At 45.0% G+C, this 57671-nt stretch carries 54 protein-coding genes, 1 pseudogene and 2 other annotated features (1 of these 57 only partly in view); of the genes and pseudogenes, 31 read left to right on the forward strand and 24 right to left on the reverse strand.

Going from position 1 to position 57671, the window contains the following annotated elements; all coding sequences use genetic code 11:
* Positions 1–603, forward strand: the 3' portion of a protein-coding gene (locus NYE72_RS04920; protein ID WP_076141785.1) for a hypothetical protein. Its footprint begins 204 nt before the window's first position; 603 of the gene's 807 nt are visible here — the last part of the coding sequence; its start codon lies beyond the left edge, outside the window; the stop codon is at positions 601–603.
* A 45-nt stretch (positions 604–648) separates the two neighbouring features.
* On the opposite strand, the gene NYE72_RS04925 is transcribed toward NYE72_RS04920, so the two are convergent.
* Together NYE72_RS04925 and NYE72_RS04930 are read right to left on the reverse strand one after the other, a co-directional pair.
* Positions 649–1596 (reverse strand): RNA ligase family protein, encoded by a 948-nt coding sequence (locus NYE72_RS04925; protein WP_038568937.1) that lies wholly within the window; start codon positions 1594–1596, stop codon positions 649–651.
* 12 nt (positions 1597–1608) lie between these two features.
* A complete protein-coding gene (locus tag NYE72_RS04930; protein WP_038568938.1) occupies positions 1609–2580 on the reverse strand; it encodes a Ku protein in 972 nt (323 codons plus the stop codon).
* Positions 2581–2719: 139 nt separating this feature from the next.
* Here NYE72_RS04930 and NYE72_RS04935 point away from each other — a divergent pair, with 139 nt between their 5' ends.
* The 8 genes and pseudogenes from NYE72_RS04935 to NYE72_RS04970 all read left to right on the forward strand — a co-directional run bounded on the left by NYE72_RS04935 (position 2720) and on the right by NYE72_RS04970 (position 9002).
* Positions 2720–2890 (forward strand): hypothetical protein, encoded by a 171-nt coding sequence (locus NYE72_RS04935; protein WP_155288087.1) that lies wholly within the window; start codon positions 2720–2722, stop codon positions 2888–2890.
* A gap of 31 nt (positions 2891–2921) precedes the next feature.
* Entirely contained in the window at positions 2922–3107 is a 186-nt protein-coding gene (locus tag NYE72_RS04940) for an H-type small acid-soluble spore protein (protein WP_036676525.1), read from the forward strand.
* Between the two features lie 159 nt (positions 3108–3266).
* A pseudogene (locus NYE72_RS04945) lies at positions 3267–3577 on the forward strand (multidrug resistance efflux transporter family protein); the annotation flags it as partial.
* Positions 3578–3696: 119 nt separating this feature from the next.
* A complete protein-coding gene (tsaE, locus tag NYE72_RS04950; protein WP_235219385.1) occupies positions 3697–4158 on the forward strand; it encodes a tRNA (adenosine(37)-N6)-threonylcarbamoyltransferase complex ATPase subunit type 1 TsaE in 462 nt (153 codons plus the stop codon).
* Positions 4159–4163: 5 nt separating this feature from the next.
* Positions 4164–4994: a tRNA (adenosine(37)-N6)-threonylcarbamoyltransferase complex dimerization subunit type 1 TsaB gene (gene tsaB, locus NYE72_RS04955; RefSeq protein ID WP_076104241.1), complete on the forward strand. Its 831-nt coding sequence runs from the start codon at positions 4164–4166 to the stop codon at positions 4992–4994.
* Complete coding sequence (gene rimI, locus NYE72_RS04960; RefSeq protein ID WP_036676521.1) at positions 4991–5515, forward strand: ribosomal protein S18-alanine N-acetyltransferase; 525 nt, start codon at positions 4991–4993, stop codon at positions 5513–5515. The genes tsaB and rimI overlap by 4 nt, the downstream gene beginning before the upstream one ends.
* A complete protein-coding gene (gene tsaD / locus NYE72_RS04965; protein WP_076296163.1) occupies positions 5512–6561 on the forward strand; it encodes a tRNA (adenosine(37)-N6)-threonylcarbamoyltransferase complex transferase subunit TsaD in 1050 nt (349 codons plus the stop codon). Before rimI ends, tsaD begins: the two co-directional genes overlap by 4 nt.
* Positions 6562–6603: 42 nt before the next feature.
* Positions 6604–6898 (forward strand) — a binding site (T-box leader).
* Between the two features lie 52 nt (positions 6899–6950).
* Positions 6951–7231, forward strand: a binding site (T-box leader).
* Between the two features lie 235 nt (positions 7232–7466).
* Positions 7467–9002: a 2-isopropylmalate synthase gene (locus NYE72_RS04970; protein ID WP_036676518.1), complete on the forward strand. Its 1536-nt coding sequence runs from the start codon at positions 7467–7469 to the stop codon at positions 9000–9002.
* 406 nt (positions 9003–9408) lie between these two features.
* Here NYE72_RS04970 and abc-f read toward each other — a convergent pair whose 3' ends face one another.
* Positions 9409–11349, reverse strand: coding sequence for an ABC-F type ribosomal protection protein (gene abc-f, locus NYE72_RS04975; protein ID WP_076147091.1), 1941 nt, complete (start codon positions 11347–11349; stop codon positions 9409–9411).
* 244 nt (positions 11350–11593) lie between these two features.
* On the opposite strand from abc-f, the gene NYE72_RS04980 reads away from it, so the two are divergent.
* From NYE72_RS04980 to groL, 7 genes are all read left to right on the forward strand, one after another.
* Complete coding sequence (locus NYE72_RS04980; RefSeq protein WP_076274398.1) at positions 11594–12229, forward strand: 5-formyltetrahydrofolate cyclo-ligase; 636 nt, start codon at positions 11594–11596, stop codon at positions 12227–12229.
* Between the two features lie 3 nt (positions 12230–12232).
* Positions 12233–12703, forward strand: a complete 471-nt coding sequence (gene moaC, locus NYE72_RS04985) for a cyclic pyranopterin monophosphate synthase MoaC (RefSeq protein WP_036676513.1) — start codon at positions 12233–12235, stop codon at positions 12701–12703.
* Positions 12704–12788: 85 nt separating this feature from the next.
* Positions 12789–13274 (forward strand): MogA/MoaB family molybdenum cofactor biosynthesis protein, encoded by a 486-nt coding sequence (locus NYE72_RS04990; protein ID WP_036676512.1) that lies wholly within the window; start codon positions 12789–12791, stop codon positions 13272–13274.
* A 139-nt stretch (positions 13275–13413) separates the two neighbouring features.
* A complete protein-coding gene (locus NYE72_RS04995) occupies positions 13414–13656 on the forward strand; it encodes a twin-arginine translocase TatA/TatE family subunit (RefSeq protein ID WP_036676510.1) in 243 nt (80 codons plus the stop codon).
* Positions 13657–13799: 143 nt separating this feature from the next.
* Positions 13800–14567, forward strand: coding sequence for a twin-arginine translocase subunit TatC (gene tatC, locus NYE72_RS05000; RefSeq protein WP_076104244.1), 768 nt, complete (start codon positions 13800–13802; stop codon positions 14565–14567).
* A gap of 513 nt (positions 14568–15080) precedes the next feature.
* Positions 15081–15362 carry a co-chaperone GroES gene (groES, locus tag NYE72_RS05005; RefSeq protein ID WP_036676506.1) on the forward strand — a complete coding sequence of 94 codons (282 nt, stop codon included), beginning with the start codon at positions 15081–15083 and terminating at the stop codon, positions 15360–15362.
* Between the two features lie 78 nt (positions 15363–15440).
* On the forward strand, positions 15441–17072 hold the full coding sequence (gene groL, locus NYE72_RS05010) for a chaperonin GroEL (RefSeq protein WP_036676504.1): 1632 nt from the start codon (positions 15441–15443) through the stop codon (positions 17070–17072).
* A gap of 136 nt (positions 17073–17208) precedes the next feature.
* Here the strand turns inward: groL and NYE72_RS05015 are convergent, their stop codons facing one another.
* A complete protein-coding gene (locus tag NYE72_RS05015) occupies positions 17209–18186 on the reverse strand; it encodes a tRNA-dihydrouridine synthase (RefSeq protein WP_038568944.1) in 978 nt (325 codons plus the stop codon).
* 264 nt (positions 18187–18450) lie between these two features.
* Between NYE72_RS05015 and NYE72_RS05020 the strand changes: the two genes are divergently transcribed.
* The 4 genes from NYE72_RS05020 (at position 18451) to NYE72_RS05035 (ending at position 24284) form a co-directional block, all read left to right on the forward strand.
* Positions 18451–21033 carry an S-layer homology domain-containing protein gene (locus NYE72_RS05020; protein ID WP_339211425.1) on the forward strand — a complete coding sequence of 861 codons (2583 nt, stop codon included), beginning with the start codon at positions 18451–18453 and terminating at the stop codon, positions 21031–21033.
* A gap of 142 nt (positions 21034–21175) precedes the next feature.
* On the forward strand, positions 21176–22384 hold the full coding sequence (locus NYE72_RS05025) for an MFS transporter (protein WP_076100457.1): 1209 nt from the start codon (positions 21176–21178) through the stop codon (positions 22382–22384).
* A 299-nt stretch (positions 22385–22683) separates the two neighbouring features.
* The gene (locus NYE72_RS05030) at positions 22684–23661 is read left to right on the forward strand and encodes a ring-cleaving dioxygenase (RefSeq protein WP_076100459.1); all 978 of its coding nucleotides are present in this window, start codon (positions 22684–22686) and stop codon (positions 23659–23661) included.
* Between the two features lie 17 nt (positions 23662–23678).
* Entirely contained in the window at positions 23679–24284 is a 606-nt protein-coding gene (locus NYE72_RS05035) for a flavin reductase family protein (protein WP_076100460.1), read from the forward strand.
* 67 nt (positions 24285–24351) lie between these two features.
* Here the strand turns inward: NYE72_RS05035 and NYE72_RS05040 are convergent, their stop codons facing one another.
* Positions 24352–25260, reverse strand: coding sequence for an EamA family transporter (locus NYE72_RS05040; RefSeq protein ID WP_076100462.1), 909 nt, complete (start codon positions 25258–25260; stop codon positions 24352–24354).
* Positions 25261–25448: 188 nt separating this feature from the next.
* Positions 25449–25988, reverse strand: coding sequence for an NADPH-dependent FMN reductase (locus NYE72_RS05045; protein WP_036676495.1), 540 nt, complete (start codon positions 25986–25988; stop codon positions 25449–25451).
* 280 nt (positions 25989–26268) lie between these two features.
* Between NYE72_RS05045 and NYE72_RS05050 the strand changes: the two genes are divergently transcribed.
* The 3 genes from NYE72_RS05050 (at position 26269) to NYE72_RS05060 (ending at position 29939) form a co-directional block, all read left to right on the forward strand.
* Entirely contained in the window at positions 26269–26721 is a 453-nt protein-coding gene (locus tag NYE72_RS05050) for a MarR family transcriptional regulator (protein WP_036676493.1), read from the forward strand.
* Between the two features lie 11 nt (positions 26722–26732).
* Positions 26733–27944: an MFS transporter gene (locus NYE72_RS05055; protein ID WP_076100464.1), complete on the forward strand. Its 1212-nt coding sequence runs from the start codon at positions 26733–26735 to the stop codon at positions 27942–27944.
* Between the two features lie 225 nt (positions 27945–28169).
* Positions 28170–29939: a M3 family oligoendopeptidase gene (locus NYE72_RS05060; protein WP_339211428.1), complete on the forward strand. Its 1770-nt coding sequence runs from the start codon at positions 28170–28172 to the stop codon at positions 29937–29939.
* Here NYE72_RS05060 and NYE72_RS05065 read toward each other — a convergent pair.
* The gene (locus NYE72_RS05065) at positions 29936–31513 is read right to left on the reverse strand and encodes a bifunctional metallophosphatase/5'-nucleotidase (protein ID WP_076141939.1); all 1578 of its coding nucleotides are present in this window, start codon (positions 31511–31513) and stop codon (positions 29936–29938) included. The two genes, NYE72_RS05060 and NYE72_RS05065, sit on opposite strands and share 4 nt — an antisense overlap.
* Before the next feature lie 177 nt (positions 31514–31690).
* Here NYE72_RS05065 and NYE72_RS05070 point away from each other — a divergent pair, with 177 nt between their 5' ends.
* The 4 genes from NYE72_RS05070 to phnE (NYE72_RS05085) all read left to right on the forward strand — a co-directional run bounded on the left by NYE72_RS05070 (position 31691) and on the right by phnE (NYE72_RS05085) (position 35173).
* The gene (locus tag NYE72_RS05070; protein WP_038568963.1) at positions 31691–32668 is read left to right on the forward strand and encodes a phosphate/phosphite/phosphonate ABC transporter substrate-binding protein; all 978 of its coding nucleotides are present in this window, start codon (positions 31691–31693) and stop codon (positions 32666–32668) included.
* Between the two features lie 129 nt (positions 32669–32797).
* Entirely contained in the window at positions 32798–33580 is a 783-nt protein-coding gene (phnC, locus tag NYE72_RS05075; protein WP_038568965.1) for a phosphonate ABC transporter ATP-binding protein, read from the forward strand.
* Position 33581: 1 nt separating this feature from the next.
* On the forward strand, positions 33582–34373 hold the full coding sequence (gene phnE / locus NYE72_RS05080; protein ID WP_036676482.1) for a phosphonate ABC transporter, permease protein PhnE: 792 nt from the start codon (positions 33582–33584) through the stop codon (positions 34371–34373).
* The gene (gene phnE, locus NYE72_RS05085) at positions 34370–35173 is read left to right on the forward strand and encodes a phosphonate ABC transporter, permease protein PhnE (protein ID WP_036676480.1); all 804 of its coding nucleotides are present in this window, start codon (positions 34370–34372) and stop codon (positions 35171–35173) included. Before phnE (NYE72_RS05080) ends, phnE (NYE72_RS05085) begins: the two co-directional genes overlap by 4 nt.
* 1021 nt (positions 35174–36194) lie before the next feature.
* Here the strand turns inward: phnE (NYE72_RS05085) and NYE72_RS05090 are convergent.
* Together NYE72_RS05090 and NYE72_RS05095 are read right to left on the reverse strand one after the other, a co-directional pair.
* The gene (locus NYE72_RS05090) at positions 36195–36572 is read right to left on the reverse strand and encodes a hypothetical protein (RefSeq protein WP_076145528.1); all 378 of its coding nucleotides are present in this window, start codon (positions 36570–36572) and stop codon (positions 36195–36197) included.
* A 95-nt stretch (positions 36573–36667) separates the two neighbouring features.
* Entirely contained in the window at positions 36668–37090 is a 423-nt protein-coding gene (locus NYE72_RS05095; protein ID WP_339211430.1) for a hypothetical protein, read from the reverse strand.
* 716 nt (positions 37091–37806) lie between these two features.
* Between NYE72_RS05095 and NYE72_RS05100 the strand changes: the two genes are divergently transcribed.
* Positions 37807–38538: a ZIP family metal transporter gene (locus tag NYE72_RS05100; RefSeq protein ID WP_036676473.1), complete on the forward strand. Its 732-nt coding sequence runs from the start codon at positions 37807–37809 to the stop codon at positions 38536–38538.
* Positions 38539–38638: 100 nt separating this feature from the next.
* Here the strand turns inward: NYE72_RS05100 and NYE72_RS05105 are convergent, their stop codons facing one another.
* Together NYE72_RS05105 and NYE72_RS05110 are read right to left on the reverse strand one after the other, a co-directional pair.
* The gene (locus tag NYE72_RS05105) at positions 38639–39631 is read right to left on the reverse strand and encodes an aldo/keto reductase (protein WP_036676471.1); all 993 of its coding nucleotides are present in this window, start codon (positions 39629–39631) and stop codon (positions 38639–38641) included.
* Positions 39632–39722: 91 nt separating this feature from the next.
* Positions 39723–40571, reverse strand: a complete 849-nt coding sequence (locus tag NYE72_RS05110) for an AraC family transcriptional regulator (RefSeq protein ID WP_038568967.1) — start codon at positions 40569–40571, stop codon at positions 39723–39725.
* A gap of 201 nt (positions 40572–40772) precedes the next feature.
* Here NYE72_RS05110 and NYE72_RS05115 point away from each other — a divergent pair, with 201 nt between their 5' ends.
* The gene (locus tag NYE72_RS05115) at positions 40773–41324 is read left to right on the forward strand and encodes a general stress protein (RefSeq protein ID WP_339211432.1); all 552 of its coding nucleotides are present in this window, start codon (positions 40773–40775) and stop codon (positions 41322–41324) included.
* An 89-nt stretch (positions 41325–41413) separates the two neighbouring features.
* On the opposite strand, the gene glpX is transcribed toward NYE72_RS05115, so the two are convergent.
* The 4 genes from glpX to NYE72_RS05135 form a co-directional block, all read right to left on the reverse strand.
* Positions 41414–42409 (reverse strand): class II fructose-bisphosphatase, encoded by a 996-nt coding sequence (gene glpX, locus NYE72_RS05120; protein WP_339211434.1) that lies wholly within the window; start codon positions 42407–42409, stop codon positions 41414–41416.
* A gap of 44 nt (positions 42410–42453) precedes the next feature.
* Complete coding sequence (locus NYE72_RS05125) at positions 42454–43254, reverse strand: pyruvate, water dikinase regulatory protein (RefSeq protein ID WP_339212052.1); 801 nt, start codon at positions 43252–43254, stop codon at positions 42454–42456.
* 18 nt (positions 43255–43272) lie between these two features.
* The gene (locus tag NYE72_RS05130; protein WP_081383827.1) at positions 43273–43917 is read right to left on the reverse strand and encodes a helix-turn-helix transcriptional regulator; all 645 of its coding nucleotides are present in this window, start codon (positions 43915–43917) and stop codon (positions 43273–43275) included.
* Between the two features lie 154 nt (positions 43918–44071).
* Positions 44072–45004 carry an EamA family transporter gene (locus NYE72_RS05135; RefSeq protein WP_076138715.1) on the reverse strand — a complete coding sequence of 311 codons (933 nt, stop codon included), beginning with the start codon at positions 45002–45004 and terminating at the stop codon, positions 44072–44074.
* Between the two features lie 168 nt (positions 45005–45172).
* Between NYE72_RS05135 and NYE72_RS05140 the strand changes: the two genes are divergently transcribed.
* Both NYE72_RS05140 and NYE72_RS05145 read left to right on the forward strand, forming a co-directional pair.
* A complete protein-coding gene (locus NYE72_RS05140) occupies positions 45173–46582 on the forward strand; it encodes a PLP-dependent aminotransferase family protein (RefSeq protein ID WP_076130628.1) in 1410 nt (469 codons plus the stop codon).
* Between the two features lie 179 nt (positions 46583–46761).
* The gene (locus NYE72_RS05145) at positions 46762–47442 is read left to right on the forward strand and encodes a hypothetical protein (RefSeq protein ID WP_339211436.1); all 681 of its coding nucleotides are present in this window, start codon (positions 46762–46764) and stop codon (positions 47440–47442) included.
* A gap of 838 nt (positions 47443–48280) precedes the next feature.
* Here NYE72_RS05145 and NYE72_RS05150 read toward each other — a convergent pair.
* From NYE72_RS05150 to NYE72_RS05190, 9 genes are all read right to left on the reverse strand, one after another.
* Positions 48281–49690, reverse strand: a complete 1410-nt coding sequence (locus NYE72_RS05150) for a nucleoside recognition domain-containing protein (protein ID WP_036679842.1) — start codon at positions 49688–49690, stop codon at positions 48281–48283.
* On the reverse strand, positions 49668–50399 hold the full coding sequence (locus NYE72_RS05155) for a FeoB small GTPase domain-containing protein (protein ID WP_038568974.1): 732 nt from the start codon (positions 50397–50399) through the stop codon (positions 49668–49670). The genes NYE72_RS05150 and NYE72_RS05155 overlap by 23 nt, the downstream gene beginning before the upstream one ends.
* Positions 50396–50650, reverse strand: a complete 255-nt coding sequence (locus NYE72_RS05160; RefSeq protein ID WP_036679839.1) for a FeoA family protein — start codon at positions 50648–50650, stop codon at positions 50396–50398. Before NYE72_RS05160 ends, NYE72_RS05155 begins: the two co-directional genes overlap by 4 nt.
* Positions 50651–50876: 226 nt before the next feature.
* Positions 50877–51335 (reverse strand): SRPBCC domain-containing protein, encoded by a 459-nt coding sequence (locus NYE72_RS05165; RefSeq protein ID WP_036679837.1) that lies wholly within the window; start codon positions 51333–51335, stop codon positions 50877–50879.
* A gap of 105 nt (positions 51336–51440) precedes the next feature.
* Complete coding sequence (locus NYE72_RS05170; RefSeq protein WP_038568975.1) at positions 51441–52397, reverse strand: YafY family protein; 957 nt, start codon at positions 52395–52397, stop codon at positions 51441–51443.
* Between the two features lie 144 nt (positions 52398–52541).
* Complete coding sequence (locus tag NYE72_RS05175) at positions 52542–54488, reverse strand: ABC transporter permease (RefSeq protein WP_038568977.1); 1947 nt, start codon at positions 54486–54488, stop codon at positions 52542–52544.
* Positions 54463–55233: an ABC transporter ATP-binding protein gene (locus NYE72_RS05180; RefSeq protein WP_036679832.1), complete on the reverse strand. Its 771-nt coding sequence runs from the start codon at positions 55231–55233 to the stop codon at positions 54463–54465. The genes NYE72_RS05175 and NYE72_RS05180 overlap by 26 nt, the downstream gene beginning before the upstream one ends.
* A 234-nt stretch (positions 55234–55467) precedes the next feature.
* Positions 55468–56466, reverse strand: a complete 999-nt coding sequence (locus NYE72_RS05185; RefSeq protein WP_339211438.1) for a sensor histidine kinase — start codon at positions 56464–56466, stop codon at positions 55468–55470.
* Complete coding sequence (locus NYE72_RS05190; RefSeq protein WP_036679829.1) at positions 56463–57161, reverse strand: response regulator transcription factor; 699 nt, start codon at positions 57159–57161, stop codon at positions 56463–56465. The genes NYE72_RS05185 and NYE72_RS05190 overlap by 4 nt, the downstream gene beginning before the upstream one ends.
* Positions 57162–57671 lie beyond the last annotated feature (510 nt).

Raw genomic sequence — 57671 nt, forward strand, 5'->3', positions numbered from 1 at the left:
CTTAAGGTTCTGTATGTAAATGATAAGAAATCTAATCCATATGAAACCTTGAGTATAAGCTATATGCCATATAGATTCAGTTCTGTAAACGAAGCGGCGCAGAAGTTTTTTTCCTTAAGCGGGAAGTCACTCCTGATACCCACTTCTCTACCAGAGGATTATAAGTTGCAGGATGTCGTTTTAAATCCAGTGATTCCAATGTTTTTTAGCTCAGAGTATAAGACTCTCAGGGATCAGTTAAAAGCTAAAGCCCAAGCTGCTGGCAAAAAGGTGATTTCGCAAAGCTTGAAGTGGAGCAATACAGAAACTTCTATCACCTATCTACGAAATGGAGAGAGGGTGAATTTAAGATCTGCACCTGCATACACGCTACCGGAAGGGTTGACTTTGGCCCAGCTGCCTGGCGACCAAGATGAGAATTTGAACATCAACGGAGTTGAGGCGGTTTACACAGTTTTTGGGCCTCATCACGGAGATCTTAAAGTCCAGCTGGTATGGTCCAGTGCTGATGGAAGTGTCGATTATACGTTTACGAGTACAAAAAATACTGCGCAGACAAAGGCAGAGCTGGAGGCCCTTGTAACAAGACTTACAGTGCAATAAGAAACGTCCTCCCACTTCAGATTGGGAGGACGTTTCTTTATTAATTTATCCTTTTTGCTCCATTGTGCATGACTCCGGGGGAAGATCCACTTTAGCTTGAGTAACAGGCTGACGCAGAGTGCCTGAGGTGTTCCATTCCAGAAAATGAACTTTGAAGACGAGCTCCGGCTTTATCCAAAAAGCACCCTTGCCTCGCTGTGGAACATCGGCAAAGGGCATCCGATCCAGCTTAAGGCGGTGTGCCTCCGCAGTTAAGTCGCGTTTATCCTGTACAGTCAATTTGCCCGGACCGGCATGTCCGATATAATGCAAATTTCCTTTATCATCATAAAGACCAAGAAGTAGTGCGTTGACGATACCGTCACGGAACGTCACACCCCCGGCTACAGCTGTAATATCAGAACTGATTTTGCGTTTCTGCCAACGTTTATCTTTTCCGCCCGGAGCATAAGTACTGTTGATGTCCTTGCAGACGATTCCTTCCAAACGCTGGTTCTGAGTGGCGGCGAACAGTTCTGTAGGATCGGTATAACTTGGCACAGCTTGAACATGGGGATGGGGCAGCAGAATGTCACTTAACAGCTGCTGCCGCAAGAATAATGGTTGATCCATCGTCGATTGGCCATTATAAAACAGAATATCAAAAATCATATAAATGACAGGAACCTGATGCCTAACGACGGAAATCGTGGAACCATTTTTTAAACTGTCCCTCCGCATCACCTCGTGAAATGAGGGTTTGCCGTCCTTGAGTGCGATAATCTCACCATCAAGAATAACGGAGCCAGCCTTGCAGTAAGCAGATACATCAGTAAGCTCCGGGTATTGCATGGTACGGTAATTGCCACGTCTGTTAATAAGCTGAGTAGTGCTTCCATCGTAATAGGACAACATCCGCACACCGTCCCATTTAATTTGTGCGATCCACTGGTCACCTGCTGGAAGCTGCCCAGCCAGTATAGGTTCAAAAGGAATAATGGGCTGAAGCTTCATCCGCAGAGCCTCCTAAGATACGGTTGTTTTGCTTTTTGTGCTGCGGCGTTTCGGTTTCGGCGTAATAACAGGAGTCGGCCCGGAGACCTCGTTTTGCTGCTCCGCAGGTTCCGCGGCGGTTGTTTTGGTCTTGGTTGTTTTTCTTTTGGCAGCAGGAGCCGCTTTAGTTTTGGTTTTTGTGGTGCCTGTTAATGAAGGACCAGGGTCTGAAGGAATATGCTGCACAGCTTGAATACTGGCCTGCAAGGCAGCCATTAGATCAATCACATTGCTTTCCTGTTTAGCAGGAGCGATATGAAATTCCTCGCCTGCAATTTTATGTGAAATCAGATCAAGCATACGCTGGCGATAATCATCGGTATATTTTGCCGGATCAAAAGGAGTGGATAGCTGTGAGATCAGCAGCTTAGCCATTTCCAGCTCTTTATCGTTCACTGTCCCTGCTTCGGGCAGACCGGGCACTTGTGAGATCGGCCGCACCTCATCGGGATAAAAAATGGTCTCAATCGCAAGGCAATCCTCAAGCACACGGATCGCTGCCAGACTGCTTTTTGAGCGAATTGAAATTTTGGCGATGCCAATTTTACCTGTCTGCTTCATGGCCTCCATAAGAAGTCGATAAGCATTTGATCCTGCCTGATCCGGGGATAAATAATAGGTTTTTTGAAAATAAATCGGATCGATTTCCGTCAGGTCTACAAAGTCGAGAATGGAGATGCTTTTACTGGTCTCGTCGGATAGTTGATCCAATTCCTCTTTGTCGAAGAGCACAAACTTCCCTTTTTCATACTCATATCCTTTACCGATCTCTTCCCAAGCTACTTCTTTGTCACATACCGGGCATTTGCGTACATACGACAGTGGGCTGCCACATTCCTTATGGATATAACGCAGAGAAATGTCCTTGTCTTCCGTAGCGGAGAACATTTTAACCGGAACATGCACAAGCCCGAAGCTGATGGCTCCTTTCCAAACGGTATGCATGAGAAACACCTCCTGATCTAAGTTGATTTGCTTTGGGTTAGTATGAGGCAGGAAAGGCTTTTCTAGCCGGGTGCATTTTTTGAGAAGCTTGGGAAAAAATAAACTCGGACCTGTGAAGTTGAGGAGGAGAATCTAAGGTATGGAACCAAGAGATAACGAATGGAGCGATGCGCTGAGCGAGCAGGATATTCCGGCCACAGTTGTGGATTGGGAGAGCATTATTGCGCCCACGGAGGCCAGTCAGGTATCCGATTCGGAAAAGCTGGATGCAGAACGAACCCTCGAAGATACGTCACCCTTAGAATCGTAAACTTTAGGAAAGATAAAGGAGGAGAACAGTTGTGGACGTCAAACGGGCACAGGATATTTATGCTTCTAAAGAGACTGTAAGTGTACATTTGGATGGGGAGCCTGTCTGGATTGAACATGTGGATGAAGAGAACGGTATGGCTACGGTACAAGTTGGCTCTCGACCAACCAATACGCACACTGTGGGTGTTGAGCGACTCGAAGAGCAAGAGCACTAACAAAGGTCAACTTAGAGCGTACGTTAAAGCTGAATTATAGTTTTTAAAAAAAGAGACTTTTTATGCTTAAGTTTGCGTAAAGGTCTCTTTTTTGATTTGGTGCATAACTGACATCAAGGTTGACGGTGTAAGATTTAAACCAATATATTGGGTCAGGCAGGACAGTCCATTATTGTTGCGCTGAGTTCAGGAGTTATTGCGACAGTATTATTTTTTCAAGCTACGGATATGGTAAGGAGCAGTATGAGCGGATTAGCGGTAGTCGAAGCCACTCAATCTCTGGAGGTATTATTCGCATTATTAGGTAAAATGCTGATCCTGTCTTCGCCTTCACCTTCTTTATTGTCATGGTCGGAATCTTAGTGATTATCCCTGGAATGATTCTACATAGCCTTTTCTCGCAGTGTTCATTATCGAAATCCAGCTTAACCACGCAAGCGAAGAAGAGGGCTGTACCTCCTTCGGCTTAAACAATGGGCAGGGACAGTTGTTGCGGTGGATGGACCATACCGATATAATTGAATGTAATGGTTTTCGACAGGGATATTTTAAAAGGTGGTAGTTGTAGTTGGACAAAACAGTCGAAACGGTGTTCACTTACCGTTCTTACAATCTGCAGGATACGGAGCAACTGGCAAGTGCAATAGCTGCTGCTTCAACGGCAGGCATGGTTATCGGTTTGGACGGTGATCTAGGCGCAGGAAAAACGGCCTTCTCGCAAGGTTACGCTCGCCATCTTGGAGTGAAAGGGATCGTAAACAGTCCTACTTTTACTATTATTAAAGAGTACGAAGGTCGTCTGCCGTTATATCACATGGATGTATATCGAATTTCACTTCAGGAAGCAGATGAGCTTGGATTGGATGAGTATTTCTATGGTCAGGGTGTTTGTTTGGTAGAATGGAGCAGTATTATTACGGAGTTAATGCCGCCGCGGCATATGCATATATACATGGAAACAGTTGGACCGGAGGAACGAATCATTACGGTGACCGGAATCGGGGCACCTTATGGTGAGCTTTGCCGGGAGCTGATCCAGAAGTGGGGTTAATAAAAATGACGAACGAGAATACAGAGCCGCGCAAGCGGCTTTTAGCGCTGGATACATCAACTGCTGTATTGGGGGTTGCAGTGACCGAAAATGGAGAATTATTGCATGAAATTAATGCTTCCGGTGAACGGAATCATTCGGTGCATTTGCTGCCGATTATAGAGCAGGCGCTGCAAGCTTCGGGAACAACCGTTGCTAATCTGGGCGGGATTGCAGTTGGTGTGGGTCCGGGATCTTATACGGGAACACGGATCGCGGTTACGGCTGCCAAAACGCTGGCTTGGGCATGGAATGTCCCAGTAGTTGGTGTTTCGAGCCTGCATGCTGTGGCATGGGGTGGGTATGAAACAGCCCTTAAGAATAAGACGACAGCAGAGTCAGGACAAGCCAGTGCGAACAGTGGCTACGGTCCAGACTGGATCATTCCACTGATGGATGCGCGCAGAGGACAGGTCTACACAGGGTTATTCGCAGCGGATGGGAATAGTGCTCTCAGCCGCCTTGAACCAGATGCCATCCGGTTGATGGCCGACTGGGTGGAGTACTTGGCAGAACGTTTACAACAGGCTTCAGCCGAAGGAACTAAACCAGCTATTCTATGGTTTGTTGGAGAAACCGCTGTACATGGCAGCGAAGAATCACTACATCCGCTGGCGGAACTCGGCACTTCTGTAGAAGTTCCTTATGAGCTGGAGGGGCGTTGGACAGGCTTCCTTGGTGAAGCCCGGCTGCAAGTAGAGAATGATGATATTCATAGCTTAATCCCTAACTATACTCAGATTTCGGAAGCGGAGGCCAATCTGCGGTTAAGTAGTAAAGGAGGCTTAAAACGATGACGGAAGTGGAATCATTGAGAGCACAAGAGGCTGATCTTGTTTTTCGCCTGATGAAGCTGGAGGATATTCCGGACATTCTTATTATTGAGCGCGAAGCCTTTACCATGCCGTGGACAGAGGAAGCTTTCCGGAATGAGCTGACGCATAATCATTTTGCTAAATACATGGTCATGGAGCTGGCGGGTCATATAATTGGCTATGCTGGAATGTGGGCTATCGTGGATGAGGCGCATGTGACGAATATTGCCTTACTCGAAGCTTATCGTGGACGTAAATGGGGTGAGCGCCTGTTGGAAGAGTTAATGAATACTGCCTCTTACGTAGGCATGAAGTCCATTACACTTGAGGTGCGGGTATCCAACGAGGTAGCTCAGAATTTATATCGTAAAAAAGGCTTTCGTTCTGCCGGCACGCGCAAAGGATATTATTCCGATAATCGCGAGGATGCACTCATTATGTGGGCGGATCTACCGGAGTATAAGGAGCACGGCTATTTGGAAGGAAGCGTGGACTTGAAATGAAGACAGAAACAGGCACAGCTCAACCTGTACTAATACTTGCTATAGAGACCAGTTGTGATGAAACCTCGGTGGCCGTGGTCAAAAACGGATCAGAAGTGTTATCCAACATTATCTCGAGTCAAATAGAGACACATCGCGCTTTTGGGGGCGTGGTGCCAGAAGTGGCTTCCCGTAAACATGTGGAGGTAATTACGCTCGTAATCGAGGAAGCGCTCGCCAAGGCAGGCGTTACACCCGAACAATTGACTGCGGTAGCGGTGACTCAAGGCCCGGGGTTGGTGGGCGCTTTACTGGTCGGTGTAGTAGCAGCTAAAAGCCTTGCCCTTGCATGGGGCAAGCCGTTAATTGGCACGCATCATATTGCAGGCCACATCTATGCTAACCGCCTGGTTGCAGAGTTGCAGTATCCTTGCATGACACTAGTGGTGTCAGGTGGACATACTGAACTGGTTCATATGGAGCGTGAGGGTGAGTTTCGAATTATCGGCCGCACGCGTGATGATGCTGTAGGTGAAGCATATGATAAAGTGGCTCGGGCGCTTGGGTTCCCTTATCCCGGTGGCCCCCATGTAGACCGCCTGGCACGCGAAGCGACGGAAGTTGTTGCATTGCCGCGGGTATGGCTGGAGCCGAACTCTTATGATTTCAGCTTCAGCGGTCTAAAATCGGCGGTGCTGAATGTGGTGAATCAGAGCAAAATGAAAGGTCTTGAACCCAATGTCGCAGGCATCGCCCGGGGGTTTCAAGAATCGGTAGTAGAAGTGCTGGTGGAAAAGGCGGTACGCGCCGTTAAAGCCACTAACTCCAAACAGTTATTGCTCTGTGGGGGTGTCGCTGCTAATGGTGGACTCCGCTCGGCATTAATCTCGCGCTGTGAAACGGAGGGCATTGAACTTATTATTCCGCCCCCGGTATATTGCACGGATAATGCGGCGATGATTGGAGCAGCTGCATACGTGAAGTGGCAGCATGACGGTGGAATATCGCTGGATATGGTTGCTGACCCTGGATTCTCACTGGAACAATGGTCTGTATCTGCCTATTGACATCATTTGGAGCTAACGAGTATAATCAGTTCAATTAAACAAGCAAACGCGATGAGCGGAAGTAGTAAGGATACTCTGGGATAAGAGAACTGCGGGTGGGTGCAACGCAGTCGAAGGAGTCCTGAACTCGTCTGGGAGCGGAGCGGTGGAAGCATTACTGGCAATTGTCGCCGGAACGTTTGTACACCGTTTACGGGTAACCTCCGTGATAGGGTGGTCTAGTACTTAACATACTGGACCGTAGAGTGGATGTTCAATTGGAATCGGCAGTAACTTAGCCGATACAGAGCATCAACAAGAGTGGTACCGCGAAGGTTAACAGCCTGTCGTCTCTTGAATGAGATGGCAGGCTTTTTTGTATGGATTTAGAGTGGTGAATAATTTATATTACACACGCTAAGAACGGGAGTAGTAGAGTTTGACGGTGAACAGAGAGCTGCGGGTTGGTGCGACGCAGTCACCGGATTTCTTGAAGCTCGCCCGGGAGCGGAGCGGCGGAACAAGAGTACGCTGCCTACGGCTGTCCTCGTTATCGGACCTTTCCGGATTTAAGCTGGCACGCCAGATTGAACCGGGGAGAAGAGCTGGACGCAGCTTTAAGGCTTGTTATTAAGACAGCCCATGCGTCAAAAAGAGTGGTACCGCGGAGGGGTAACCCGCCGTCTCTTTATTAGAGACGGCGGGTTTTTGCGTTCTTGTAGAAGAAGTCCGGGGAATGGACTCATCGCTACATAAGACGCCAAAATTGAACGCTCTGCACATTGTGCAGAGATTCATTTGTATCAGCTGCCGGCAGCAGTGGGTGGGAAATGAGCAGAACCGCAAGTCGACGTGTGGTTCTGCGCTGAAGCATAGGATAGAGATAAAGCATCCAATTACATGAAAACAAACTAGGAGGAATTCAGATGATTATTCCAGTTAAGAAACGTATACAAATTTTCGATACGACTCTGCGCGATGGTGAGCAAGCCCCTGGGGCGAGTCTGACTCCTGAGCAAAAAATATTGCTGGCCTATAAGCTTGCTGATCTGGGTGTTGATGTAATGGAGCCGGGGTTCCCGGTATCGAGTCCTGGAGATTTTGCAGCGGTGCAGACGATTTCGCGCAAGGTGCGCAACGTGGAGATTTGTGGTTTCGCGCGGGCCGTAAAAGGAGACATCGATGCTGCAGTCCGGGCCACTCAAGACGCTGAACGTCGGCGGATTCACTTGTTTATTTCTTCTTCTGATATTCATTTGCAGCATCAACTGCGTATGAGCAGAGCTGAAGTCGTAGCTAAAGCGCGCGAGATGACGGCTTATGCGCGACAATTCTGTGATGTAGTTGAATTCACGGCCATGGACGCTGCACGGACAGGGATTGATGATCTGATTGAAATGGTTGAGGCAGTTATAGAGGAAGGGGCCTCCATTATTAACCTGCCGGATACAGTAGGATACGCATTGCCACATGAATATGGCGAGATGTTCCGGAGAGTGCGGCAGGGAGCAAGAGGTGGCGGCAAGGTCAGCTATAGTGCCCACTGTCATAATGACTTGGGGCTGGCTGTAGCTAACAGTCTGGCAGCGATTGATGGAGGGGCGACTCAGATAGAAGTCACCGTGAATGGTGTAGGCGAGCGCACAGGGAACTGCGCGCTGGAAGAGCTTGTTATGGCGCTCGAAACCCGCGGCGATGCAATCGGTGCAGAAACAGGTATCGTGCTTGATAAACTGTATGATACTTCCCGGCTGATTAGTGGAGCGATGCATTTCCCAATCGCCTATAATAAGCCGGTCGTCGGAAGAAATGCCTTCCAGCATGAATCCGGGATTCATCAGGATGGCCTGCTCAAGGATCGTAGTACCTATGAGATTATGGATCCCGAACGGCTGGGCATCCCCCGCAGCATGATCATTCTGGGCAAACATTCTGGCAGACATGCGCTGAAGGATCGGGCTGCGAAGTATGGAATAACGCTGGAGCCTGCGGAGCTGGATGCACTTTATGAGTCCTTTAAAGAGACCGCTGACCGTCAAAAGGTCGTAAGTGATGACCAGCTGCTGCAAATGGTAAGCAGTACAACTGGACAACAAGCTCAGGTCTATGAGCTGGGTGAGGTTCAGGTATTGGCGGGCAGTGCCCAGCGCCGTGTAGCTGCAGTTACGGTACGCCATCTGCAGACTGGCCGGGAAACGTCACATACCAGCACTGGTGAAGGTCCGCTTGAAGCGATTATCGCTGCTATTGGGCAAGGGATTGCTGAGGAGATAGACTTTGCAGGACTCGAGCTTCATTCGCTTGGAAGCGGAGAGAATGCGCAAGCAGAAGCAGCGGTGATGGTGGAGTGGGAGGGCCTTAAATTCAGAGGCACAGCCACTCACCAAGATATAATTATGGCGGCAGGCATCGCTTATATCGCAGCCTGTAATGCTGCTCTGCTCTCTACACAGATTGTCTAAAATACGACGTGCCCGCTGTCAGTTTAGGAGATAGCGGGTTCTTTTTTAGCATAAATTCGGTCTTGTAAAATGGGGTTACGTCTTTTGTCAAGTTGTGGACAACGTTATCCACATATTCTGCCTGAGTTGTGTAAAAAGTGCGTAAAATCAGCAATAACGGCTTTTTTCAAAATGCGCTAATAAACAATTTTGTTGGCAATGAAACACTGTGAGAATTGTGGATAATGTGGATAAATCCGTGGATAATAATTCCTTTTCTTTGAAAATACCGATTTAACGCATAAAAAAGACCCCGAAGGGTCTTTTGAAGTAGGGAGTTATACACGAAACCTGTGTATAGAGCTGTGGATAACTATTTATGAACAAATCTAGAACGATGAAAAAATATTTATAAGGAGGATTTACATTATTCGTCAGCAAGGATTTCCCATTCGCTAAAGAAATCTGTCAGCTGAGATTTTTTGTTCTTCAGGTCCTCTTCATAACCTTGAAGTGCTAAATAATCCTGATAAACTTCAGGTTTAGTCATTTCATGCTCTATAAATACGATTGATTCTTCAAGTGAGGCGATGTTCTCCTCAAGCTCTGCGATACGCCGTTTGCGGTTACGCTCTTCACGCTTAGCCTGCTTGTCTGCTTCAAAAGAGGTTACAGCGCTTTTTTCAGGTACAGCAGCGTCCTTATTGACGTTTTTAGTAGCTAGTTCAGCGGCATCTTTTGCAATCTCTTCTAATTCTCGTTTCTTCTCGACATAGTCATCGTAGTTGCCGAGGTATTGGTCGATCCCTTCGGGATGCAGCTCCAGTACCCTTTCAGCCATCTTGTTCAAAAAATAACGGTCATGGGAGATGAACAGCAGGGTGCCTTCGAAATCAATTAAAGCAGATTCCAGAACCTCACGGCTGACCAGATCCAAATGGTTGGTAGGTTCATCGAGAATTAGCATATTTGCACCGCGGAGCATTAGTTTAGATAACGAAACCCGAGCTTTTTCGCCGCCGCTGAGTGCGGAAATCTTCTTAAGAACATCCTCTCCGCTAAAAAGGAAATTACCAAGGATCGTACGAATTCTGGCTTCCTCGATCATTGGATATTCACTCCACAGTTCTTCCATAACCGTATTTTGTGGATTAAGGCGGGTCTGTTCCTGATCATAATAAGCAATTTTTACTTTAGTGCCCCAATTCACCGTTCCAGCAGAAGGCTCACGGGCTCCGGTCATACACTGCAGCAGTGTGGATTTACCGATACCATTGGGACCGATCAGGGCAGCAGTCTCCCCGCGACGAAGCTCAAAAGAAGCGTCCTTGAATAAAGGTGAACCTTCATTAAAGGCAACCGCAACATTGCGCACTTGAAGCACCTCTTTTCCAGACATGAAGTCTGGCTCAAAGGAGAAGCTAGCCTTCTTCAGATCGCCCATTGGACGATCTAGACGATCCATCTTCTCAAGCGCTTTGCGTCTGCTCTGCGCACGTTTTGTGGTGGAAGCCCGGACAATATTTTTCTGAACGAAATCCTCCATTCGAGAAATTTCATCCTGTTGCTTCTCATATTGCTTCATCCGTGCTTCATATTCGGCAGCCTTCAAATCTACATAACGACTGTAGTTACCCGTATAACGCCGGGACTGGTGCCGCTCGATCTCTACAATAGTGGTCACGAGCCGGTCTAGGAAATAACGGTCATGGGATACAACCAGAATCCCGCCAGCATAGCTGCGGAGGTAATCTTCCAGCCACGTTAACGTTTCGATATCCAGGTGGTTAGTAGGCTCATCCAGCATCAGAAGATCTGGAGCCTGAAGCAAAATACGGGCCAGCGCGAGCCGGGTCTTTTGTCCTCCACTAAGGGTAGAAATGGGTGTATCTGGTGGGAAATCACTGAAGCCCATGCCGTGTAGGACACTGCGTATCCGTGTATTCATTTCATAGCCGCCGTGGTCCTTGAACCAATCCGAGCGCCGCGCATACCGTTCAAGCAGTTCTTCGTACCGCTTGGGGTCTTCCGCGAGCTTGGGATCAGCAATACTCACTTCTAACTCTCTCAGCTCAGTTTCGGCTTCGATCAGCGGAGCGAAGACCGCCATCATTTCTTCATGAATGGTTTTGTCAGATTGAAGTCCGCTATTCTGAGCTAAATATCCGATTGTTGTTTCTTTTGATTTATGAATTTGACCGCTGTCATAAGACATCTCACCGGCCAGAATTTGTAGAAAAGTTGATTTGCCGGCACCATTCACACCCACTAGCCCGACACGTTCCTTTTCATTTACCTGTAGGCTTATGCCATCCAGTACGTTCTGTATACCATATGATTTAGTAATTCCTGTCGCTTGAAGAAGCATAACGATGAAACCTCCACCCTTGCATATTTCGCCTTGGTATTTATCCCTCAGCCGTATGAACAACTTATTCTATAGTTTACATGAAAAGCGTTTCCCAAGCGAGGGTTCGATCTAATGTAAGGAGGGAATAACGACCTAGTCCGATAACACAGTTCTATCCACCTTGGCGAACCGGGGAGAAGAGTGGTAAACTGGATTTACAAACAAGGATAAGCTAGGGATGAATAAGAGGGGGAAGCCGACAATGTCCAGCAAGGAGTCGGAGATCTCCAAAGTAAAGCAACAACTACGAGCAGAGAAGACCATCGCCCGAAACGAGCTGTCTTCGGACCAGAGAAGTAAACTATCATTTCAAGTCTGCCACTATGCATTGGAGTGGCTGGACACGAAGGATATAACTTCACTAATGGCCTATGTGTCTTTTCGTTCAGAGCTTGAAACCCGCCCACTTATCACACAGGCGTGGAAGGATCAGCGTAAGGTGCTGTTGCCGCGTGTAATTCCAGCAAGCGGTGAAATGAGTGTCCACGTGGTGAATGCATGGAGCGATTTAGAGCCGGGGACTTATGGTATCCATGAACCTATCGTCTCCAGCAGAGATTTATTAGAGGTTGAAGAGATTAAGCTACCTGCTGTTGTTTTCGTACCAGGGCTAGCATTTGATCTTCAAGGCGGCAGGATTGGCTACGGTCGAGGATACTATGACCGGCTACGTGCGTCTTGGGAGAACGCCGGGTACGTTAGCGCACAGCCTCCGATATGGATCGGGTTAGCTTACAGCATGCAGTTGGTTCCAAGAGTGCCGATGGATGAGCATGACGCTTTAATGGACATGCTGATTACTGAAAATGGTATAGTGCACTGCCGAAAAGGAGAGTGAGCCATGGAATTGACCCATTTCAACGAGCAGGGAAGAGCTCGTATGGTGGATGTGAGTGAGAAGGAGATCACGAAGCGGACAGCTGTCGCGCGGAGTATGATCAAGATGGCCGCTGGAACGCTGAGCGCCATTAAGAGTGGCAAGATCAGCAAAGGTGATGTCCTTGCTGTTGCACAGATTGCCGGAATTATGGCGGCTAAGAAGACGTCAGACTGGATTCCGATGTGCCACCCGCTGCCACTTACCGGTATTGATATCAGCTTCTCCGATAACAGCGAAGATGAACTTTATATAGAAGCAACAGTCCATACTACAGGAAAAACCGGAGTAGAGATGGAGGCTTTAACCGCTGTTTCTGCCTCAGCACTAACGGTGTACGACATGTGTAAGGCTATTCAGAAGGATATGATTATCGGACCGACGCTACTGGTATCTAAGAGCGGGGGCAAGAACGGAGATTATACGCTCGAATAAGTATCAGTTGCTTATGTTCGAAGCGCTGATGCGAGCAGGCTGAACTGTACAGCCAACTATACATATAGAGAGGAAGGACAAACCTATGGCGTGGAAGACAGCAATCCTAACGGCCAGTGATAAAGGGGCCAGGGGCGAACGGGAAGACACGAGCGCCCAGGTTATTCGGGAGCTGGTGGAAGAGGAACTAGGTGGCGAGATCATTGAATATCGAATCGTTCCCGATGAACAAGATGAGATTATCGCAGCATTGATTGAACTGACGGACTATTTTCAGGCAGATTTGGTACTGACCACCGGAGGCACAGATCTGGCAATTCGTGATGTGACCCCGGACGCTACTCGGCGAGTGGTAGAACGGGAAGTGCCTGGGCTCTCAGAAGCTATGCGCAGCACAGTGATGCAAAAAAACCGTGCAGCTATGCTTTTCCGTGGGATATGCGGCATTCGTGGACGCACGTTGATTGTCAATTTACCTGGAACGCCGAAGGGTGTCCATGAGAATTTGGCAGCTATTATGGATCAATTGCCGGAAGCGCTGCTCATGGTAACTGGCCAATACCGCCAATAACCCTTTGTCATCTTCTTGTCACGTCACAACGATAATCTATTTATAGAAGAAAGTGGATGTAACTGTGACATAAGTTATGGTATTATTAAATTAAAGTAAACGATACCATGAACGGACAGGTGGACAAGGAGGAATAATAATGTTTAGTGGAATTGGAACTCCTGGTATTATTTTGTTGGTCATACTGGCACTTCTGCTCTTTGGCCCAAATAAACTGCCAGAGCTAGGCCGTGCAGTTGGACGAACCTTCCGTGAATTTAAGGAAGGCGCGCGTGAAATCATCGGGGATAATGAACCGGTGAAGAAGAGCGAAGCTCCTGTGCCGACGGCCCCGCAAACGGTCGCTGCAGATATTCCTCAGGACAAACGCCTGCCGGAATAATAGAAGATCTTTCAATGGGGCATTCTCAGGAGTCTACTAGACTTGAGGAGACGCCCCTTTTTCTTTGCTTTCCGCAGCAACGGACACTGCTTTGAAGAAAGTTAGTGTTATCTTTTTTACTCTTGTCATGGGATGGTGTCTGGATGTCTCTGAAATCGGAAGAAATGTCGGTGGTGGATCATCTCACCGAGCTGCGCAAACGGATTATTTATGTGTTAGTCGTATTTGTCCTTGGATTAATTGGCGGTTTATTTTGTGCAAAGCCCATTTACGATTATCTGATTAGCACGGACCTGGCGCAAGGTTTTGTTCTGCATGCATTCTCATTCTGGGATGGCATTGGGATGTACATGAAGATCGCGATGGCCGTTTCGCTAGTGATATCTGTCCCGTTTATTGCCTACCAATTGTGGGCATTTATCAGTCCGGGCCTGCGGCCGGAGGAGCGAAGTGCGACACTTCGTTATGTTCCTTATGTGTTTGTTCTTTTCCTTATCGGTCTTTCTTTTGCTTATTATATTGTTTTTCCAATGGCACTTTCGTTCACGATCTCAATTACCCGGAGCATGGGACTGGAAGAGACCTACGGGATTGCACAGTATTTTAACTTCATGTTCAGCCTGGTATTGCCGCTGGCATTGCTGTTTGAACTTCCATTGCTGGTGATGTTTCTGACCAAACTAAGAGTTCTCAACCCGCTACGCTTGCGTAAAATGCGTCGGTACGCCTATTTCACGCTTGTTTTTATTGCTGTAGTTATCACGCCCCCGGATTTTATCTCAGACTTTCTGGTGACGATTCCACTGCTCATCCTGTATGAGTTCAGTGTATTTTTATCTGCATTTGTCTATCGCAAGCAACTTGCTGCGGACGCGGCACGGGATGAACGGTATGTTCAGAAGAAGGAGTGAGGAAAAAAGGCTGCCGCTAAGTAGATTTTCTACGAATGTGGCAGCTTTTTTGCTATAAGTTGATTTCATTAGTTGGATTGAATACACTTAATAAGTAATTGTTATCGATCGATCAGGATCATTAGATGCAAAGGTCTAACCATTCTAGCAACGTTCATATCTATAAGGGGTGAGAGGAAAGCGCTGGAATCCTACGCATATTTTCAAAACCCGTGGATACAATGTAATAGAGTGTGTGCTTGGACAAGCATTGAAACGTATTTTTTTGCGAAAACTAATACGAATTTGTGTAAAAAGACTTGAAATCCGGGCTCAAGTTGAGTATCATAAAAATTGTTGTTAGCACTGCACGCTGTTGAGTGCTAACGCCCTTGAAAAATAGGAGATGGGCTGGAGATTAGCAGGGTTCCATTGATATTTTTCAAGAACATCACAGAATTCTAAGTTTGGCCCGTAAGTTCTAAACTATGTTTTGAAGCAAAATAACATAATTTTAAAGGAGGCTATTTTTTCATGATCAAACCATTAGGTGAACGCGTATTGGTGCTACCGAGCGAGCAGGAGGAAACAACTTCATTCGGGATTGTGCTTCCGGACTCCTCGAAAGAAAAGCCACAAGAAGGAACGATTATCGCAGTAGGTAGCGGAGCTTTGAAAGATGGAGTACGTGTAGCGCTTGAAGTTAAAGAAGGCGACCGTGTTCTTTTCTCTAAATATGCAGGAACAGAAATCAAATATGAAGGTAAAGAATATTTGATTATGAAAGAAAGCGACATTCACGCGATTCTTGACTAAGCAAGAGTCGATCATAAGCTAAATCTAAACTACTTAAAGTAATAGGATATACAAAAAATTCTAGGAGGTAATTACACAATGGCTAAAGAAATTAAATTCAGTGAAGAAGCTCGCCGCTCTATGCTTCGTGGTGTAGATGCTCTGGCAAACGCGGTAAAAGTTACACTTGGACCAAAAGGCCGCAACGTGGTGCTTGAGAAGAAATTTGGTAGCCCACTCATCACTAACGATGGTGTAACGATCGCTAAAGAAATCGAACTTGAAGATGCATTCGAGAACATGGGTGCTCAATTGGTTAAAGAAGTTGCTACTAAGACTAATGATGTAGCCGGTGACGGTACTACAACTGCAACGGTTCTGGCTCAAGCTATGATCCGCGAAGGTCTGAAGAACGTGACTGCTGGTGCTAACCCAATGGTTATCCGTAAAGGTATCGACAAAGCGGTTCGTGCAGCTGTTGAAGAATTGCAAAAAATCGCTAAGCCTATCGAAGATTCCCAAGCTATCGCTCAAGTAGCTGCTATCTCTGCTGCTGACGATGAAGTAGGTCAATTGATCGCTGAAGCTATGGAAAAAGTAGGTAAAGACGGTGTTATCACTGTTGAAGAATCCCGTGGATTCGCTACTGAGCTTGAAGTAGTAGAAGGTATGCAATTCGACCGTGGTTACATTTCCCCGTACATGATTACTGATACAGACAAAATGGAAGCTGTTTTGGAGAATCCATACATCTTGATCACTGATAAAAAAATCAGCAGCACTCAAGAAATTCTTCCATTGCTTGAAAAAATCGTTCAACAAGCTAGACCGCTTGTTATTATCGCTGAAGATATCGAAGGCGAAGCACAAGCTATGCTGATCGTGAACAAACTGCGTGGAACATTCAACGCTGTTGCTGTTAAAGCTCCTGGCTTTGGCGACCGCCGCGAAGCTATGCTGCAAGATATCGCTGCCCTGACTGGTGGCCAAGTGATCACTGAGAAGCTCGGTCTTGATCTGAAGAGCACTTCCATTGAACAACTGGGTAACGCACGTCAAGTACGCGTAACTAAAGAAAACACAACAATCGTAGACGGAAGCGGCGACAAAGCGGACATCAATGCACGCGTAAGCCAAATCCGTGCTCAACTGGAAGAAACAACTTCCGAGTTCGACAAAGAGAAATTGCAAGAGCGTCTGGCTAAATTGGCTGGCGGCGTAGCCGTTGTCAAAGTTGGCGCTGCAACTGAAACTGAACTTAAAGAGCGCAAACTTCGCATCGAAGATGCCCTGAACGCAACTCGCGCAGCGGTTGAAGAAGGTATCGTATCCGGTGGGGGTACAGCTCTTGTGAACGTATATAACGCTGTTGCTGCTGTAGACGTAACTGGCGACGAGAAAACTGGTGTTAACATCGTGCTTCGCGCGTTGGAAGAGCCAATTCGCACCATCGCAGCTAACGCTGGTCAAGAAGGTTCCGTAATCGTGGACCGCTTGAAAAAAGAAGCAGTAGGTATCGGCTACAACGCTGCTACTGGTGAATGGGTGAACATGTTCGAAGCGGGTATCGTTGACCCTGCTAAAGTAACTCGTTCCGCGCTGCAAAATGCTGCATCCGTAGCTGCTATGTTCTTGACTACTGAAGCTGTTATCGCTGACAAGCCTGAGCCTGAAAAAGGCGGCGGCATGCCAGATATGGGCGGCATGGGTGGAATGGGCGGCATGATGTAAGGAAATCATTATCGAAGCAATTCGATGATGAGTTTCCTTGAGAGGAAACACCATTTGACCACATAGTACAAAAATGAGAGACCTTCATAAGTTCATTGAACTTTTGAGAGGTCTCTCATTTTTTTGTGGGTATAATTTAATCTAATTCTTGCTCTAAAACCGTTTTTACTAAACGACGTACTTCATCTGTTGATCTTGTATTCATTAATTGGTTTCTTAGTTCGCCTGCGCCTCTAAATCCACGAACATAGATTTTGAAAAAGCGAAGAAGTGGTTTAAATAAACGTGGCTCGAGTTCACTAGAATATTTATCGTGAAGATCCAACTGTAAAAGAAGTAAATTGAGAAAATCCTTCGCGCTATGTTCTTTAGGTTCTTTTTCAAAAGCAAATGGATTGGTGAAAATCCCGCGGCCAATCATGACTCCATCAACGCCGTATTGTTCTACTAATTTTAATCCTGTTGCGCGGTCAGGAATATCTCCATTAATAGTTAACAACGTATTTGGAGCAATTTCATCGCGTAATTTTTTTATTTCAGGGATTAGTTCCCAGTGTGCCTCTACTTTACTCATCTCTTTTTTTGTACGAAGGTGGATGGAAAGATTGGCAATATCTTGTTTCAATATATGTCCCAGCCAATCGCGCCACTCGTCAACATCAGAGTAACCCAATCTTGTTTTAACACTAACCGGCAATCCGCCTGCTTTTGCTGCTTGAATAATTTCTGCTGCTACTTCAGGATGTTTTATTAATCCAGCACCTTTTCCATTCGATGCGACGTTTTGTGCTGGGCATCCCATGTTTAAATCGATACCACGAAAACCAAGTTTTTTCATATCAATGCTCATCTGTTCAAAAAATACGGGTTTATCACCCCAAATATGAGCGACAATCGGTTGCTCATCTTCTGTGAACGTTAATCGACCACGTACGCTGTCTTTTCCTACAGGATGACAATAGCTTTCTGTATTTGTGAATTCTGTGAAAAATACGTCGGGCTTTGCAGCTTCACTAACGACGTGACGAAATACAACATCTGTGACATCTTCCATGGGTGCTAATATAAAAAACGGCTTCGGTAAATCCAGCCAAAAGTTTTGTTCGTTACTCATAATATCTCCTCTTGTTGTAATATATAAAAACGATATAAGGATAGCAAAGTCCTATACCCATCATACATAGTATCATTTTTTTTCGTTTGATGCACAGAATCAATGATGTGAGAATGTTCGTCCATGGCTATTTGTTTATAATCTGTTTATTGATACTTGTTATAATCCTGTAGATGAAAAGTTTGTAATATAAAGTCGAATCGTGTTAACGAATCGATTATAGACAAACGACATAACGCAACCAAAGAACAGGGGGATAAGCAAGTGAACAAAAAGCAATGGATAAGCTCTATATTGGCTGCTGCTGTATTATCAAGCCCTATCATTATGCCGACCAAAGGATCGGCAGCTGCTTCCTTTATTGATATTGATGGCTCATATGCAAAGAAAGCGATTGTTGAGCTATTCGATCAGGGGATAGTGACCGGTGTTGGAGAGAGTAAGTTCTATCCTACGTCGAATATTACAAGGCAGGATTTTGCAATTATTTTAGCAAAGACATTAAAGCTGGATGTTTCGAACCCTCCTGCACTGCCAACCTTTCTGGACGTTCCCACAAGCAACTACGCATACAGCTATGTGGAGGCAGCTGTCAAAGCCGGATTGATTAAGGGTACAGGCAGTAATCTTTTCGGCACGGGGCAAAATTTATCACGTCAGGATATGGTCGTCATGTTCGTGAGAGCATTGGGAGTCAATCCTACGGGTAAAGCTGGAACTTTGCAATTTGCTGATAGTAGCCAAATTGCTGATTATTCTAAGGATTTTATAGCTGCCGCTGTGGAATATGGATTGATTACAGGATATAATAATTTTTTTAATCCTGATACCAAAGTAGATCGTCAGGCCGTAGCTCTAGTAGCTTCTAAGTTTCTGAAGTTTAAGGAGAACGGAAACACTGAGCAGCCCGCTTCCACCCCAACTGCTCAACCGAGTAAAGAACCGGTAACAGTGCCTACTCCTGTTGTTGGAGGGTCTTCGTCTTCGCAAAGTGAGCATAGCAGTAATTCAGATACAAATGCACCTGTGGTTGAAAGTACCAAGTTCGAGGCGATCGACAGCTACAACGGGACACAAGATCAGCTTCGCGGGTTAGCGGGAGCCATCGGGGAGCAAGGAGCAGCGGTACAAGCCTACCTGTGGACGGATGCGAATGAGAACGGTGAAGTAGATGCCGATGAGTTAGGAACAGCCATCGCATTAGGCACTAGTGCATCAGACGGTTCTGTAAGTGCGGCCAATATTGGTGATCTGAACGCAGGAACGTATCGTTTCGTGATTACCGCTAAGGATTCATCCAATAATGAATCGGCGAAGAAAGCTGTACATGCGGTTACGGTGACCTTAAGCAAAAACGAAGTTCCGGATACGACTGCACCAGTAGTGGACGCAGCCAAGTTCGAGGCGATCGACAACTACAACGGGACACAAGATCAGCTTCGCGGGTTAGCGGGAGCCATCGGGGAGCAAGGAGCAGAGGTACAAGCCTACCTGTGGACGGATGCGAATGAGAATGGTGAAGTAGATGCCGACGAATTAGGAACAGCCATCGCTTTAGGCACCAGTGAAGCAGACGGATCTGTGAGTGCGGCCAATATTGGAGATCTGAACGCAGGAACGTATACTTTCGTGATTACCGCTAAGGATTCATCCAATAATGAATCAGCGAAGAAAGCTGCACATGCGGTTACGGTGACCTTAAGCAAAAACGATGTTCCGGATACGACTGCACCGGTAGTGGACGCAACTAAGTTCGAGGCGATCGACAACTACAACGGGACACAAGATCAGCTTCGCGGGTTAGCGGGAGCCATTGGCGAGCAAGGAGCAGCAGTACAAGCCTACCTGTGGACGGATGCGAATGAGAACAATGAAGTAGATGCCGACGAATTGGGAACAGCCATCGCATTAGGCACTAGTGCAGCAGATGGATCTGTGAGTGCGGCCAATATTGGGGATCTAACCGCAGGAACGTATACTTTCGTGATTACCGCTAAGGATTCATCCAATAATGAATCAGCGAAGAAAGCTGCACATGCGGTTACGGTGACCTTAAGCAAAAACGATGTTCCGGATACGACTGCACCGGTAGTGGACGCAACTAAGTTCGAGGCGATCGACAACTACAACGGGACACAAGATCAGCTTCGCGGGTTAGCGGGAGCCATTGGCGAGCAAGGAGCAGCAGTACAAGCCTACCTGTGGACGGATGCGAATGAGAACAATGAAGTAGATGCCGACGAATTGGGAACAGCCATCGCATTAGGCACTAGTGCAGCAGATGGATCTGTGAGTGCAGCCAATATTGGGGATCTGAACGCAGGAACGTATCGTTTTGTGATTACCGCTAAGGATTCATCCAATAATGAATCAATGAAGAACGCTGCGCATGCAGTTACAATTGAGCTTGTTAATGGTGTTCTGACCACACCTACGGTTACTAGCTCTATATATGGTTTTGACGGAGGCGGCGGTTCAAAAACAAAACAACTGATAACGGGTTCTACACAATCGCGCATTCGCTTCGACTTTTTCTCCGGAGAAAGCTTTACGAATGCTGAAATTCAGGTAACGTTGGAAGGCATGATCTTTACCACAAACGACTATTATACCATTAGTGGATGGACACATCCGACGAGTGATCAAATTAGCAATAATGGGCATACGTTAACTTTCACAGGAAGTAACATAGGTGTTTCGGATATCGCTTTTGAACTTCATAATAAAGTGATGCCGGCACCCGGGACCTATCTCATTAAGTTCAAAGCCGATGCGGATGGACCTGGAACAGCCAGATCTTATTCCGAGGAACAAGTCATTACCTTAATTATTTTGCCACCGGCTTAAACTAGAAGTTTCTCATGAGTTCTTTGAACTTGTGGGAAGCTTCTTTTTTTATGAAAAATAGGATTGCTCAATATAGTCTAAATGAGTATTATGAGTAAGGTATGTTCATATAAAAATAGAGATAAACAGGATGGAGAGCACCATGAAAACAACACGTCAGAACGCATTGATTTTCTCGTTTACTTTTATGGCTTTTATTCTGGGTACGACGGAGTATATTATTGTTGGTTTACTCTCTGAAATATCCTCAAGCCTCGGAGTTACGCTTGCGACAGCCGGGGGATTGGTATCTGGCTTCGCGATTTCTTATGCCATTGGCACACCAATTATGATGTCCTTGTGCAGCCGTGTTCCGAAACGGATTACGATTCTTGTATCACTTGTATTGATTTTACTGCTAAATTTGTGGAGTGCTGTAACTGGAACTTACAGTATGCTGCTGGTGACTAGAATAGTTACTGCCATACTATGTGGCTTTGTTCTTTCTGTAGCCATTACTGTAGCGAATGAAGCGGTTGATCAGGAGAAGAGAGGCAAAGCGATTGCTACAATTTTGAGTGGTTTTGCTATTGCGAATGTTTTTGGTGTGCCGATCGGTACTTTTGTCGGGCAGTTTTTTAATTGGTCAGCAGCGTTTGTTCTGAATGGGATATTAGCTGGAGTTGCCATAGTCCTAAATTATATCTATATTCCACGCCAATTACCGAAACCTGTGCCTAGCTCACTCAAGGATCAGATCGGATTGCTCACAAACGGCCGCATTATTCTTGCATTTCTCATTCCGGTTACGGCAGTGGGAGCCGTATTTGTGATGTATACTTACATTACACCTATTCTGGAGCAAGTCATGAATGTTCCTAAAAGCTCGGTTAGCGGTGTGCTGTTTGTATACGGAATTGCCACGATTGTCAGCAACTGGATTGGTGGCAAGGTTGCGACCGGGAATGCGGTTAGTAAGCTGAGATTCGTGTTCCTTATCCAAGCTGTGGTCTATGTTATCTTTAGTATGACCGCATCTGTTTCCATTCTTGGAATGATTGTGCTAATGGCTCTAGCCATGATGTCGAGTATTGTGAGCGCCCCTGCACAGCTCTATTTGATTGACTTAGCTAAGCAGTTCTCACCAAAAACGAAGGATCTTGCTGCCTCATTGAATCCAGTAGCCTCAAACCTGGGAATTGCAGGCGGGTCCGCGATCGGTGGAGTGGTTGCCGGGCATGGAGGGTTAATCTCTCTTCCTGTAGCTGCTGCCATCCTGGCGATATTGGCCTGTGTGATTACGTTGATATGTTATAAGATGGATCATCAAAGCCAAGCAGCGGTCATCACTCAGCAGCATAACTTAACCTAATGAGATGATATAAAATATCCCGGCTTCATACGAGTTCATTGAACTTGTGTGGAGCTTTTTTTATATGATAAGCTTCAAAGCGTTGACTTCCTACAGATTCAGTGCTAAACTTATCTTAAGTTAAAGATATTTAAAGTGAAGATAAAAAATCTCGATACTATCCACCAAAGAGCTTGTACAGTAGAAAAAGATCTTTTTTTTTAGTGATATCTTAACATTAAGATAATTAAACTAAACCTTCTTGTTCTTGGGAATTATATTACGAGTCAAAATCAACTAAACATTAGGAGTGTATAACAATGAGAAACTTAAAAGGGATTCACCACGTTACAGCCATCACAAGCAGCGCAGAGAAAAATTACGAGTTTTTTACTTACGTGTTAGGTATGCGTCTAGTGAAGAAAACAGTTAATCAAGATGATATTCAGACGTATCATTTGTTTTTTGCAGATGATAAGGGCAGCGCCGGAACAGACATGACCTTCTTTGATTTTCCTAACATCCCTAAAGGGGTTCATGGAACTAACGAGATTGCGAAGACATCCTTCCGGGTACCAACAGATGCTGCATTAGACTACTGGGTTAAGCGTTTTGATCGGCTTGCAGTGAAGCATACCGGCATTAAAGAGCAATTCGGCAAAAAGACATTATCCTTCGTAGATTTCGATGATCAACAGTATCAACTTATTTCAGATGAATTGAATAAAGGTGTCGTATCAGGTACACCGTGGCAAAAAGGGCCTATCCCTTTGGAGTATGCAATAACTGGCTTGGGACCGATCTTTGTACGAATTGCTGACTTCAGCTACTTCAAAGAAGTATTGGAGAAAGTGATGTTGTTTAAAGAAATTGCTCAGGAAGAGACGTATCATTTATTTGAAGTTGGCGAAGGCGGAAACGGTGCACAAATTATTGTAGAGCATAACGAGTTCTTACCGAATTCACGCCAAGGTTTTGGGACTGTTCACCATGCTGCTTTCCGTGTAGAGGATCGTGCGATGCTGGACGAGTGGACAGAGCGTTTTGAGGGCTTTGGATTCCAAACTTCAGGATATGTGGATCGTCATTTCTTCGAGTCGTTGTATACACGTGTTGCACCACAAATATTGTTTGAGCTTGCGACTGATGGGCCTGGATTCATGGGAGATGAGGAATATGAAACCGTTGGCGAGAAGCTTTCATTACCACCTTTCTTGGAACCTAAACGTGAGCAAATTGAGAAGTTAGTCCGTCCTATTGATACCGTTAGAAGTACGATCGACTTCGTGAAAGAGTGAAGAAGGGGCTGAGGAGATTGATTTCAATTGATCCAAAGCACAACAGTGAGCGGGAAAATTATAAATTATTGATTGGCACTATTATTCCTAGACCTATAGCCTTTGTCACAACACAATCAGAAGAGGGTCTCTTAAATGGTGCACCGTTTAGCTATTTTAATATCGTTTCGTCTAATCCTCCGATGGTTTCATTGGCTATTCAAAGACCAGCAGGGCGTTTAAAAGATACGGCCCGTAATATTTACGATAATCAACAGTTTGTTGTGCATATTGTAGATGAGGAGAATGTAGCGAAGATCAATCAGACTGCAGCCACATTACCTGCTTCTGAAAGTGAAATTGAATTGGCGAATCTTACACCGATTGAAAGTACAAGTGTAGCTGTGCCTGGCGTTTTGGAAGCGAAGGTGCGGATGGAGTGCAAGCTTGTTCAAGCAATTCCGCTAGGGGGCGAAGAACCCGGGAGTGATTTGTTTATTGGCGAAATTGTTCAATTCCATATCGATGAATCGATCTATCAGGAGGGGCGCATTGACCCGAGAGTTCTAAACGCTGTGAGCCGCTTGGCGGGAAATAATTACGCAACCCTTGGAGAGATTTTTACCATAGATAGGCCGGAATAGGCAACTTTAGAATAGACCTGCTAGTAAGCAATGAAGCCTACTTAGCAGGTCTTTTTGTGTACCGCAGCTACAGCTCGTCCGCAATCCCCAACAAAGCAATCCCTAGAATCACAACGATAATAACGGCATATTGTGCCTTGCTTAGTTTTTCTTTGAGGAAGATGCGCGATAATATTACGGAAAAAATGCTGTATGAAGCAATAAGTGGTGCCGCGATAATCGCGTTGCTGGACATAGCAAATACGTAGAAGAATTGTCCGGTCGTTTCCAGAATGGCTGCGAAGCCCTTATCCCGTTCTTTAAATAGGTTGAACTTTACCTTTTTAAAAAATTTCAGGTATGTAAAAGACAAGATGGCACATATAAAGAAGGTGTATTCATACGCGAGCAGAGCTGCTTTTTCGCTAATCAGGCTGAGTTCATCCAAATAAATAGCATCGGCAAAGGTGCCAAGTCCATCGATTAGGCAGTATAGGATTGGAAAAATGATGGCGATCACGCCAATCTGATATTTTTTATCAATCTGTGTGGTGCTGTTTTGAAGCACTTGGTGTTCTGCTCTCTTTTCCAAGATGGCGATCCCGATAATGCCTAAGGTGATAACGGCAACACCAACGATTTCAAGCGCCCCTAGCTCATGGGTGAAAAAGATAAATAATAATATCGTCGTTACAGCGCCTGATGAATTTTGTACGGGGGAGGCAATGGATAACTCAATATATCTAAGTCCAATATAACCAACTGCCATCGACAGGATATAGAGTGCAGACACAGGGAAATATCGGATTAAGTCTATAGGATCAAAGGTTAATCCTTGAATGAGCATATAAGCTGTTGCGTGAATACCCATGACTATCCCCACGATAATGACAATCTTAATATGGCTATACCGATCCTGACTATCGGTCCCCTTTTTATAAAATAAGTCAGCCCCTCCCCAAGCGAAGGCCGTTAATAATGCAAACATAAACCACATGATCATTGCTCCTTGATGTAATTTAAAATCCCCGCCGATTATACCAGATTAGATTCTACACAGGGTGCTCATTTCGTCACACATAAAAAATACACCCTCTAGAAGCGACCGGACAAACCATAGGTTTATCGAAAGTCTATTCTAAAGGGTGTACTTCATAACATAACAGAGGGGGAAGGCGTTCTATCTTAACGTAGAGTTTTCAATGCGCCACTCCAAGCCAAGACTTGATCCAGCATCCCATTAAGATTGGTAAGATGAAGATCCGCTGGTTTGAACACAGTTCCGTTCTCGAAATCAGTGAACAGTGACAACGCAGGGTGTACACGAACGTCTGCTACCGATAGTTCTCCCAAGATTCCGCGTAGATGTTCAGCTGCACGAGCGCCCCCTACGGAACCATAACTTACGATACCTGCTGCTTTATTATTCCAAGCTTCACGGGCATAATCGAGCGCATTTTTCAGTGATGCAGAAATACTGTGGTTATATTCTTGTACGATAAATACGAAACCGTCTAGTGTAGCAAGTTTAGTGTTCCAAGCTGTTGCTTGTTCAGTTGCATCAGCCTCACCCAATAGTGGAAGCTTGAAGTCTGCAATATCTATGATCTCATAATTAGCATCCCCGCGTGCATCCGCAATCTTTTTAACCCATTCTCCTACTTGCGGGCTTAAACGACCTTGACGAGTACTTCCGAGAATAATACCGATGTTTAATTTTGACATTGTTTGTTCCTCCTCATTTTTTGTTCTACCAAATAGTTTGTCTAGGAATCCCATGAAGTACACAACCTTTTAAAATTATTATCTCAAGAGTAGTAAACTCTGGTTGTCTTTAAGTTAAGTATCTTTAAGATGAGATAATAATACCGCACATAGTGTGCTTTGTCAAGCAACTTTATAATAGTTAGTTTATAGCTTTGCTTCACCTTTACAAAATTAGTTGTTAGGAATATAATTGTTTAAGCAACTATTAAAATAGTATTAATTGAGAAGGGATACGATCATGACGACAAAGCATAACCAATCCGAGCTTACGTTAGGATTTATGATGGGCACGACTTATCGTAAATTAAGCATGTTATTTCAAAGTGGGCTGAAAGAACATGATATAACACCGGAGCAATGGTCAGTCCTTTTTCATATTGACAGAACGGAAGGTCTGATTCAGAAGGACATCGCTAAGCGCTCTGGTAAGGATAAGCCAACTACAACGCGAATTCTGGATCATTTGGAAGGAAAGGGACTGATCTACAAAAGAACCGGTGAGAACGATCGGCGTTCTTTTAAAGTCTATATCACAGAAAAAGGAAGGTCTCTGGTGAAGGAAACCGTTCCTATTGAAGATAAGGTGACAGAAGAGATTATGAACTGTATTTCTAGTAAGGAATATGAGTTGCTCATGGAATTGCTGCTAAGAATAAACAATCATGTAGATCAAATAACAGATGGAGAGTAGGAAGGCAAGTTATGTTAGAACAACAAGAACTACGTACGAAATTATGGACCAAATCTTTTATTGCTTTAACGATTAGTGCTTTATTTTTATTTATGAATTTACAGATGTTGTTATCTTCATTTCCGTCTTACGTAAAAAGCGAATTTCAGGCCGGAGATATTATGGTCAGCCTTGTTACCAGCGTCTTTGCATTAACTGCGATCGCTTCACGTTTTATGACCGCTTTTCTGATGCGGAAGGTTAGCCGCAATGTATTATTATATATTGGCTTAGCAATTGCCGCCGCTATAACCGGCCTTTATGTTGTAGCAGATTCCATTGGCTCGCTGCTGCTGATGCGTGTGGGCTATGGGATTGGATTCGGGATTGCCAGCACGATTATTCCAACGATTGTTTCGCAGATTATTCCGAGCAAAAGAATGGGTGAAGGGATAGGTTATTTCGGTTTATCTACCAGCCTGGCGATGTCGATCGGTCCGATGATTGGCTTAAATGTGATGAAACAATCGGGTTTTGGAACACTGGCTATGATTGGTATGGTAACCTTACTTCTTGCCTTTCCAGTACTTTTATTTTCTCGTTCACTTCCTGCACAACCGAAAAAACAGCCAACCCCAACTCAAAGCGAATCCACCAAACCTCTCAAGGTTCCGTTTAATACAAAGTTAGTATTGCCTGCCATTCTAAATGTCATGTTGGCAATTACCTACGGGGGATTGCTAAGCTTTATCGCTTTATTCGGCGAATCGGTTCATCTGGAGCAAGTGGGTTTGTTCTTCTTATTTAATGCGGTTACGATCATCATTATAAGACCTATCTCCGGCAGATTATTTGATAAAAGAGGACCGGCGGCTGTCCTGATTCCCGCGGCAATTTGTGTTGTCGCAAGCTTAACTGTGCTTTCTTATACGACATCTATGCCAATGCTCATCGTTTCCGCTTTGCTATATGGACTTGGTTTCGGCGCTATTCAGCCAACGATCCAGGCTTGGATGCTTCGTACCTCAACACCTGCACAGTATGGTATGGCTAACAGTATGTTTTATAACTCAACGGATTTAGGCGTAGCCAGCGGAGCTATTATTCTTGGGGCAATCTCGGCAGCAACCGATTATGGGATAATGTATCGTTATTCGGCTGGGTTTATGGTGTTGTTCCTTATCGTGTATGTGGGGATTCAGATTAACAAGGCTAGAGTGAATCCTTCAACCTTAAGTCAATAAGGGTTCGGAGATTAAGCCAATCTTTATCTACTATTCATATTATTTTAAGCTAAGGGGGTTATAGTAATCACATAACCCCCTTATAATATAGACTTTGACCCTGCCGGACGTTGGCAGGGTCCTTTTTTTGTGAAAGAAGAGAAGAAGTACATTATGTCGATGCACTTTTCTGGCAGGATGGATTATCCTTAGAAGAATAGGAAGCGAAAGGGGAAAGATTTGCGGATGAATATGACATGGAACTTAGATAGTTTATATCCTTCCTTTGAATCGGAGCAGTTAAAAAGGGATCGCAAGCTACTGGGCCAGCATATACAAGATTTAAAGCGGTGGGCTGAGCACCATTTGAATGTAAAAGACGTTACAGCCATGCCTGTGGAGGGCTTTTTAAGAATTTATAATGATTATAAAAGCATATATGTATGCTTGTTAGCTTATGCAGAGTTAACACTCAGCGCAGATCGTGGCTGCGAGGAAGCGATGAATCTTGCTGATGATATTGAGGAGGCCAATTCAGAAATCATTGGGGTAGTTGTGGCTTTTAAGCGCTGGTTTAGCACTTGTGATCATATGGATGAGCTTATCGTTAGCTCACCTTATCTAATGGAGCATCAATTTTATTTGCGAGAACTCCTGTTACAATCCCGCTATGAGTTAAGCGAAGAACTTGAAATGGCCATAGCCAAAATGCAGAGTACAGGATCCAAAGCATGGAGCAGACTGTATATGGAGAGGACTTCAAGTACACTTGCAGATTTAGTGGTAGATGGGGAAACTAGACAAGTGACACTTGCGGAGCTAAGAAGTATGGCTTATGAGAATAATGCCAGCTTAAGAAAAGCTGCTTATGAAGCAGAGGCAGAAGCCTGTAGTCTTATTGCTGAGGTCTGCGCAGCCAGCTTAAATGGCATTAGTGGTGAGGCGCTGACGATTTATGGCATGCGGGGTTATCAATCTTCTCTGGAAAAAGTGTTAATCGCTTCGAGAATGGACAGCGAGACTTTAGCAGCTATGCTCACTGCTCTTGAGGAGAGCCTGCCAGCCTTTCATACCTATTATCAAAAGAAAGCAGAGCTGCTGGGACATCCGGCAAAGCTGCCTTTTTACGATATTTTTGCACCAGTCGGTGTAGAAAACGGGAAAATTACATACGCTAACGCCAAAGATACAATCATCGCGAGCTTCGCAACCTTTAGTGAGGAACTGGCTGGTTTTGCTCAGAAGGCTTTTGATCAGCAATGGATTGATGCAGAACCTAGATCAGGCAAAGGAGGTTATGGACTCTGCATTGATATTTTTCCGATTGGCGAGAGCAGAATTATGACCCAGTTCACCGGAAATGCCATAGATATTAGTATCCTTGCCCATGAGCTCGGCCATGCCTATCATAGCTCCTGTCTGGCTAATGAAACGGTGCTGAATACGGATTACCCGATTCCGATTGCTGAAACGGCTTCGATTTTTTGTGAGACGATAGTGAACCATGCCATAATTACAAATTCAACGGAGAAGGAAGCTCTGCTTATTCTGGAGAGAAGTATTTCTGATGCCGGTTATTATCTTGTAGACTTTTATGCCCGTTATTTATTTGAGATCAAATTATATGAGAGAAGAGCATTAGGCCCGCTGTCTGTTCAAGCGCTAAATGAATTGATGATTGCCTGTATGGTGGAAGCCTATGGTGAGGGCATTGACCCGGGTACAATCCATCCGTACATGTGGATGAACAAAGCTGGATATTTTATGGCTAGTAATGAATTTTTGAATTTCCCGTATTCCTTTGGTTTGTTATTCTCTAAAGGACTGTACGCGGAATATTTAAAGAGGGGCGAAGAGTTCGCCCCTAAGTATCGCCAGTTCCTTAGGGATACCAGCAAACATAATATTGTTGATGTAGCACAAACAATGGATATAGATGTTCACTCCGTCGACTTCTGGAGAAGTGCATTGAAGCTAATAGAGAGCGACATTGGGGTGTTCATCGCTAAAGCCTAAACAACTCTCCAATTATGGTCACAGGTAGCTTCAATTTGGCCATGCTTTTCAATGTAGTCCGTGACAATTTCAGATATGTCGATCATAATTTCTTGAACAATCGGCTTACCCTTATACATCTCATAATCTCCGCCACCGCTAGCCCTATAATTGTTCATAACAACCTCATATTCCTTAGAGTCCTCTATAGGCTGTCCTCGGTACAGCAGATGGAGGACTCTTTCGCCTGCAGGTCTAGCGGTATCAAGCTCGTATTGTATTCCTTCCCACATATCATAATTGTAATGCTGCGGTTTAGGCTCGATGTAGGCGGGGTTAACGGCTATTATTCCGTTCTCGTCTTGTTGGAAATAGTTAGAGGTTTGTTCTAAGGCCTCTCTAATATCTTGTCCTGTCAGTCTTAGGACGGTTAAGGTGTTGGGATAAATGAAGTTCGATAAAATGTCTCTGCGTGTGATGGTTTCGCTGAAACCCTTGCAATCGTTACTGAGTAAGGCTGCTGTAGAAATGTCTACGCCAGCAGCCTCCATTTGTACCTTATTCATAAATTCTATAAAAGGATGGTCAGCCAAGCGGCATTCATCAGCACTGGAAATAGACAGGTCCCCGATAACCGTTCCTATTCTCTCATCCAGCCAGGTTTGTGTTTCTGATTCAAGAGTACTGCTCAGCTCTAGGATTATTTCATCTGCAGCTGTTGTCTCATTAACGGTAAGGAGCTCGGCATGTTTACGCTGAATCTTCCAGTGTGTATTTTCTTTTTGGAAGATAACTGAAATTTTACCGAGGGAAAGTCCATTACAACCAGGTTGTATGATTGTAACACCGTTCAACTCCCCAGCTATGGAGCGGTGCTGATGTCCGGTAATTAACACATCTATGCCCTCTACCTCTGTACACATGGCGTAGGCTTGATTCTCCCCCGTTAGTCTCTCTACAGGTTCTCCACTGCTTAGATCGCGTTCGAATCCGCCGTGGTAAGCTACAACGAGCAGATCAGGCTGCTCTTCTGCCCGTATAATGGCACACCAATGCTTTACAGTCTCTAGCGAATCCTCAAATTGAAGCCCTTCAATATGGCTAGGGTTCTCCCAGTGGGGGATGTAATGCGTCGTAACCCCTAGAACGGCTACTTTGATTTTATCTACCCATTTGATGATATAGGGTTTACCAAAGGCGGGTTGATTTGTCGTGTTATCTATAATTCCAGCTGATAACCAAGGAAAGCGGGAATCCTGAACGGCTTTATTCAGCAGAGTTTTGCCAAAATTGAATTCATGGTTGCCAATAATTGCAGCGTCATATTTCAATTCATTTAGTGCAGCTATGCCCGGATTCAGCTCATTACTATAATGTTTAGCTGCATAATAAGTTAACGGTGTGCCTTGAATAAGATCGCCGTTATCTATAAGGATCAGCTCAGGAGTATGGGATCTTTCTTGTTTAATGAGGGTAGCAATTGTTGCTAAGCCTGCTGGTCGTTTCTCCCCCGTGCGGTAATCGACGGGCCCAAAATGTCCATGTAGATCACTTGTTACGAGGATTTCACAGGTTATTGAATTCTCTTTATTCATAGGTAGCCCCTCCTGATAATAAGTTCAGACCTCATTCTAGCAGATAAATTGCTAACTTTAAGAGATTGGAATAAATTTTACATATATTTGATGCTTGGTTGCTATTGATTTAATAAAACACATCTATAGTTTAGAAGTACTCAAAAATAAAAATAGAAAACAGTGGAGGTCTTTCGTTTGAGAAAAATCAGTAAATTCGTATTGCCGCTAATGATGTCTATTACATTGCTTAGTGGTTGTGGCGCTAACAACACTACAAATAATGCAAACCAAGGATCGACGGACGGGGCAAATGCACCGAAGGAAACGGCAGCTCCTGTAGCAGAGGGTTATGTTCCAGAGAAGCTTACTGTACAATTTGTTCCTTCTCAAAATGCAGATACGCTCGAAGCTAAAGCGAAACCTCTTGAAAAATTACTGGGTGACAAGCTCGGTATTCCTGTAGAAGTAAGTGTCTCTACTGATTACAACACCGTTATCGAAGCTATGGCCTCTAAAAAAGTGGATGTAGGTTTCCTTCCTCCAACTGCTTACGTGTTAGCTAAAGAAAAAGGAGCAGCTGAGGTTATTCTTCAGGCTCAACGTTTTGGTGTAAATGATGAAACCGGTGGTCCAACAGATGAATTAGCGGATTTCTATAAATCTATGATTATCGTCAAGAAAGATTCTGCGATCAAATCGGTTGCCGATTTGAAAGGTAAAAAAATTGCCTATCAAAACGTTACATCCTCTGCAGGATTTGTATGGCCGGCTGCAACGCTTATGGATGCGGGACTTGATCCGCTGAAGGATGTACAAGCCATTACGGTTAAAGGTCATGATCAAGGCGTGCTTGCTGTGCTGAATGGTGACGTAGATGCAGCAGCTATTTTCCAAGATGCCCGGAACACGGTCGTTAAGGATTATCCAAAAGTATTTGAAGATACTCAAGTTCTCGCCTTTACTGATAAAATTCCTAACGATACGATTTCGGTCCGTTCAGATATGAATAAAGAATGGATTGAAAAAATCCAGCAGGCATTCATTGATATCGCAGCTGACACAGAAGGCCATGAGATTATCAAAGACATTTACTCTCATGAAGGTTATGTGAAATCACAAGACAGCAACTTTGACATTGTTCGCGAATACAACAGTAAAGTAAAAACAGAGTAGAACAGGCCGTTCAAGGATACAACGATGTTGGTGTATAACAGGCATTAAGGATAGCCAGCTCCGGATTCCCCCCCGGATCTGGCTATCTCTTTTATACGAATATACGAAAACACATAAAGGGATGATTTCATGATAGAGCTTCGTAATGTATCCAAAACGTATCTAAACGGAACCAAAGGATTAAACAACATTAACCTGACCATTCCAGCCGGAGAATTTGTAGCTATTGTTGGTCTTTCGGGAGCAGGGAAGTCGACCTTGCTGCGTTCCATTAACCGGCTTCATGATATTTCCGAAGGTAATATTCTTATTAACGGACAGTCCATTACGAATGCAAAAGGAAGCCGGCTACGAATGATCCGTAGGAATATCGGAATGATCTTCCAAAGCTTCAACTTAGTGAAACGTACGACGGTGCTTCGTAATGTTTTGGCAGGACGGGTGGGCTATCATTCCACACTGCGGACGATACTTGGCAGATTCCCACAAAAGGATATCGATTTAGCCTTCGAATCCCTTGATCGGGTAAATATCGCGGAGAAGGCCTATACACGTGCAGATCAGCTATCTGGAGGTCAGCAGCAACGTGTAGCTATTGCCCGTGTTCTTGCGCAGGAGGCACAGATTATCCTCGCAGATGAACCTGTAGCTTCACTAGATCCGCTCACAACCAAGCAGGTTATGGATGATCTAAAGAAGATTAATATGGAACTCGGGATTACGACCATTGTGAATTTGCATTTTATTGATCTGGCTAGAGAATACGCTACCCGGATTATTGGGCTCCGGGCAGGAGAGGTTGTCTTCGATGGTCCTGTATCAGAGGCAACCGATGAGAGGTTTGCGGAGATTTACGGCAGACCGATTCATCAGGATGAGTTGTTGGGTGAGCCTGTACTCGGAGGCGTGTGAGATGAGTGTGAATGCAGAGAAGCTACATCCCAAACCGCCAAGAAAGATAAAACATTATTTTACAGCCATTATATTAGTAGTATTACTGTGGAGAAGTGCTGTCTTAACCGATTCATCCTTCGGAGAGCTGATTTCCGGTCTGCCGAATATGCTTGATTTGCTTAAGGAAATGTTTCCCCCGAACTGGGGGTATTTTGACAACATTATAGATGCGATGCTGGAGACGATCCGGATGGCGCTGGTTGGCACAACGTTTGGTGCCATTCTTGCGGTTCCGGTTGCGCTGTTGTGTGCAAGCAATATTACGCAAAGCCGTTGGCTTCATTATCCGGTCCGTATGCTGCTGAACCTGATCCGCACGATTCCCGATCTGCTGTTGGCTTCTATCTTTGTGGCTATTTTCGGCCTCGGTGCGCTTCCTGGGATATTTGCTTTGACGATATTTTCGTTGGGGCTGATCGCCAAGCTTACCTATGAAACGATGGAGACGATTGATCAAGGACCTTTGGAAGCAATGACTTCAGTGGGGGCTAATAAGATTCAACGCATTATGTTCGGAGTCATTCCACAGGTACAGGCTCATTTTATGTCTTATGTCCTATATGCCTTCGAGATTAATGTTCGTGCTGCGGCGGTTTTAGGTCTGGTAGGAGCGGGTGGGATCGGCCACTATTATGAAGTCACCCTAGGCTTTTTGGAATACGATAAGACTTGCACCATCATCTTGTTCACATTAGCAGTAGTACTGATTATTGATTATGTGAGCACTAAGCTGCGGGAGAAATTAATATGAGTAAATCATGGAATACCCTTGTCCCTAAACCCCGTAAAAATCGTTTTCGTTGGCTGATTTATGTAGCCCTAGCCGCGTTATATATTTGGGCTTTTTCGGGAGTGCCGTTTAATGGATTCAAAGAAACCGCCGGGATCATTACTAAAGCAATTTTTGCCGGGATATTCTCACCTGACTGGGCCTTCGTTTATTTACCAGATGGGGAGGATCTCCTGCGGGGATTGCTCGAGACGTTAGCTATTTCAATCCTAGGCACTTTTATCTCGACCTTTTTATGTATTCCTTTTGCATTTTGGGCTGCAGTTAACATGAGCAAGGGAAAGGTAATTTCAGGTTCCGGCAAGCTGATGTTGAGCTTTATACGAACCTTCCCTGAGATTATTATGGCTTTGTTATTCATCAAGGCTGTTGGACCGGGTTCTTTTGCAGGTGTGCTAGCTCTGGGACTACATTCGGTGGGCATGCTCGGCAAATTGTTCGCGGATGAGATTGAGAATATCGACAACGGTCCACTCGAAGCTTTAATTTCTTCTGGTGCCAGCCGCATGCAGGTATTGTGGTTTGCGGTGTTACCGCAGGTGCTGCCGGGATTCTTATCCTATACCTTATATAGATTCGAAATTAACGTTCGTTCGGCTACGATTTTAGGTGTGATTGGAGCAGGGGGGATCGGCACACCGTTAATCTTCGCGCTCAGTTCACGGAATTGGGACCGCGTGGGGATTATACTGCTAGGTATCATTGCGATGATCACAATTATTGATTTGATTTCCGGCAAGATCCGGAAGAAGCTGGTGTAACCGAGTTGGATAATGATATGTGAGACAAAGACCTCCTTAGGGTATGAACCGAACCTGAAGTGCACCCCTTAGAATAGACATTGGATAAAACCCCTGGTTTGTCCGATGAAATTCTAGGGGTGTATTTTTATGGCGATTAAAGGACAGTAGTACTACGCTCGGGCATCTTTAATACCACATACTGGCGTGTCTTCCATTCGATAAAGGTTGCGACATGCGCCTTGCTTTTCCCCACGACTAGATACACAGCAAATTCTTTACCTCGGTTAGTCGTCGCTGTTTGAAATGTGTCGTTCGGGTACTGACTAGCCACAACCCCAAACGCAATCTCCATCGAGTGTGCCGTTTGAGACGGTATCGAGTCCCCAATGGCCAAAGGTTGTACGTTTGCGAACTTCTTTCGGTCGCTTACTGATGGGAGTCCCGATGAGGAAGCGACCACGTGTTTCGACAGGCTTCTGTCGCTTGCCTTTATGACGCAGCGTTTAAACGTTACCTTCGGCAAGACGTCCTTTGTAGAGCCAACGATAGATTGTTACGAAGCACACAAAGGTTTAGTCGTCTGATCGGCGCTTCTCTGCAATTTGTTCAGGGGACCACGTTTCCTTTAGTTTTTAGTCGATCTCTTTGCCAAGAGCTGCAGTGTATTTACCGACAGGAACGCTCAACTCTCTTCATTTGCAGTGCCGTTGCTGAGCGATTTGAGCGCACCGTCCTGCTCACAACCGCGACCTAGATCTCGAGCGATGGTTGAGGGATGTTGGCCTAGTTTGCTAAGCTAGGAATAGCTCATATTTGGTTCTCCTGTAATGGTTTAATATCCTAAGTTTCAACTTTATTCTGAAGGTAATTTAATAGGTCTATAGCTAATAAATTGCAGCGCACGTACCAGTCAGAAAATGTATAACATAATAATAAAAAGCCGCTTCACAGCGACTATTATTGTGTTTGAGTTATAATAATGGTAAGTGGTTGTGTGTAGATCCTGTTACGAATATTATTCCACCCTATTCTTCTTGTACTACAAACGGTACTGTTCAAGAGCGTAAGGTATATCGGTTACATGGTCCGCTTTTAAGAGATCATAATTTGACATAAGAACATCGTAATATTCGATGAGCCATTCATCTGGGCTATACCCTTGCAATATATAAATCTTGTCAAGCTTATCTCCATCTACAATACCTATCTGTTGGCCTTTTAATAATCCAACCCCTGAACCAAACAATGAATAAGTAATCGCACCTCGTTTAATTTTAGCAACAGATTGATCTGGATTAGTTATTCGGGAAAGACGTTCAAGAGGTTCCGAATGAGAGTCCGTTAAAAACAATGATTTAATTATAAAGAGTCCCATTACTATTCCAACAACTGAAAGAGCAATGATCATTTTTTTCATTTCATTTCCCCTTTATCTACAAGGTTTTGTTAGTACAAGAAAGCAATGAGCCTTGTTCTTAGCTCATTGCTTTATCTTTAGTCTCACATGAAAAATTAATAGTGCGTGTGTGCTTCTTCTGTATGCGCGATCCCGTAAAACCAGGAGCAGTTGATATGTCTGAGTTTACTAGCCCCATTACGCATGTTCGACTTCCCATTACAGTATATATTCTCAGCACTGGTTTCCTCAGAACTAACGGCTTCATTAACACAATAAATACTATTGTTATACATTGAGAGTTGGCTATTTTGAAGAACCATAACACCAAGTTTTACTGATACAGAACAGTCAGAGTTTTGAAGAGCAAACTGAGCTGCTGTAACTGAATTCAAGTTTGCATCGTGTTTATTGCAGCCAACAATATTTTTGTTTTTGTAGACCATGGATCTGCCAACACCTGCTCCAAAATATGAGCCGACAGGTATTTGGGAGTAGGTATTTATTCCTTGTGCCTCTGCCTGCATGTCTGTCCCCATCTGTTGAACCCCTTGAGCAAACTCTTCAAAGCTTTTTACAATTTTTATATCAGTGCTTTGCGAATACTGATATTTTCAACTCCGATCATTTTCTTAGCATCATCGAGTGTTGAAAAATCATTGTTATCCGAGGTGTATTTCGAATCAGCTTCTTTTTTAACCATTTCATTCTCAACGTAGTTGATATTGTTAGTAGAAACAAATTCATTGTCTGAGACAAGTATTTCCTCGTTCGCATGCTCAAGATATGGATGATAGGGGTATGATATACTAAAAAGTAGAACTAAAAGGCATATCGAAAAAAACATTCTAAAAAGTGAATTCTTCATAATTTCATTCCCTAACCTCAACGGAGTATTATTTCGGAAAAAAAGATTAAATTTTAAAATGATTACAAAATTTAACAAATATGGCTTTTGGGATCATTATATTAGAATATTCTTAAATTAACAACCCACATATTACATTTTTTATTTAGGTTTACGAAGGGGGGGCGAGGAATTCATCGAAATCTGAATTATATTACCATCAAACTAAGGATAACCTAATTAGTATTATCGTATATTTCAATATTTTTCTAATCAAAAAATCGGTAACCTTAAGAAAATAACGGTCTATAGTTACAGAAAAAACCCTGAAAATGTATGAAAAAGTAATAATTATTTTTTCTGAAACATATGTTGGTCTATCCGACTTGTACCAAAGGAGTTGAAGGTTTGGAATCTGCGCTTATTGGCAGCTTTGTATCGGCAATGGCTACCGTTCTTGGAGCATTTCCGATCCTGTTCGTGAAGAGGTTATCCGAGAAGTGGAAAGATATCCTCGTAGCCTTCACTGCGGGGATTATGGTGTCCGCCTCCACGTTTGGACTCATGCCGCAATCGATCAAAGAATCGGGGATTATCGCTTTAACCTTGGGCTTGATTACCGGAGTGCTGCTGCTTGATTTAATTGAAAATAACATCCCGCATATCGATGTGGAGAATAAGCCCGGTTATACCAATATGGATTCAAAAGCGCTGCTTGTTATGATTGCGCTGTTCATCCACAACATACCAGAAGGCCTCAGTACAGGTTTCAGTTATGCCAGCGAACAGGCCAGTTTAGGTCCTACCGTGGCGATTGCCATTGGCGCACAGAATATGCCGGAAGGTTTGATTCTTGCAGTCTTTCTAATGAATTCGCGAACAAGCAAGCTAAAAGCCTTAGGAATCGTTACGCTTACCGGTTTGATGGAGATGGTATCTGCGGTGATCGGGTATTTTACTGCCAGTTACCTGCATAATGTTGTGGGTTATGGTCTCGCTTTTGCAGCCGGAGCTATGCTCTTTATCGTCTACAAGGAGCTGATTCCGGAGAGTCATGGCCATGGTTATGAGCGTCCTTCGACGTATTCGTTTATTTTTGGATTATTGATCATGGTGTACATCACGCAGATTTTTGGGTGAGCAAATAGAACTCTAATCTATAAAAAAGAAGACCAATGAAATGCCAGAGCAGCTTTAAGCTGCCTGACCTCATTGGTCTTTGTCTTGTTATAACTAAGCATTATCCCCGCAGAATTGCCTCAATTTGCTCTAGCTCTTCAGCGCTAAGCTCTGGGGCATTTAAGGAAGCGACGGCATCTTCAATCTGGCTTACCTTACTTGCGCCGATCAATGCAGAAGTTACTTTGCCTCCACGGAGTACCCAAGATAACGCTAGCTGAGACATTTTTTGTCCACGTGCAGCAGCAATCTCGTTCAGTTTGCGAACCTTGCCGATCGCCTCTTCGGTAATGGCATTCTCAGACAGGAATACACTTGGGCCAGCGGCACGGGAATCAGGAGCGATTCCGTTTAGATAGCGATCGGTCAGTATGCCACCTTGTAGCGGGGAGAACACAATGGAGCCGATGCCTTCTTCAGACAATACATCCTGCAAGCCATCTTCAATCCAGCGGGACATCATGGAATAGTTTGGCTGATGAATCAGGCATGGCGTGCCAAGTCGACGCAGAATTTGTGCCGCTTCACGTGTTTGTTCAGGTCCGTAATTCGAAATCCCGACATAAAGCGCTTTACCTTGGCGTACCACGAGGTCCAGCGCAGCCATGGTTTCTTCCAGTGGTGTATTTGGATCTGGGCGGTGGTGATAAAAAATATCAACATAATCCAGTCCCATACGTTTTAAGCTTTGATCTAGGCTGGAGACGAGATATTTTTTGGAGCCCCATTCACCATAAGGACCAGCCCACATATAATATCCAGCTTTAGTCGAGATAACCATCTCATCACGATAAGGGGTCAGATCCTTTTTAAGAATTTGGCCAAAGCTTTCTTCGGCGGAGCCTGCGGGTGGACCGTAATTATTGGCAAGGTCAAAATGAGTGATTCCAAGATCAAAAGCTCTTCTTACCATGGCGCGGCCATTCTCAAATAAGTCGTTGCCGCCAAAGTTATGCCATAGACCAAGCGAGATCGCTGGCAGGAGTAGACCGCTCTTTCCGGTGCGATTATATTTCATATTGTCATATCTGGTAGCGCTTGCGTTATACATGATTTATTCCTCCTATAAACACTTATTACTTAGTAAGTTACGTCCTTATTGTAGCGAAAGATCGCGGACAAACGTATGTCAGCAAGGAAGGAGTTTATAGTACAATGTCATTTTCGAGATGACGGCTACGGTATTCTTTTGGCGAACAACCTTTCACCTTCTTGAACATCCGCGAAAAGAGTAAGGGGTCCTGATAGCCTACAGAACGTGAGATTTCACCAATCGTGCATAGGGTCTCTGTCAGCAGCTCGCACGCCTTAGCGATGCGGAAATTTAATAGATACTGCTGTGGTGGCATACCTATTGTCCGTTTGAACAAGGAGGATAAATATTTGCGATCCAGCTTAAGCGAAGAGGACATCATCTCAACCGAAATATTTTCACAATAATGTGTATGCAAAAAGTGCAGGCATTGCTCGACGTAAATACTCTTTTGACGTGGTAGAGGAAGTACATCTGGAACTGCTGGCACCGCTCGAAGTAACAGAGAGAAGAACTCATACATAATTGCTTTTAGAGGTAGATCCAGGCTGTCCGAAGCTTCAGCTGCTTGTGTCAGGAGCTCGTACAAATTAGGCATAAGCTGCTCATCCATTGGAAAGATCGGATGCTCAGGTGACAAGGCAGTTTTGGCTAAAATATAATCAACCTGCTCCCCGGTAAAAGCTACCCAAGAATAGGTCCATGGATTTGCTATGTCTGCTGTGTAGGCAGTTACGATATGCGGATAGGTGAGAAAAGCTTGTCCTGGTTTAAGATAATGGGTCTGTTCACCCACAGTAACTTCACCTGTTCCTGTATGGATAAAATGTATCTTATATACGTCACGGACCCCAGGCCCAAAAAAATGCCCGGGAAGACACTGCTCCCGCCCCCAGTAATGGAGATGCAAGTCGGGATTGCCTCGGAAGGGACGCTCAGAATTATAGTTAAATATCGCCATGGATGATTCCTTCTCTTTCTTCTATAGAGTTGATCTAGGGTAGTTGTACCCGCTTACTTTTATTATACAGCATATTTTAGAAGGAATATTAACTCGGAATTGCAGGCAATTCAAAGATCGTAGTTTATCCTTGTCCAGTTTGGTTAAGTAAGCTATGAAGCTGAACGTATGAGCTAACTACATCAATAGGAGGTAATGGAGATGAATAAGAGAATAGTGGGTGTCTTTGCTGCCGAATACGAAGCTTCGCGAGCTATTGAGGAGTTGAAGCGTCAGGGCTGTAGGACAGAGGATATTTCGATTATCGCGAGAAATAAAGCGGATGAGGAAACGCTTAGAGACGAGTCGGGAACCGTGGCCCCGGAAGGTATGGCTACTGGTGCAGCTACTGGTGGCCTGCTGGGTGGAGTAACGGGGCTACTGATGGGAATTGGCGCTTTGGCTATTCCTGGTATTGGACCTATTATTGCAGCCGGACCTCTTGCGGCAACGCTTGCCGGAGCGGCGATAGGCGCAGGCAGTGGCGGGTTAGTCGGCGGGCTTATTGGCCTTGGCATTCCTGAAGAGGAAGCAGAGAGCTACGATAATTACGTGGATGAAGGTCATATTCTAGTAATGGTGGATGTGGAAGGCGAGCAGAAGGAGCAAGATGTGAAACAAATCTTCGCAAAGTATAACAGCCTGAACGCAGAACGCTTTGAGAAAGTTGCTAATATAGATCCATTAGCGAGTGAGCGTATTGGAAATAAATAAGAAGCAATTAGCATTCAGTGTAAAAAAACAAAACAGGCTATCTCACTAGCAAAGGATACTGCTAGTGAGATAGCCTGTTTTTTGTGGTTTTATAGAGACACAGCATTTTGTCTAACAGTCTGCGCAGTCGGTATTTCTTTTCCTGGCAGGAAATGAATGCTGCGGATATAGCGGATCGTGCGGCTCTGTGCGCGCATGATTACCGAATGTGTCTCCGCGCGTTCTTTGCCGATGAAACGGACACCGTTCAGGAATTCACCTGACGTTACACCCGTGGCGGCAAAGAGGACGTCGCCCGTGCCAACCATATCTTCCATGTATAGCACTCGCGTAGGATTGGCAATTCCCATGCGTACACAGCGCTGCAGCTCTATGGGTCCATCCGGGAGCAATCTGCCCTGCATTTCACCACCAAGGCATTTCAGTGCAGCGGCAGCAAGAACACCTTCGGGTGCTCCACCGGAACCCATATACAAATCGACATCGCTGTCTGGCAGTGCAGCCGCAATAGCGCCAGCAACATCTCCGTGACCAAGCAGCTTAATTCGTACCCCGGCTTCACGCAGGCTATTAATTAGCTGCTCATGCCGTTTGCGATCCAGCACCATTACGGTTAACTCGGAGAGGGATTTACCAGTGAAGTGGCAGGCTTTTTGCAGAGTGATCTCTACAGGGTCCTCGAGTCTAAGCTTACCGGCAAGCTCGGGCCCGCAGGCTAACTTCTCCATATAAATGTCCGGGGCATGCAGCAGACTGCCTTTATCTGCTATAGCAATAACAGATTGCGCATTATGCAGGCCGCAGGCAACAACCTCAGTTCCTTCGAGTGGATCGACGGCTACATCGACAGAGGGACCTTTTTGGTTCCCGACTTTCTCACCAATATAGAGCATTGGAGCATCATCCATCTCTCCTTCACCAATCACAACAGTTCCGTCGATGGACACAGAATCGAACATGGAACGGATGGCAGTCGTGGCTGCATCATCTGCCGCATTTTTATCGCCCCGCCCAATCCAGCGAGCCGAGGATAAAGCACCTAGTTCAGTTACCCGTACAATCTCAAGGGCCAGTTCGCGCTCCATTCTAATTCCCTCCAGTGCATTCTATATATTTTGTAAACTGAAATTTAGATATAACCCATAATAATCCCAGCGGTTTCTTCTATAGCCTTGTCAGTAATATCAATTACAGGACAGCCCAGCTTGTTGAACAATGAAGCGGCGTATTCCATCTCTTCGGTGATCCGTTCCAGACTTGCATATTGGGAGCCTGTCGGTAATCCCAGAACCTTAAGTCGCTCAGAGCGGACCTTCAGCATGTACTCGGGTTTCATGGTTAATCCGATAAGCCGGTTCGGCGGCAAGCTTAATAGTTCTTGTGGAGGACCAATCTCCGGGATAATCGGATAGTTAACGACTTTTTTTCCTCTATGGACCAAAAAGATGCTAAGCGGTGTCTTTGAAGTACGGGACATGCCCAGCAGAACGATATCGGCTTTGAGCATGGCACCCAGATCACGGCCGTCATCACAGGCGACGGTGAATTCTATAGCTTCTATGCGGCGGAAATAATTCTCGTCGAGCTGGTGGAGAAGACCCGGCCGCTGCTGAGGAGCATCGTCGAAGGTATCAATGAAGGCCTGCATCATAGGGCCCATGATATCAACGATCCGCAAATCAAGACGTACCGCTTCCTCGCGGATCATTTCTCTTAATTCTGGCTGCACTAATGTATAGGCGACAAAACCTTGATGCTGAGCTGCTTCTTCCATAAGCTTGCGTAGCTCGTCTTCATGCCTAATATTGCCGTATCTTTTAATGGTGACCTGCTGATTCTGAAATTGGTGAATAACGGCCTGCACGACAGCCTCTGCCGTATCTCCTATAGAATCCGAGCATATCGTTATTAAGTTGGAAGATTGCTCGATGCTCATGGGTTCCTCCTGTTATCCTTTGGCTTCAAGTTCGAGGAGAAGTTTGATGATGGAGGTTTTTGTTAAACGTCCTACCACATCCAGTTTTGTACCGCCGTCTTCAGCAGCGCTGGGAACAACCACCGGCAAACTGTCTACCTCGTGAAAAATCATCTTATGTGCAGCTTCAAGCACCGGCTCATCCGGTGAAGTTGTGACCACTTTGGGCTGGCGCGTCATAACCATGCTTACGGGCATGGAGACTGCACCGGGGTTGCCCAAGGTTACCTTTAGGAAATCCTTACGTGAAGCAACGCCCGTGAGTTTACCCTCTTCGTCACAGATAATAAGAGTGCCTACATCTTGTAGAAAAAGCGTAACTACGGCATCTTGAATAGTTGTGGTCTCACGGATAACTATAGGTACACTTTGAATTTCTTTGACCATCGTTTCCTGCAGCAGATAACCGCTTCCCTGACGACTGGATGATTTCAATCCTGGGAAGTACCCGACCTTCGGCTTGGCGTCGATATATTTGAGCATAACCAAAACAGACAGATCCGAGCGAATTGTAGGCCGGGTAAGATTCAAACTTTCGGCAATCTGTTCGCCGGTAATCGGAGCTCTTTTGTTAACGATATCGATAATCTCTATTTGACGTGATGTCAGTTCGATCACAATTCCCTCCACTTCCGATAAAAAGGCATTCCTCTTTAGAAAAGAAGCGCCGTTAAGCGAATCCTCCTTTCATATATGAGTCATATTTAGCTGTGTTTAATTTAACTTGTTTATATAATACGCAATAGTGGTCATAAATGCAATATATAGTACGTCATATATTTGATTTTTTTAACGCAATAGTGTTGATCTTCTTTTTTTGCAGTAATTGCTTTAAAGCATCAGCATTCACTAGGATTGTTCCGGCAATGATGGTGAACACTCCGAGAATCGTAATCCAAGACACGGACTCCTTGTAAAAGAAAAAGCCTACACCCACCGCAATCGGTGGAGAAATATAAAGCCAGGTAGAAGGAAACACTGGGTTGGTCTTAGCTACGAGCCAGTAGAACAAGGTATGGCCGACCATGGAGCCGATAACTGTGAGATAGAGCAGTGAACCTGCTGTCTCGAATGAGAAGAGAAATGCAGGATGTACTTTTTCCGTGGCAAAAGAAAGAATGAATAACAGTGCACCGCCATACATCATTTGAGCCGCATTCAGTGCGATCGGTGAGACTTCAGGCATACTGTTAATTACTTTTTTGGAGTAAATCGCACCTACAGCATAGCAACACTCTCCAATTAGGACTACAGCGCAACCGATGAGCCACAGTGGTGAAATATCAACGGCGAGATTGGGGAGAACCAGCAGCAGTACGCCAGTGAAGCCGATGATGCAGCCATATAGGGAGATGGCGGGTGCTTTTTGCCGAAGAATAGAGGTTTGGAGCAGCAGGATCATGATCGGTCCAGTGGCAGAGAGTACAGCTGCAAGCCCTGAAGAAACATATTGTTCAGCCCAGTAGAGACCCGCGAAGGTGCCGAAGGTTAGAGCAGACCCGGTGAACAACATTTCTTTGCGCAACAGCAAGGAGAAGCTGGCTTTTCGTTTCCAGACCATCCATAGGAATAGAACAGCGCCCGCGACAAAAAATCTTAAGCCCGCTGAAAAAAAAGGAGGCGCACCGGCATCTACGCCGATTTTGATAGCTAGAAAGGTCGTGCCGAAGATCAGACATACAAGTGCATAAGCAAATAAGATCATTTTAAAAGTCCCCTTTTTTGTGCTTTATAAAATATAAAAATTTATAAGCTGGCATTTTGTTAATCATATAGGGGAGGGGACAGAACAGATTGCCTTGAGTAGAACAGATTAATTCAGAAATCGTGTACAATATGATTACAAGGTTGTTCGGAGAGGAGTTGTAGCCAGATGAAAAAGGTTGTGGGAGCGGAGCATAATCATCCTTTGTTTCGGCAGGTCTATGAATTTCTATTAAATCGCATGGAGCGAGGGGAGTGGGTCGCACATGATAAGCTTCCTTCTATACGGCTGCTGGCGGAGGAGCTTAAGGTACATCGACTGACCGTATTCAAAGCGTACAGACGGTTGACGGAGGATGGAAAGGTTTATGTAAAAGATAAATCAGGATATTACGTGGCACCCATAATCTCGCTTCCTGCTATTGAAGTAGGAGCCGCAGTATCGGCTTATGCGCTCACTAACCCGCTGTCTGATATTCAGAGAGTGCCAGTTAAGTATCAGTTCTCGCAGGCGCTGATTGATCCGGGGCTGCTGCCGAACCTTTTTCTATCTGACTATGTCAAAAAAGTGTTCGATCTATATCCCAAGGTAATGGGAACGTATGCCTCGGTCCAGGGGGATAACGAGCTGCGTGAGACGTTAAGCCACCACTTTCGGAAGCAACATCGGCTGCAGTTAACTTCGGAAGAGCTGCTTATTACCTCGGGTGCGCAGCAGGCGATCAATCTGATTGCCCGGATTGTGCTTGGTCCTCTGGATACGGTGCTTGTGGAGCGGCCTACTTATAGTGTTGCTATGGATATTTTTCGCCGGGAGGGGGCACGGTTGGTTCCGGTAGAGATCACTCCGGAGGGATATGATCTGGAGGAAGTAGAAGCTTTGATGAAAAAGCATAAGCCGCGTATGTTCTACATTAATCCAACGCATCACAATCCAACTGGATACACGGTGCCTGTGCAACAGCGCAAGCTGTTGGTAGAACTGGCCGAGCGTTATCGCTGTTTACTGGTGGAGGATGACCCGTTCCGCGATATGTATTTTGATGAGGAGCCGCCGCCGCCCTTTTTTGCTTATGATACGGAGGGCTGGGTGATTTATATCAGCAGCTTCAGTAAATATGTAGCCCCTGGCTTACGAATCTGTGCGGTGGCCTGCCGATATCCATTTATGGAGCGTCTGATCACGGCCAAATCACTCGCGGACAATGGTACTCCGCTGCTGAATCAAAAAATATTTCTACATTACTACACCTCCCCACGCTTGCAACAGCATCTCGGTAAGCTGCGCATTGCGCTTCAAGTGCATAAGGAAATCGTAGAAGAGGAGCTGGCGGGTACTGGCTGGGAATGGACGACTCCGCAAGGCGGATTAAATCTATGGGTGAAACTACCGGAGCATCTTACGATGGATCGCCTGTTTGCTTCAAGTATGGCGCAGTCGATCGCTTTTGTTCCTGGGGAGTTATTTGATCCACTGGGGGAAATGAAGTCAAGGCTTCGCCTAAGTTATTCCTTTGCAAGCGAAGGGGTGCTGCGCGAAGGAATACAGCGTTTGATTGGGATCGCGCACAGTTTGTGAGTGGTACAGCAGGTATGGGGGATTAATGAAGAGGATATGAGGAGTTAAAGAAGATTAGAGGAATTAAAGAAGAGGATTAGAGGAATTGCTACCGGATAAACTTGTATCACTTGTTTGGGAATTCCTGTAACACTTTCCACGTTTGCTCCGTCTGTAAGGTAAAGAAGGGGGTTATCAAAGTGCGAAAGATCAATTTCCGAAGTCCAATGATGATATTTCTAGGTGTCCTATTAATATTTACGGCTTTGCTGACGGTGCGGCCCTCAGTCACTTACGCCTGTTCCTGTGTTATGCCTGCGGAGCCACTGGAAGCTCTTGAGAAAAGTACAGCTGTCTTTGTCGGGAAAGTAGTGGACATGAAGGAGCCGTCACAGGGGAACATAATTTCTTCTGCTGATCCAGTAAAGGTAACCTTTGAGGTGGATTCCAGCTGGAAAGGGGTCGAGGGGAATCAAGTTACATTGACTACGGCTTTATCTTCTGCAAGCTGCGGCTTTGAATTTGTGGAAGGGGAAAGTTACATTGTCTATGCTTATGCTAGAGACGGTGGAGACTCTGGTAATCTGGAGGCTAGTTTATGCAGTCGAACTAAGCGGCTAACCGCTGACTCAGTGGATCTGAAAGAGCTGGGACCGGGTATTTCGGCAACGACGCCTACCTCTTCTCCGGAGGTAACCCCGAATAATTCACCGGAGTCAGGAGCTGGGAGTAATGAGTCTGATTTAACGGGGAATTCTTCTGGGGACAGTGATTCCTTTCCTCTTGTTAATGTGGGGATTAGTGGAATAATTATCGTTCTAGTAGCTATCGCTGGGGCTGTTCTATACCGTCGTAGAAATGATGGAACGCGCAAAAAATGACTCTACCTGTAGAGTCAAGTCATGTAATGGTGAGATCAAAGTAGGCAGTAAGAGTATATAAGGTGTTGTGCTGAAATAAGCGGTCGCTCGGGATAACATCCGAGCGACCGCTTATTTGTTTGAGATGACCTTGAGTAACTGGTGGGCTTGTTGGTGGCTGCTGGTGGTTGTGCTGGTGCTGGTGGTGCTGGTGGTTGTGCTGGTGGTTGTGCTCAATTGTAGCTCGGAACCATCTAGAATCAATAATTAGGGAAATCCTCCCTGATTTTATCGTGTTTTACTCAATATTAGCGATAATTGGGGAATTCCTCCCTAAAATTCTGCGGAAATTGCCCTTTTTGCCTATAATCGGCTAATTATTAGGGAGAAATTCCGCAAAAAGTTCAATGTGTGCTTATAAAGTACGATTATTAGGGAGAAATTCCTCAAAAAGTTCAATGTGTGCTTATAAAGTTCGATTATTAGGGAGAAATTCCGCAAAAAGTTCAACGTGTGCTTATAAAGTACGATTTTTAGGGAGGAATTCCGCAAAAAGTTCAACGAGCGCTTATGAAGTTCGATTTTTAGAGAGAAATTCCCTAAATATGAGTTCAAGGAGGGCAGAATTCTGTGAAGCAAGATGAACTCTAGATATTGTAGGTGTTACAAAGTGTAGCAAGGTTAATTTGGGTGATGTGATTAAGGTGAATTTAATGAGTTAATGATGAATTTTTGCGATGTAAGTTGAAATCAGTTGAAGTTAGTTGTGAAGTTACTTGAAGCTAGTTGAAGTCAGATAAAGTTAGTTAAAGTTAGACGATGTCACTTGAGTTAAGATCGCAAACCTACCTCACCCTCGTCACACCCACCCAAATAACCGGGCAAGCTGAGCGACAGCAAAGGTTACTCCGATGGCGATACCCAGCGGAATAACTGCTGAGAGAACGGCCCACTTCATGCTTTTTGTTTCCTTGTAAATGTTCACGAGTGTCGTACCACAAGGATAGTGAAGCAGGGAGAACAGCATCATGTTGAGTGCGGTCAGCCAGGTCCAGCCATGTGAGAGAAAGACATCTTTGATACTGCCTAAGCTGTCGATATCAACCATAGCGCCTGAGGACATATAGCCCATAAGCAAGATAGGCAATACGATTTCATTCGCAGGAAGTCCAAGAATAAAGGCCATGATGATAAAGCCGTCCATGCCGAGCATATGTGCAAACGGATCAAAGAATGCAGCCATATGATTCAGTACAGAATCGCCGCCAATAAACAGATTGCCTAGAATCCAAGTGATAATCCCGGCAGGGGCAGCAACGACGATAGCCCGAGTAAGTACGTTAAGGGACTTATCTTTGGAGGAAATAAGTATGGTCTTCCAGATTTGTGGACGGCGGTAGGGAGGAAGCTCCAATGTGTAATGTGTGGGAACCCCACGCAGCGCAGTTTTGGACATGACCCAGGAAACAGTCAAGGTAACAATGATGCCGATTAGTACCATCCCCATTAGGACGGAGGCAGTGGTGAATGTACGAAGCGCACCTGTCGTAGCGGCTCCTGCCATAAATAAGGAAGACAATAAAATCAGCGTGGGCCAGCGGCCGTTGCAAGGGACAAAATTGTTGGTCAGTATAGCCAGCATTCGTTCACGCGGCGATTCGATGATTCGTGTGGAGAGGATAGCGGCCGCGTTACAGCCGAAGCCCATGGACATGGTTAAAGCTTGCTTGCCATGACCACCTGATTTTTTGAATAGTCGGTCCATGTTAAAAGCAACGCGTGGCAGATACCCGAAATTCTCAAGCAGAGCGAATACGGGGAAAAAGATCATCATTGGTGGCAGCATGACACTGATTACCCATGAGGTGCCTCGATACAAGCCAAGCACAAGCACGCCGTGCAGCCAAGCTGGGGCATGGAGAGCCTCAAATCCCGCTGTCAGATATCCTTCGATGAAGCCAAAGAAGGTAGCGAGCCAGCTAGAAGGGTAGTTAGCCCCGGCAATCGTAATCCAGAATACGACACCGAGAATGGCGAGCATGATGGGAAAACCCCAAATTTTGGAAGTCACGATATTATCCAGCTTATAAGTGCTGTTCAGTTTCTTCTTATCCCGATAAGTAACTGCATCTCCGCAGATGCCTGCGGATACGCCATATATACCACTGACAATCTCATCCCGAATGGCTCCGCCGTCAGCGAGCTTTTTTGCGGTGGACAATAGGGAATCTAGAGCGTCAGATCCCTTAGTGATAGGCAGTGACTCCATGGCCGATGACCTCCTTTGCTTCGGGTAAATCCTTGCTTTTCATATGCTCTTTGAGTGAAGTAAGCAGGCTGTCATCACCGTCCAATAAGCGCAGTGCAATCCAGCGAGCGGGATATTTGGTGCCGATGGTTTGCTCTACCAATGGTGTAAGCTCGGCAATTCCCCGTTCGATCTCTTCGTTGTAACTAATGCGCAACGGCTGCGCTGTGAATGCGCCTGTAGCCACTCGCTCCACTTGATCCAATAAGGCATCGATCCCGATTTTATTGCGTGCCGATATCGCAACGACGGGTACGCCGAGACGTTTGGAGATACTCTTCAGGTTGATGTCGATGCCCAGCTTACGTGCTTCATCAATGAGGTTGATGCAGACAACCGCCCGTCCGGTAATCTCCAGCACTTGCAAGGCAAGATTGAGATTACGTTCCAGCGAAGTAGCGTCAAGCACTACAAGTGTCACGTCTGGCTGTTCAAAAATAATATAATCTCTAGCCGCTTCTTCATCCGCGGAATTTGAGTATAGGGAGTACGTTCCTGGTAAATCTACCGCGAGGTATGAATGGTTATTGTGTTTGAATTCGCCTTCGGCAGTAATGACGGTTTTACCTGCCCAGTTTCCAGTATGCTGTCGCATGCCGGTTAGCAGGTTGAATAGTGTGCTTTTTCCAGTGTTAGGATTGCCTGCAAAAGCGACGGTGAACTGACTCATGCTTCTACACCTCCAATTAATTCTCCGAATATTAAAGAACTTTCTTCTCTACGCAGTGCAATGGTCGTATTGCTTACCCGAAAAGCTATAGGATCTCCTAATGGACTACGCCGCAACACCTCTACGATATTCCCGACTACGAACCCGAGGTCCAGTAATCTTCTTCTAAGCACACCTTGGACTTCAATGTCGCTGATGCGCAGCGTGCTACCCTTTGCAGCTTCTGATAAAGGAATAGTTGTTCCAGTCATGAGATCCCTTCTTTCATTTATATTTTTACCGCCTATGGTTTTTATTTTGTGTATTAAAACATTTCTTGTAGTCTGGCACAACATTAGTATATGGCAACAACTTTGTCCCTGCAACAAGAATGTTTCCCATAGGCAAAATAAAATCAAGCAAAAAAAGCCCCTGACGAAAGAGGGCTTGTACGCTCTTTTCCGCAGGGTTGAGCTTAATTCCTAATTAGCAGTAAAATTACGACCAGCTGCCAAAATCAAGTGTACGTCCGGTCTCGACCAAGGTTTTAATATTACTCAGAACCTGCCACCAGGCGTTGATACTGCCAGCATAGGAAGGATCATCAGGATGCCATTCATCGTGGATAAGCGTAAGCTTAGTAGTTCCACCCACCGGTTCAAGCAGCCAAGATATACGCGATTCATATCTTTCTGTACCCTTATGATAGGAGGGGCCGACCTTATGCGTGAAACGAAACGCTTTTTGTGGAGTGAACTCCAGCAGAGTCCCATATACATGTATCGTTTCATCGCCATCTTCACCGGGACCAACATATTCCAGCAATTCGCCTTCTTTAAAGGTGGATTGGATTACGCTCCCGTAGTAAATCTGTTTAGTACCTTCCGGAGAGATCAAAGTCTCCCATACCTGCTCAGGTGTTCCGCCAATATAAAATTCATAGTGAAGTTCTTTCATTTGTTATTCCTCCTTGGTTTGTACAATCATTTATTCCCTTAGACTTATTTACACTATACAAAAGGATCACTGACAACTACGGTCAGTGATCCTAAAATAATCATTTTAAGTTTTATAATAAGCTGCCAGATCGGTAGCTATAGCGGACAGCTTTTGCTTCAGAGCTAAAGGCTCTAGGATTCGTAGTGTTGATCCATAAGGCAACAAGAAGTAAGGCGCATAAGTCAGTAAGGAGGTCTCATCGACTTGAAAGCGGGCTTGTCCGTCAATACGCTGCACCAGAGTATGTCCAAACAGCCAATGACTGCATAGATCGTTCAGGATTCCTTCATCAGCGGCGATGACTACTGCTATGAGTTTCTCTGGAGTATTTGGTGTTGGCAGCAAGCTTTTTAACAAAAAATCACGTGCAGAGAAGTCAGCAGGACGGGCAAACACAGCTTCTGTACGTTTCAGTTCAGTCATTCTATCGACTCGGAAAGACCGAATTCCTTGCCTCTGATGGCAATAAGCAACGGTGTACCACTGCCCTTTCCACAGTACAAGTCCATAAGGATCAATAGCGCGGGAAGAAATTGTCTCCCCGTTTCCCTTCCGATATTCCATCTGGAGGGTATGTCCGTTCGCCGTCGCTAATTCAAGCTCTTGCAGCAGGTGGGGAAGCGGCACAGCAGGGGAGTGGATGGTTTCTATCCCGCCCTCATGACGCTCCATCTGTTCTAATTGCTGCGCATTGCTGTATCGTTTCAGTTTGGCGATTGCTTGATCTAGAGCTTCTACATAAGGATATCCAGTTCCCCGCGCAAAGGAGGCGGCTTGCAGGAGGGAACGCTGTTCGTCGGAGTCAAAGAATAACGGTGCCTCGGAAAAATGCTCCGGAAGGCTATAGCCACCACCAGGTCCACTATCCGCGATAATGGGTACGCCACTGATGCATAACGCGTCGATGTAACGATAGACAGAGCGGACACTGATCTCTAGCGCTTCTGCTAGTTCCCCGGCGGTTCTTCCCCGTTGCTTGAGCATCCAGAGAATGGATAACATGTGATCAGCCTTGGACATAAATCAAGAACCTCCTTGCTTCATTAATTAATAGCTCACTAACTATAGCAAATTGCCTAATGATCAGCTAGAGAACCTTTTGGTGCTGACATAAGTTCCAAGCCGCGAAGTACATCCAGGGTTATGATTCTTTTCGACATGTCGTTACACCATTATTTTCTTGAGACTATGAATGTAACGTGATCTCGCAATAAGGAAATAGATAGTTTGCACAACCAGAAATACAGCTGATGTAGTAAGCACGGGCACAGTTACATTTGTGATATTAATCTGTTTCAGTATCGGACGAATCACGACAAGAGTCTGGATGGTGGCAATAATAATCGGAATATAGAAAAGTACCGAAATCTGTTTGGTAGCAGAAGCTGACATTTCTTTAGTGCTTAAACCGATTTTGGATAAAGCATTATACATTTGCTTATCTGTATTGAGCTCAGTATGAAGCTTAAAAAAGAGAAAGCTGGCCGATGAAAGCGAGAAGATCAGAGCGATAAAAATCCCTATAAAGCTAAGCATGGCAGCTCCCTGCTTGGTCGATAGATAGCTGTCTGCTCGCGATCCCAGTATAGAGCTGTATTGATGGTTAGCCTTGTTAGCGGCTTTATTCCATTGGATGAGGTCTCTGGTGACAACAGCTTCAGCTGAGCTGTCATTAGGTGTAGGACCGTCCCATGCAGGGATTTTGTATAGATATTTCACATAAGGTCTCGTGTACTTCTCTGTTGAAGTAGAAATCTTATGATATAAGTTGTCATCTACGATTAGAAGTGAGGTGGCCATTGGATCTACTGGATGCACCTTTGGTGTTCGTAATTCTTTTAGCATCAGCTCCTCATCTTTCTGAACCTTCAAATGAATCGCTCGATCAGCAGCAAAATTCTGTGAATCCATATGTGGGTTCAGCAGTAATACAGCTTCTTTTTCAGACAAGGGCCCAACCTCGGACACATCCATTTGTAAGCCCAGTTGATTGAACTGTGAGCGGGATATCAGATCAATTCCAAGTATTTTTTCCTTATCGATTCCTTGAATGGAAGCAGAGATTAGTTCTACTTTATTCTCTGTGTACTCGACTTTAGCATTCTTTAATTTAGTGTGAATGGGCTCTAAATCTGGTGCTTCATCCTTCGGATCATAAATCGTATAACTCACAGCGAATGGGGATTTTTTATAGAGGTCTGAGTTCGCTTGATTAATCGATAAAAGAATTCCCGAAGCCATGCAGGCAAGCGAGGTAACCACAGTTACAAGGAACAGCATTCTTGCATTGTCTTTAATCTTATAACTCATCTCGGAAATCCACAGCAGATTGGTTCCGCGCCACAGCCGCTTGCGTCTTAGTTTTAGTAAGCGAATGCCCAATACAGATAACTGAGAGTAGAAAAAGTAGGTTCCAGCGATACCTGTGACAGCGGCGACTAACAGTGAGGTCGGGGACAATTGCTTCCGAATCGCGAGAGCGCCGACGGTCAACAGTAGAAGCCCAAAGAATGAGAACAATAAGGAGACACGGGGTTCTTTTTTAGGTTTAACATTTCCCTTAAGCAGTTCAAGAACTTGATGCTTACGAATGAACAATAATGTGAAGATCGAAATGACCAGAAATAATGAAATGAAAGAGATAGAGGTAATCATTAACGCCTTCATTGGCCAATAAAAGGGCAGTGGCTCCATGCCCATAATTGTCGTGCTTAGCAGCAAAAATAACTTGGATAAAAGCATGCCGAAAGACACACCTGTTACTATAGAGAGCAGTCCGATCAGCATATTTTCTATAAGAATCAGCTTGTTGATCTGGCCAGGGCGTGCGCCTAAAATCATCAGTATGCCGAACTCCAGATTACGCATTTTCAGAAATGCGCTAATCGAATATAGAACGAAAAAGAACGCAAAGATAAACACGATGTAAGAAGCAATTTGCATGCCGGAGGCTGAATTCGCACCCAGCTCGATGTTGGTAATACTAGGGTGGTAAATAAAGACTGAATAAGAGAAAAAGATCATGACCATAAAAGCACTGCTTAAGAAAAAAGCAAAATAAGCGCGTGAATTACGGCGTACATTATTAAACGCGAATTGAGGAAAGTTCATGACTATTCCCTCCCCAGAACGAAAGTGTGTCGATAATCTTTTGAAAGAAGGCCTGACGGTTATCTCCCCGGTGAATTTCCGCTGCTAGTTTGCCGTCTTTTATAAAAACAATTCGGTTGCAGTAGCTCGCTGCCAGTGGATCATGTGTTACGAGCATTAGCGTGGTGCCTTCTTTGTGATTAATATCCTCCAGCGATTCCATCACCATCCGCGAAGAATTGGAGTCAAGCGCACCCGTAGGTTCATCGGCCAAAATAATCGAAGGAGAGGTGATGATCGCCCGGGCAATTGCGGTCCGCTGACGTTGTCCCCCTGAAATTTCATAGGTGCGTTTGCTCAGAATATCGGTAATGTTTAAGCGTTCTGCGACTCTTTGAAGCAAGATCTCCATTTGGGAGAGCTTACGGTTATCCAAAGTCAGGGGCAGCACAATATTCTCGGCGACGGTTAATGTCTCAAGCAGGTTGAAGTCCTGAAACACAAAGCCTAGTTGTTTTCGGCGAAAGTGGGCGAGCTCTTTTTTATTCAAAAGATAAGGGTTGCTGCCGTTGATATTCACTTCGCCAGAGGACGGCTGGTCGATTGTGGATACCATATTGAGCAGTGTTGTTTTACCGCTACCAGACGGTCCCATAATTCCGACAAATTCACCTTTTTCAATATTAAGATGAATATCGGTGAGGGCTTGGGTCACTATTTTGCCGGGGTATACCTTATGAAGTCCTTTGACTTCCAATACGTTCATATCATTCATTCCTTCCAATACAAAAATGATTTCATCCGCCTTATTCGGGGGACGGGTTATGTATATAATTTATAAGATCGAGTAATAAGCTGCTATGGATTTACCTTAAGGTTTCCTTACAGAGACGTTAAGGTTATGTTCGCCTTGTGGAGAATGGGTTGAGAGATAAAGCTAGCCTATAAAGAAGAAGGAGGCTTCAAAGCCATGAATAATGACGACGAAGTCCCCTCAATATTATTTCTGTAGATGATCACTGTTGCTAAAAATAAGCCGCACGCGGGTTCCTTCCCCGAGCCGGGACTGAATATCCACCTTGTGTTCGAGCCTGTTGCAAATCTCCCGGACGAGATACAGCCCCATCCCTGTCGATTCATGATAATGTCGTCCGCGGTCACCCGTAAAGTAGGGATTAAAGACCCGCTTCAGATCCTCAGGAGAAATGCCGATCCCTTGATCGGTAATATCCAGAATAGTGTTGGTGCCCACACGCTGAGCTGAGAGGGTAACGGTTTTGCCAGAACCGGAGGTATAGTTTACGGCATTAGTTAAGATTTGGGCCAGCATAAACATTAACCATTTGGCATCGCTATATACCGCTAGATTGGCATCCACCTGTACATCTACTTTTATGCCCCGGCGTATGAATAGTCTGCGATTTTCGGCTACCGCCTCACTAACGGTTTTGCGCAGAAGTAACGGTTCAACTTGAAAATCATTTTCAAATCGGTCAAGTCTTGAAGTGTAGATAACCATCTCCAGCCCTCCGCGCAGACGTTCCAGTTCCTCCTGAATACTTGCGGCAGCCTCCTCTTCAAGATCCTTTAGCGTAAGCTGAATTACAGAGAGCGGGGTCTTCATTTGATGAACCCAGCGATTCATGAATACGATATGCTGATCCATCTGGCGCGCATGCGCATTCACTTGCTCTTGATATTGGCGGTCAATCAGCTGCAATAACTCATGGATAGCTTCTGAAAGAGGAGTGTCTCCTAAGGAAACAAGATGTTTTTGGAGCATGTCCATAGGTTCGCTTAATGCTGCATACAATCTCCGGTGCTGAACGTATCGGTAGCCTAGATATAGCAGTAGAACTACGGTACTCAAGGCGATTCCATAAAGCATGATAGAGATCGGTCTGTTCTCACCAGACAGCCAATACAGCAAAGGGATAAGCAGCATCTGAAGCTGATAGAATAGGATCAGTGAGATCTGGTCTCTCCAAAAAAGTCTCATGGCGTATCCTTAGAGACATTAAGCCGATAGCCAGCGCCTCTTACGGTTTCCACAATGTCACCAAGACCGAGATCCTTGAGCTTTTTGCGGACACGGGTTATGTAGACATTTAATGTATTGTCATCTATGAAATGCTGATCCTTCCACATGAGATCGAGCAGACGCTCCCGGTTAACCACTCGTCCTTCCTTAAGCAGTAAAGCTTCCAGTAGAACCGCTTCCTTCTGGGTTAGCTCACTCGTGTGCCCGTCGTATTGGATCACATATCGTTCAGGATAGAGGATTAAACCTCCAGACTGGAGTTTATGCTCTTCTTGAGTCTGTGAGTATGAACCGTATGCTCTACGTATGTGGCTGCGGATTTTGGCAAGCACAACCTCATAGTGAAAAGGCTTAGTGATATAATCATCCCCGCCATTCTCAAGCGCCATCACCTGATCCATTCCACTATCCCGTGCAGAAATGAACAGAATCGGGCAGAGTGAGAGGGAACGGATCTGGCGGCACCAGTAGAACCCATCATATTTAGGCAGATTGACGTCCAGTAAGATAAGGTCAGCCGAGCTTTCATTAAAAGTCTCCAGCACCCTGTTGAAATCTTCTACAATAATTGTAAGGAACCCATATTTTGATAGATACGTGCTCAGCAAGCTTGCCAGCTTGGCATCGTCCTCTATGATTAGAATTGTCTCCATATTTTCACTCCTTTGTTCAGTAATACAGTAACATGGACAAGGAAAATTATGCAAAAAGAGTACTCTTATTCGTGGTCAACGTAAGAATCTAGCTAGATTTACCGAAGGGGAATTTAGCTGATCTAAGTCTAGCTGATCTAAGTCTAGCTGATCTAAGTCTAGCTGACCTAGCCTAGCTGGCCTAGCTCTAGCTGACCTAGCTGTAGCTGAATAGCTCTAGCTGATCCAACTTTAACCGATCTACCGCTAATCGATCCAAAACTAACTGATCTAAAATCTAACTCAGCTAGATCTATGCAATCCAAATTTAGCTCAAGCGGCTTATCCAGACTTAATTGCACTTTGTACACTTATTTCTGCGTAGATAGTCCATAGAAGCCATTTAATTGCACTTCGTGCAACTAAAAAGGGTGAATTCGGTGCAATTAAAGGAAAACCGGAAAATTTAACTGCACGAAATACAACTAAACTAACTTTTGAATGAGCATTCTGAGGAATAGTTGCACTAAA

Origin of the sequence: Paenibacillus sp. FSL L8-0333 (assembly GCF_037965665.1) — a bacterium.
Classification (GTDB): domain Bacteria; phylum Bacillota; class Bacilli; order Paenibacillales; family Paenibacillaceae; genus Paenibacillus_AQ; species Paenibacillus_AQ odorifer.

Coding starts and splice junctions, on each gene's coding strand:
- NYE72_RS05160 (WP_036679839.1), bottom strand. CDS start 50,650: ATGACTGGAACAACTATTCCTTTATCAGAAGCTGCAAAGGGTAGCACG.
- abc-f (WP_076147091.1), bottom strand. CDS start 11,349: ATGCTTCTTCAAGCGACAGGAATTACTAAATCATATGGTATACAGAAC.
- tatC (WP_076104244.1), top strand. CDS start 13,800: ATGTCTCTGAAATCGGAAGAAATGTCGGTGGTGGATCATCTCACCGAG.
- NYE72_RS04995 (WP_036676510.1), top strand. CDS start 13,414: ATGTTTAGTGGAATTGGAACTCCTGGTATTATTTTGTTGGTCATACTG.
- NYE72_RS05140 (WP_076130628.1), top strand. CDS start 45,173: ATGAAAAAGGTTGTGGGAGCGGAGCATAATCATCCTTTGTTTCGGCAG.
- NYE72_RS05155 (WP_038568974.1), bottom strand. CDS start 50,399: ATGAGTCAGTTCACCGTCGCTTTTGCAGGCAATCCTAACACTGGAAAA.
- NYE72_RS05180 (WP_036679832.1), bottom strand. CDS start 55,233: ATGAACGTATTGGAAGTCAAAGGACTTCATAAGGTATACCCCGGCAAA.
- phnE (WP_036676480.1), top strand. CDS start 34,370: ATGAGTAAATCATGGAATACCCTTGTCCCTAAACCCCGTAAAAATCGT.
- NYE72_RS05060 (WP_339211428.1), top strand. CDS start 28,170: ATGAATATGACATGGAACTTAGATAGTTTATATCCTTCCTTTGAATCG.
- NYE72_RS05185 (WP_339211438.1), bottom strand. CDS start 56,466: ATGAGACTTTTTTGGAGAGACCAGATCTCACTGATCCTATTCTATCAG.
- NYE72_RS05025 (WP_076100457.1), top strand. CDS start 21,176: ATGAAAACAACACGTCAGAACGCATTGATTTTCTCGTTTACTTTTATG.
- groES (WP_036676506.1), top strand. CDS start 15,081: ATGATCAAACCATTAGGTGAACGCGTATTGGTGCTACCGAGCGAGCAG.
- NYE72_RS05090 (WP_076145528.1), bottom strand. CDS start 36,572: ATGAAAAAAATGATCATTGCTCTTTCAGTTGTTGGAATAGTAATGGGA.
- NYE72_RS04925 (WP_038568937.1), bottom strand. CDS start 1,596: ATGAAGCTTCAGCCCATTATTCCTTTTGAACCTATACTGGCTGGGCAG.
- NYE72_RS04930 (WP_038568938.1), bottom strand. CDS start 2,580: ATGCATACCGTTTGGAAAGGAGCCATCAGCTTCGGGCTTGTGCATGTT.
- NYE72_RS05150 (WP_036679842.1), bottom strand. CDS start 49,690: ATGGAGTCACTGCCTATCACTAAGGGATCTGACGCTCTAGATTCCCTA.
- NYE72_RS05165 (WP_036679837.1), bottom strand. CDS start 51,335: ATGAAAGAACTTCACTATGAATTTTATATTGGCGGAACACCTGAGCAG.
- NYE72_RS05115 (WP_339211432.1), top strand. CDS start 40,773: ATGAATAAGAGAATAGTGGGTGTCTTTGCTGCCGAATACGAAGCTTCG.
- NYE72_RS05015 (WP_038568944.1), bottom strand. CDS start 18,186: ATGAGTAACGAACAAAACTTTTGGCTGGATTTACCGAAGCCGTTTTTT.
- NYE72_RS04990 (WP_036676512.1), top strand. CDS start 12,789: ATGGCGTGGAAGACAGCAATCCTAACGGCCAGTGATAAAGGGGCCAGG.
- NYE72_RS05110 (WP_038568967.1), bottom strand. CDS start 40,571: ATGGCGATATTTAACTATAATTCTGAGCGTCCCTTCCGAGGCAATCCC.
- NYE72_RS05190 (WP_036679829.1), bottom strand. CDS start 57,161: ATGGAGACAATTCTAATCATAGAGGACGATGCCAAGCTGGCAAGCTTG.
- NYE72_RS05095 (WP_339211430.1), bottom strand. CDS start 37,090: ATGGGGACAGACATGCAGGCAGAGGCACAAGGAATAAATACCTACTCC.
- phnE (WP_036676482.1), top strand. CDS start 33,582: ATGAGTGTGAATGCAGAGAAGCTACATCCCAAACCGCCAAGAAAGATA.
- NYE72_RS05065 (WP_076141939.1), bottom strand. CDS start 31,513: ATGAATAAAGAGAATTCAATAACCTGTGAAATCCTCGTAACAAGTGAT.
- tsaB (WP_076104241.1), top strand. CDS start 4,164: ATGACGAACGAGAATACAGAGCCGCGCAAGCGGCTTTTAGCGCTGGAT.
- NYE72_RS04980 (WP_076274398.1), top strand. CDS start 11,594: ATGTCCAGCAAGGAGTCGGAGATCTCCAAAGTAAAGCAACAACTACGA.
- NYE72_RS05030 (WP_076100459.1), top strand. CDS start 22,684: ATGAGAAACTTAAAAGGGATTCACCACGTTACAGCCATCACAAGCAGC.
- NYE72_RS05050 (WP_036676493.1), top strand. CDS start 26,269: ATGACGACAAAGCATAACCAATCCGAGCTTACGTTAGGATTTATGATG.
- NYE72_RS05040 (WP_076100462.1), bottom strand. CDS start 25,260: ATGTGGTTTATGTTTGCATTATTAACGGCCTTCGCTTGGGGAGGGGCT.
- phnC (WP_038568965.1), top strand. CDS start 32,798: ATGATAGAGCTTCGTAATGTATCCAAAACGTATCTAAACGGAACCAAA.
- glpX (WP_339211434.1), bottom strand. CDS start 42,409: ATGGAGCGCGAACTGGCCCTTGAGATTGTACGGGTAACTGAACTAGGT.
- moaC (WP_036676513.1), top strand. CDS start 12,233: ATGGAATTGACCCATTTCAACGAGCAGGGAAGAGCTCGTATGGTGGAT.
- NYE72_RS05045 (WP_036676495.1), bottom strand. CDS start 25,988: ATGTCAAAATTAAACATCGGTATTATTCTCGGAAGTACTCGTCAAGGT.
- NYE72_RS05055 (WP_076100464.1), top strand. CDS start 26,733: ATGTTAGAACAACAAGAACTACGTACGAAATTATGGACCAAATCTTTT.
- NYE72_RS04935 (WP_155288087.1), top strand. CDS start 2,720: ATGGAACCAAGAGATAACGAATGGAGCGATGCGCTGAGCGAGCAGGAT.
- rimI (WP_036676521.1), top strand. CDS start 4,991: ATGACGGAAGTGGAATCATTGAGAGCACAAGAGGCTGATCTTGTTTTT.
- tsaD (WP_076296163.1), top strand. CDS start 5,512: ATGAAGACAGAAACAGGCACAGCTCAACCTGTACTAATACTTGCTATA.
- NYE72_RS05135 (WP_076138715.1), bottom strand. CDS start 45,004: ATGATCTTATTTGCTTATGCACTTGTATGTCTGATCTTCGGCACGACC.
- NYE72_RS05175 (WP_038568977.1), bottom strand. CDS start 54,488: ATGAACTTTCCTCAATTCGCGTTTAATAATGTACGCCGTAATTCACGC.
- NYE72_RS05170 (WP_038568975.1), bottom strand. CDS start 52,397: ATGTCCAAGGCTGATCACATGTTATCCATTCTCTGGATGCTCAAGCAA.
- groL (WP_036676504.1), top strand. CDS start 15,441: ATGGCTAAAGAAATTAAATTCAGTGAAGAAGCTCGCCGCTCTATGCTT.
- NYE72_RS04970 (WP_036676518.1), top strand. CDS start 7,467: ATGATTATTCCAGTTAAGAAACGTATACAAATTTTCGATACGACTCTG.